Source organism: Oerskovia gallyi, from assembly GCF_014836745.1.
In the GTDB taxonomy this organism is placed as follows: domain Bacteria; phylum Actinomycetota; class Actinomycetes; order Actinomycetales; family Cellulomonadaceae; genus Oerskovia; species Oerskovia paurometabola.
This window is the reverse complement of record NZ_JACSQE010000010.1, coordinates 53,885-109,105: the sequence shown is the minus strand read 5'-3', so window position 1 is coordinate 109,105 and position 55,221 is coordinate 53,885. Positions and strand designations below refer to the sequence as shown.

Genomic DNA, 55,221 nt, shown 5'->3' with positions numbered 1-55,221 from the left:
TCTTCGATGCACGAGGGAAACACCTCCTTGGTAGGGTTCTGCGCATTCTGACCGTCAAATGTGACATGCACCACTTAAACGGGATGGTTCCGGCGAGGTTTTACACGGAGGGAACAGAGCCGATGCGGAGTTTTCCCGCTGGAAACGCAGGGTGGGCGAGCGCCCCACGTCCGGGCGCCCGAACGCTGACCTGGGGGTTCGTCGTCGTCGGGCTGGCGCTCGGGGTCTCGGGGTGCACGGGCGAGGCGGCACCGACCTCGACGCCGTCGAGCGTCGTCGTCCAGCCAGGGCTGCCGGGGGAGGGGAACGCGACCGTCGCACCCGAGGACTTCGACGGCGCCCCGGCGGAGGGTTCCTGGAACCAGGCGGACGTCGGGTTCGTCGCGGGGATGATCGAGCACCACCTGCAGGCCCTCCAGATCGCCGCGCTCGCACCGGACCGCGCGGAGTCCGATTCCGTCCGCGCCTTCGCCGAGCGCGTCACCGCCGGGCAGGGACCGGAGATCCATGCGCTCGCGTCGTGGCTGCAGGCGCGCGACGTCGAGGTGCCCGAGGGGGCCGAGACCGCGGGCGGCACGGGCCCGCGCGTCCCCGACGGTGCGGACGGTGGGCACGGGACCCACGGCGAGGCCGCCGTCGGGATGCTCACCGACGAGCAGATGGCGGCGCTCGCGGCAGCGAGCGGGGCGGCGTTCGACCGGCTCTTCCTCGAGGGCATGATCGCGCACCACGAGGGCGCGCTCGACATGGTCGACGTCGTGCTCGTCGACGGTCAGGACCTGTTCGCGCACGAGATCGCCGCCGAGACGGCGTCGGGCCAGGGCGGCGAGATCGACCGCATGCGCGATCTCCTCGACGGGCTCTGAGCCCGGGGTAGCGGCAGTCCGTCAGGTGTTGCGCCCTCCGGGCCCCCGTACGACCATCGAGGGACGCGACGGACGAGCCTCTCGACCGGGGGCCGGCCGCATCCTCCGCACGCGAGTCCCGAGATCTCCCGACGGGCGCTGCCAGGTCCGGTGCGCCAGTGAGGAAACTGCGATGAGCGACGCCACGTCCCGTGCCACGACGACGAGCGAGCCGGAGATCGTGCTCTCCAAGGGCACCGTCTACGTGATCTTCAGCTCCCTGCTGGCCGCGATGTTCCTGTCCGCGCTGGACCAGTCGGTCGTGGGCACGGCGCTGCCGACCATCGTGGGGGACCTCGGCGCCGCGCAGGACGAGGGCTGGATCATCACGGCCTACCTGCTGGCGATCGCGATCGTGATGCCGATCTACGGCAAGATCGGCGACGTGCGCGGGCGACGCCTGCCCTTCCTGGTCGCGATCGCGATCTTCGTGGTGGGGTCGACCGGGTCCGCGCTGTCGGGCTCGTTCGTCGAGCTCGTGGTGTGGCGCTCGGTTCAAGGCCTGGGGGCCGGGGGCCTCGTGATCCTGAGCCAGGCGATCATCGCCGACATCGTCTCGGCCAGGGACCGCGGCAAGTACATGGGGCCCATGGGTGCGGTCTTCGGCATCGCGACGGTCGCCGGCCCGCTGCTGGGCGGCTGGTTCACCGAGGGCCCCGGGTGGCGCTGGTGCTTCTGGCTCAACGTGCCGATCGGGCTGACCGCGCTGGCGATCGCCTGGTTCAAGCTCCGGCTCCCGTCCCGGAGGCCGAGCCGCCGGTTCGACGTCGGCGGTGCGGTCCTGATGGCCGTCACGACCGCGGGCATCGTGCTCCTCACGAGCTGGAGCACGATCTCGAGCGACAAGAAGTACGACTGGAGCAGCCCCGCCCTCCTGACGGTGCTGGTCGTGGCGGTGCTCGCGCTCGTCGGGTTCCTCGTGGTCGAGACCAGGGCGGCCGACCCTCTCATCCCGCTGCACCTGTTCAAGAGCCCGACGTTCTCCGTGTCGGTCTCGATCGCCCTGGTGCTGGGCATGACGATGTTCGCGGCGCTGTCGTTCCTGCCGACCTTCCTGCAGATGGCGCAGGGCTACGGCGCTACGGAGTCCGGGCTGCTCATGCTGCCCATGACGGTCGGGCTGATGATCACGGCGATCGGCTCGGGCCTGCTGATCGCGCGCACGGGCCGGTACAAGATCTACCCGATCCTGGGGATGGGCATCGCGACGATCGGCCTGGTCCTGCTGACGCAGCTCACGGCCGACATCTCGATGGTGACCTTCGGCGCGATGATCTTCGTGCTCGGGTTCGGGCTGGGGCTCGTGCTGCAGACCATCGTCATCGCGGTGCAGAACTCGGTCGCCCCGGAGATGGTCGGGGTGGCGACGTCGACGAACAACTTCCTGCGGGAGATCGGTGCCGCGGTCGGCACGAGCGTGTTCTCGACCGTGTTCACCACGAGGCTCGCGACGAACCTGACCGACGCGGCCAAGGGCCTGCCCCCGAGCGACGTCCCGGCGAACTTCGGCCCGGACACCCTCACCCCGGAGGCGGTCAAGGGGCTGCCTGCCCAGCTGCACGACGTCGTCGTCACGGCGTACACCGACGCACTGGCCCCCGCGTTCTGGTACCTGGTCCCGCTCGGCGTGGTGGGGTTCGTCATCGCCTTCTTCATGAAGGAGATCAAGCTGTCGGACAAGGCGGGCCTGGTGGCCAGGGGAGCGGCCGTCGAGCGGTGAGCGGCGCCGTCGGGGCAGGGGGCCCGGGCGGGCGCGACGATCGACACCTCCCGCACCGGCCTCCAGTCTCCGAGTGCGCCCTCGCGAACGCGGTGGGAGCATCACGGAGGGTTCCAGAGACGGGCGGTGCGCGATGGACGTCGACGACGTCGAACAGGTGGCTGCGACCGGGGCGCTGCCCCGGTGGGACCGCGTCGAGCACCTGGTCGTCGAGGCGCACGCCCGGTACCGCGACCTCACGGCCGGAGCCGTCGCCGACTACATCCCGGTCCTGGCCACGGCAGACCCCGCGCTGTTCGGTGTGAGCGTCGCCGTGGTCGACGGCGAGATGCACGAGGCGGGGGACACGGGCGTGGAGTTCTCGGTGCAGTCGATCTCCAAGGCGTTCGTCTACGCACTCGTGTGCGAGGCCTACGGGCACGACGCCGTGCGGGACCGCGTCGGTGTCAACAACACCGGGCTCCCGTTCAACTCGGTCATGGCGCTCGAGCTCAACGACGGGCACCCCATGAACCCCATGGTCAACGCCGGCGCTCTCGCGGCGACCGCGATGATGCCTGGCGGGACGCCCGCCGAGCAGTGGGAGAACGTCCGGACGGGACTCTCGCGCTTCGCGGGCCGGTCGCTCGAGCTCGACGGCGTCGTCTACCGGTCCGAGTCCGAGACCAACATCCGCAACAGGGCCATCGCGCGCCTGCTCGAGAGCTACGGACGGATCCAGACCGACCCGCTCGAGGTCGTCGACGTGTACACGCGCCAGTGTGCGCTGCGCGTGACGGCCCGCGACCTGGCAGTCATGGGCGCGACTCTTGCCGACGGCGGGGTCAACCCCGTCACCGGGGAGCGGGTCGTCTCGGCGCAGGTCTGCCGGGACACCCTCGCGGTGCTGGCCTCGACGGGCCTGTACGAGCGGTCGGGGGAGTGGCTCTTCGAGATCGGGCTCCCCGCGAAGTCGGGGGTCGCCGGGGGCGTCGTCGCGGTGGCGCCGGGAAAAGGGGCGATCGGGACGTTCTCTCCACCGCTGGACTCCGCGGGCAACAGCGTCCGGGGTCAGCGCGCGACGGCCTACCTGTCCCGCGCCCTCGGGCTCAACCTCTTCGCGTCGTCCGTGCACGTCCCGGAGAAGACGGAGTCCCGCTCGTGAGCCGTGTCGGCGAGGAGCCCACCGCCACCGAGGTCCGAGGGTCCTGGGTCCCGATGGTGGGCCTGTTCCTGGCCCAGGTCCTCATGTCGTTCAACGTCGCGGCCCTGCCCGTGTCGCTGGGCGGGATGGTCGAGGAGTTCGGCGTGCCACCGACCGTCGTGAGCTCGACGATCGTCGTCTACGGGCTCGCGGTCGCGGCGCTCGTGATGACGGGGGCGAAGCTCGGTCAGCGGATCGGGTGGGTCGTCGTCTTCCGTGTCGTGGTGGCGACGTTCGCCCTGTCCGCGCTCATGATGATCCTGTCGCCCACCGTGGGATGGGCGATCGCGGGCCAGGCGGTCGCGGGCGCGTCCGCCGCGATCATCGTCCCGGCGCTCGTCGCGCTCATCGCCGAGAACTACCACGGGCCCCAGCAGGCGACGGCGATCGGGTCCCTCGGCTCGGCCCGGGCGATCTCCGGCGTGAGCGCCTTCTTCATCGGCGGCGCGCTGGGCACCCTGGTCGGGTGGCGCCCCGTGTTCGGGATCGTGCTGCTCCTCGCGGTCGTCGTGTTCGCCTTCAGCTTTCGGCTGCGCTCGGACCGCGGCGACCCGGGCATCCGGATCGACCTCGTGGCGGCCGTCCTGATCGGCGCGGCGATCGTCCTGCTGACCCTGGGGTTCAACAACCTCAACGCGTGGGGGCTGCTGTACGCCTCGCCCGACGCGCCCTTCTCGGTCGTCGGGGTCTCCCCGGCGCCGCTGTTCGTCGTCGTCGGTGTCGTGCTGGGGCAGACGTTCTTCTGGTGGACGCGGCGACGAGCGGCAGCAGGGAAGGTACCCCTGGTCGACCTGACCGTCCTCGGGTCGTCGAGCGAGCGCGCCGCGGTGTACGCGATGTTCGTCGTCGTGGCGCTCGAAGCCGCGCTCAACTTCACCGTCCCCCTGTACATCCAGATCGTGCAGGGTCGCACGCCCTTCGACACCGCGCTCGCGATGATGCCGTTCAACCTCACGGTGTTCGTCACCGCGACGCTCGTCGTGCGCTTCTACGGGCGGTTCAGCCCGCGCACGATCGGCGTCTTCGGGTTCGTCCTGACGACGGGCGCGCTCACCTGGCTGTCGTTCGTCGTGACGAACAACTGGGAGACGGTGCCGACGATCCTCGGGCTGCTGGTGTTCGGGGTCGGGCAGGGCGCGCTGGTCACGCTGGTGTTCAACGTGCTGGTCACGGCCGTGCCGAAGACGCTCGCGGGGGACGTCGGGTCGATCCGCGGGACCACCCAGAACCTTGCGTCGGCCGTCGGTACAGCGGTCGTCGGGGCGCTGCTCGTGACGGTCCTGGGCATCAGCGTGGCCCGCTCCGTCGTCGAGCACCCCGAGCTGCCGCCGTCGCTCGTCGCGCAGGTGGACCTCGACAACGTGAACTTCGTGAGCAACGACGAGCTGCGCGAGGTCCTCGAAGAGACCGACGCGAACCAGGCCCAGGTCGACGCGGCCGTCACGATCAACGAGCAGAGCCGCCTCGACACGCTCCGCATCGGTCTGCTGATCCTCGCGGGCGTCAGCGCGACCGCGGTCCTGCCCGCCAGCCGGCTCCCGCGCTACCGACCCGGGGAGATCCCCGACCCGTCGCCCGAGCCCGCGGTGTGACACGACGCCTGGTCGGGGCGCTCGGGCAGGGGCCCGCGGCCGCGCGCACCGCGGCGACCCCGGCCATCATGGGGGCATGACCTCCCTGTTGCAGGTCGTCCGCTCCCTGGTCGCCCCGCTCACGCGCACGCGGGCCTTCCGCAGGGCCGGGCCGGTCGTGCTGCCGCCGGTCGAGCGGTTCCTCGCGCGCGTGTCGGGCGGGCGGTGGCAGATCAGCGCGATCCTCGTCCCGTCGCTCGTCCTGCACACGACGGGCGCGCGGTCGGGTGAGCCGCGCAGCACGTACCTCATGTACACGCCCGACGGTCACGGCCGGGCGATCGTCGCGGGCACGTCGTTCGCGCGCGACCGGCACCCCGCGTGGACGTACAACCTGCTGGCGCACCCTGACGCGTCGATCACGGTCCGTGGCCGGGACATGCGGGTGCGGGCGACGCTCGTCGAGCACGACGACGAGCGCGAGGCCGCGTGGGACCTGATCCAGGCGCAGTGGCCGGGGTACAGGGCCTACGAGCGGGACTCGGGGCGCGTGGTCCGCCTGTTCCGGCTCCAGCCGGTCGCGTGACCGGGGTGCCGAGGGGCGGGTCGTCACCCCAGCGGCCCGACGACGGAGCGTTCCCCGGGCAGTCCCGTCGCCCGGTCGAGGGGCTCGCCCCGTCCGCGGGGCCACTCGCGGAAGTCGCGGAACGCGACCGGCACGCCGTGCGCCACGGAGAAGTCGGCGCTGTCCGTGACCTGCAGGTGCACGTGCGGCTGGGTCGAGTTCCCGGAGTTTCCGCACTCGGCGAGCGGCTGCCCGACGCGCACCTCGTCGCCCTCCCGGACCCGCAGGGACCCGCGTCGCAGGTGGACGAGGGACACGAACGCGCCGGGGCCTCGCAGCGCGACGGTCACGTGGTTCCCGGCGACGGCGTGCACTCCCTCGCGCAGCCGAGCCGCGGCCCCGAACGCGTAGGGCACGAGCGCCGCCTGGGAGCGACGGGCCGCGTGGTCCTCCTCGCCGTCGTGCACCTGGACCACGACGCCGTCCGCCGGCGCGAGGATCGAGCGACCGAACGCGACGAAGCGCTCGGGAGGCTCGGTCGCCAGGATGGTGCGCCAGTCGCGGACGGTCGCCGTGCGGCCCCGGTCGTCGACGCCCACGAAGTCGATCGCGAACCGCTGGCCCAGGACGTCGACGCCGTGGCTGGGCACGCGCCGGGCCGGGCTGTTCTGCACGAGCCACCGCCCGCGGAACGGCAGCGCGAGGGTCACGGTCATGCGGTCAGGGGCGGTCGGTCCGCGCACGTCGCAGGGCGCTGAACGCCCCCGTCGACCACAGCGCCCACGCGACGAGCACGGGCTGGAAGAACAACCGCCCGAACCGCTTGGCGTCGGTGTCGAGCCCGAACCCGTCCTTGTGCTCGAGCCACTGCCCGATGTTCCCGGGAAAGATCACGACGAAGAACGCCGCCGCGACCAGCCCCACCGCGACGCGTCGCCTCGAGAGCACCACGAGGGACGAGCCGAGCGCGATCTCGACCGCCCCCGACGCGAGGACCGTGACGTCCTCGTCCACCGGGAACCAGTCCGGCACCTGGGCCTGGAACTCCTCGCGCGAGAAGGTCAGGTGGCTGATCCCGGCGAACACGAGGGCCAGTCCGAGCGCGACGCGCCCGATCCGGCGAGGCAGGGTGTCAGGCGGTGGGTCGGCGGTCAGCAGTTTCGTCATGCGGCCATGGTCCTCGCGGTCGGGGCGGCTGGCATCCGGGAGGCTTCCTGGCACGGCGCCCGACGGCGGCGCTCACCTCGGGTGGGCCCGGCCGCCCGGGTCGAGCATCCAAGCCGTCAGCGCCTCGACGGCGCGTTCCTCGCTCCCGTCGGGTCCCCACCAGCAGGGAAAGGTCGACCCGTACCGGGCGAGATCCTCGTGCCAGTCCTCGATGCACCGTGCGCGCAGCTCACGCACGGACGCGCTCTGCGTGGCCTCCTCGTCCCAGACGTCGAGCCATGGCCGGACCGTGAGGCTCGCGATCGCACAGCTCGTGAAGACCTCGCGGATCCGCCCGAAGGACGGCGCCGTACGGAGGGTGTGCCGCCACCAGGTCGTGAGGAAGCCCTCGACCGACCGTCGCTGGTCGTCGGGCCACCCGTGCCAGCCCGCTGCGACGAGGCCCCGGGCGCACCACCGGGCGTCCGTGGCCCTACCGTCGGCGAGCAGTCGGACCAGCTGCGGCAGGACACGGCGGACGAGAGCCGGCTGGTCGGACCAGTGGGTAGGGTCCTTCGCCGCGACACGTTCGACGAGCTGGTCCGGGAGCAGCGCGTTCTCCGACCGGAGCAGGGCGTCCTCGGGGTCGCTGAAGCACCGTGCACACCCTCGGTCGAGGGCGGAGGCGTCGACGCGGGACGCCGGGCCGCCGAAGAGACTGTCGATCCGGGCGACGGCCGCGGCGAGGTCGTTCACGTGGAGCATCGAGGTCTTCTCCAGGGCTCCGGTCGTCGCGGCCTGCCGAAGAGCAGGACGCTACCAGGCCCGCTCGGACCAAGGCTCGTCCCGTGGTCGTGGTGAACCTGCGGCTCGCCGTCCGCGGTCGGGACCCGCACCCGGGCGGGTCCGGAGTTCCGCTAGTGTGCGGCCGTCGGCAGGGCGCTTCCCGCCGCACAGGGGGATGCAGGGGGTTGTGTGGTGGCTGGGGATCTGAGCGTGTCGTTCGAGGCGTTGGCGAGCGGTGGCGCCCGGTTAGTGTCGCTGGCGGGGCAGGTGCCGGAGCGGGTACAGGCGTGGTGCGAGGACGTGGGGAGCGCGGCCGTGGCTGCGGCCGTGGAGGAATGGGCGTTGTGGTTCTCGACCGACCTTCTGCTCGCACGCGGCGAGGTGGACGGGTTGGCCGCTCACGCGACGGGGGTCGCGGAGGCGATGCAGGAGGCCGACGGGGCGCTGGCTCGGGTCATGTCGTGATCCGGTGGGACGAGGAGGACCCGGGGGCGGGCGTGATGATGGGCCCGCTGGGGTTCGCGGCGACCTTGCGCCGGTGCCAGGACGCGCTGACGCAGGTCGCGGCGGGGGTCGAAGGGGTGCGCGGGACGCTCGGTCCGCAGACGTGGGACGGTGAGGCCGCCACGGCGTGGCAGGTGGAGGCGGGGTCGGTGCGGGCACGCCAGGCGGGGCTGGCCGAGGTGGTCGGTCCCGTGCACGCCGCGCTGGAGAGGTACGCGGACGCTGTCGTGGCCCTGCAGTCGCAGGTGGTGTTCCATCGGCAGGTACGTGAGGACGCCGAGCGCATGCGTTACGCGATGGGCGGGTTCGATGCGGGGGCGAGCCCGGCGGTCGTGGCGCGCAAGGCGATGCTCGCCGACCAGGCCGCGCAGGAGGAGCACGCGGCGAACGCTGCGTTGCGCGACCTCGCGACCCAGCGTCAGGCGCTGGACGAGACGCTGGTGGCCGCGCTGGCGGTCCCCGCGTCCTCGGGGTGGGCCCAGCGCAAGGAGGTGTTGTCCCGAGCGGGGATCACCGGGGTCGAGGCGCTGAGCACGGCCAAGCTCGTCGATGCGTACACCCGGTTCGCCGACCAGGCCCTGGACGGCGACCTGAAGAGCGGGGACGTGACCTACCTGCGGGGCTTCTTCGACGCCTGGGGCCAGGACCCCGTCGTCATGGACGCCTACTTCCAGGCTCTCGGCGGGGAACGGACGCGTGACCTCGTCAGCGCCCTCGGGACGGCCATGGGGGGCGTGGGCGACGAGACCGTCGACCCAGGTCTGCTCGCCTCGACCGCCCTTGCGCTCCGCGCGGGTCTCTCGACCGGTTCGCAAGGTTGGAGCGGGAAGCAGGCGGCATCGTTCGTCGACGGCTTGCTGCACCGCGCGAGCCCTGTCGTGGGCGGATCGTTCTCGACGCTCGGATGGATCTTCGGCGACGCATCGGGAGCGCCGATGGGGCCCTCGCTGGCCGTCGCGGCCGCGGACCGGCTGGACGCGTGGGAGCGCCCGACCGAGCGGGTGGGGGTCACAGCGGTGATCGACCAGAGCGCGGTCTCCGGCGGTCGGTACCTGAGCTGGAACGACCACCCCGACGTCGCGGGTCGAGCACCGTCGGACGATGCGACGGGTCGCGTGTTCGAGACGCTGGGTCTGTACCCGACAGAGGCCATGGCGTGGCTGACGCCCCAGAACGGCGACACTGAGATCGACTGGGGGCGGGTCGACTACTGGTTCGGCGTCCGTGACTGGGCCACAGGGACGACCGGGGACGGCTTCGCAGGGCCGGCTGCACTGTGGGCCGGGGCACTGCAGGTCGAGGGCGGACGGACAGCCGAGGTTCCCGATCCTGGGATGGAGAAGCGGTCGGCTGCTCTGACCGGGCAGGTCATGGACGCCCTGGGGAACAACACGTCCCTCACCCCGGTCGGGGTGGACGACCTCGGCGCACGGAACCTCTACCGTGTCCTCGAAGTTCACGTACGGGACTTCGCGATGTACCCGATCACGCACGAGTCCGAGGCGCAGAAGGGAACGGTCGTCGTCGGTGAGAGGGTTCTCCTCTCGGACGGCTCGTATCACTCCGTCCCCAACGTCTCCGATGCCGCGCTCGGCAAGGTCATGGGGATCGTCGGCGAGAACGGGTCCACGCAGAGCGCGCTAGGGAGGCTTCTCCTCGGCGAGATAGACCAGTACGGCACCGACGCGGCCAACGGGCGCGGGCCGACCCTCGTCGACGTCGCGACGCACGTCACGAGTCTGGAGGGTTTCGCCGAGGGGTCCGGCAACGGCGCCGCGTATCTCCGGGCGGCCTACCACGACGAGCAGAACCAGGCGTTCGTCGACGTGGCCTCGTCGGCCGTCGGTCTGGTGCCGGTGTCGGCTCCCGGTCTCCAGCTCGGCGTGGACTTCGTGGCCGGGGAGGCGGTGACAGCGGTCGGCAAGCAGGTGACGGGTTCCTCCTGGCTCAACTCCCGGGCTGCGGCCGGTGTGACCGGCGACTCGAGCATCGAGTCGATGCTGGTCGACCGGCGTGCCGCTGTCGGGCAGCTGCTGGCCGAGCTCGTCGCGACGGGACACCACGACCAGGAGTGGGACGCCGCCGTAGGACGCCATGTCGCGGCCGGGCTGCCCTCCGCCGAGGCCGAACGGCTTGCGATGACCGATCTGGTCGACGCCGCGGTGAACGCAGGCCGGGCCGGAGCGAGCAGCGGCACGCCGGACTACAGGGACTGACGAGGAGACGAGATGACAGTGACCGTGCGGGATGGCGCGCTGGGCGTCGTGGGCGTGCTGCTCGGGGTGGTGGTGCTGGTGGGGTGCTCTCCCGTGCCCGCCGGGCGTGAGGGGCCGTCGGACCTGGCGACGCCGGGGATGCGGTGGGAGGGGGGTGAGCCGTCGGGGCCGTTGGAGTCCGACCCGTGGGTGCAGGCGGTGCGGGCCTCCGAGCTGAACCGGGCGTTGGCGGTCAATGCGCACGACTTCAGCGATCCGGATCTGTGGAGCACGACGACGCCGGCTCTGGTCGAAGGCACCGAGACGCTCGTGACGGGCCGAGCGAAGGAGGAGCCCGACGATCACCTGGTCGTCCTGGCTCCGTTGGCTTTCGATCCGATACGGGTCGACGCCGATCCCTCGGGCGAGCGCGCGACGGTAGTGGTGTGCGAGTTCGCGGGAACCTGGGTGTCCGCGCAGGACATGTCGGTGGACGGCGAGGCGGAGTGGAAGCACTACGCGTACGAGGTCGTGAAGGGTGAGGACGGTCGTCTGCGAAGTGGGCTGGGGGAGCTTCCGCAGGACCTCGTGGACGAGGGGGAACGGACTCGTTCGTTCGCATGCGTGCCGTCGCAACGGAGCATCGGGTGGTTCGATCCTGTGCCCGTGGTCGAGCCTTTCGAGCCCGAGGACGTCGTCAAGGGCAGCCCGTCGGGTGCTTCGAGTCAGTCACCGCCCGGGTGAGGTGGGTGGTTCGAGGCTCTGTTCAACCCCGAGGCGCAGATCACGCCAGGGGCTCGAGCAGCGCCTCGTACGGTGCCGTCTCGACCACTCCCCGGACGGCGCGGGCGAGCTCCACGTCGGCCGTCACGAGGGCATCGCCCTGGAGCTGTGTGAGGGCCACGTACTCGGCGTCGTAGGTCGAGGCCCAGCCGAGCCGATCAGCCACCGTCCACGCGGTGCGGCGCAGCACGCCGTCGCCGAGGAGCCGGATCTTCAGACGGCCGACGCGGGCCAGCCGCTCCCGTCCGACCTCGACGGACAGGTCACCGCGATGCACGGCCTCGTGCAGAGCGGACAACGTCTGCGACCGCAGGAGGGTCGGCGCGAGCAGCTCGTGCGTGTCCGAGACCTGGGCGTCGTCGGCGACGAGCCGCAGGACCGTGCCGGGGTCGATGACGAACCGGGTCATGGAGCACCTCGCTGGTCAAGGGCTGGTCAGGGGCTGGTCAGGGGAGGAGGGGACGTGCCTCCGCCATCGTCCCGCTCTACGGCGACCGGCGCACCCGGGTGCGTGACGTCGTCGGGCAGCGCGGGGCGAGCGTCAGGCCGTGACGCGCACGCGGAGCGGCGTGAGGGCTCCTGCCGCGAGCGGGGCCGCGCACCGCGGAGGACGGCCTCGGGGTCGTCCCCGTGGAGGACGGGGTCAGCGCTCTCCCGGCGTCGTCGAAACAGCGTCCGCAGACCCGCGGCGGTACCGGTCAGGTGGGCGATCTCGCTGACGGTCGTGGCCAGGTCGTCGTCGGGGAGCATCGAGGACTCCTCCAGGACTCCGCCCGCGAACGCCGGGCGAAGAGGGGACGTCGCCAGGCTCGTCGGCTCGCTCAATGGGAATGCGAGGGAACGAACGGAGGATGGGGCGATGCGACTTCCGGGGCCAGATCCCTTCGATCCGGTGAGTGTGGAGGTGGCTCCGGACGGGAAGAGGTGCGTGCCTGGTCATGGTCCCGCGCCGGCGTGACGCGCGCACCCGGGCACGTGACGCCGTCGGGCTGTCCCAGGCCCCGGCTAACCTGCACGTATGGTGCTGACCCCCGACCTCCTGGCACGGCTGGACGCCGCGGTGGCCCTCTACGGCGCGGGCGAGCCCTCGACGTGCGACGAGATCGAGGAGGCCGTGAGCGGCCTCGACGTGGTCCTTGACCCTGGGTACGTGGAGGTGGTCGGGCGGCACGGCGGGTGCTTCGTGGGCGTCCCCGTCCACGGCCTGTGCAACGCGTCCCCGCTCGAGGACACCGACGTCGCGGCCCTCACGCGCGCCTTCCGCGCGGACGGCTGGGCCGTCGCGGACGAAGGGCTCGTGATCGGGTTCGACGGCTCGGGCAATCCCCTCGTGATCACGAACGACGGCCCCGTCGTGACCTTCGACCACGACACGGGCGAGCGGCACACCCTCGCCGAGACCTTCGCGGACCTGCTCGACCAGAACCTTCCCGACCTCCCGCCCGAGGCCGGCCGATGATCGTCACGCAGCGCAACGTCCTGGGCGGCCCCGACCGGGACCTCACCGCCGCGACCGTCCTGCGCCGCGCGCTCCAGGCCGAGTGCGCCCCGCTCGACGTCCCTGGCCTGGACGAGCTCGACCTGATGCTCGCGCTCGGCGGCTCGGTCACGCCCTCGGCCGGTCCGGCTGGGGTCCGCAACGTCCGGTTCTCCCGGTCGCGGCGACGGATCACCGCGACGGTCGTCGTGCCCGCGCACGAGCTCGACGCGACGACCCCAGAGCTCGACGCCCTGCTGCCCCACCTCGCCGAGCTCGCGGCGACGGTGGCCGCGCGCTGCGCCCCCGACGCCCCGGACGCGGTCCGTGCGGCGCTCGCGGGCGCTTTCGAGCGGGCGGTCGCGACGGCGACCCGCGCCTGAGCGGAGCGGGGAGTCGAGGCGCGGGCGCAGTCCCGGACGCCGGTATCGGCCGTGGGACGATGTCGCGCATGACCGAGCTGACCCTGCACGACGACGCGAAGCGGCGCATGGTGCGCACCAACCTGATGCTCATCGGGATCCTGGCGCCGCTCCTCGGGCTGAACGCGGTCACGCTCGCGATCACCACGCGGAGCATCGCGCTCCCGCTCGTCTTCCTGGGCCTCGTGCTCGCCATGATCCCGCTGACGTACGCCCTCGCCCGCCAGGTGGCCGACAAGTCGCGCGTCACGTTCGGTGACGGGACCCTCACGGTCCAGGGGTGGGGCGGTCGAAGACGTTCACGGTCGAGGACATGGAACGCGTCGTCACGATCGACAGCATGGGATTCGCCGGCGCCGCGCCCACCCATCACCTCGTCGTCGTCGGACCGCGCAAGCGTCTCCTCCTGCTCGTGGGACAGATGTGGGACCGCGAGCAGCTCTCCGCCCTCGCGCTCGACCTCGCCGGTCGCGGCGTCCCGCTCACGCCGATTCGTCAGCCCGTCACGCCGACCCAGCTCCGTGCCCTCGACCCGCGCCTCGTGCCGTGGCGCCAGGCCCACCCCGTCGCCGTCAGCCTGCTCGTCGGCCTCGGTGTGCTCCTCGTCCTCGTCACGCTGTTCGTCGTCGTGGTCGCGATCCTGGTCTGAGCTGCGCGCTCGGCGCAGGGGCGGCGGGCGGCGCGTCCCCGGGGGATGCTGGGCGGATGGAGATCGAGGCCGTCGGCGAGGTGTGGCACTGGCGGGGGCCCGCGCCCTTCCACTTCGTGACCGTGCCCGACGCCGAGAGCGCCCGCATCCACGAGGTCGCGGCCCTCGTGACCTACGGCTGGGGCATGATCCCGGTCTCGGCGCGCATCGGGGGCACGACCTGGACGACGTCGCTGTTCGCCAAGGACGGCCTGTACGTCGTGCCGCTCAAGGACGCGATCCGTGCGGCAGAGGGCGTCGAGCTGGGCGACACCGTCACCGTGCAGCTGACGCTCGACGTCACGCGCTGAGGGGATCCCGGGGGGCCGTGGCCCCGGCGGCGCTCGCGGCCGGGGACCCGGTCCCGGCCTGTGCCCGCGCGACGTGCGAGCGCGCGTGCTCGATCGCGGGCGACAGGTCGGCGAACAGGTGCTTCTCGTGGCGCAGCTCGTCGAGCACGCCGACGCGTGTCAGGACAGGTAGGTGGGCGGGCTGGATGCCCTTGACCAGGACCGTGACGCCCGAGCGCTCGAGGTCCGCGACCAGCTCGCCCAGCGCGTGGGCGCCCGTCGCGTCGACGAGGCGCAGGTGCGAGAGCCGCAGGACGACGACGAGGGCGTCCTGGTCGTCGCGGATCTGCGCGTGGATGCGGTCGGACGCACCGAAGAACATGGCACCGTCGAGCCGGTAGAGCGCGATGTGCTCGTCGCCCGGCAGGGCCGGTCCGGGCAGCGGCTCGCGGTGCACGGCCGCGGCCTTCGCGACCGACCGCAGCGCGAAGAACGCCGCGACGAGGAGCCCGATCTGCACGGCCTCGATGAGGTCGACGGCGATCGTCACGACCGCGGTCACGACGAGCACGACGGCGTCGGCCCGGGTCGAGGTCAGCACGGCACGGAGGGTCGCGACCGAGACCATGCGTGCCGCGGTGACCATGAGGACACCGGCCAGGGCCGCGAGCGGGATCGCCGAGACGGGTCCGGTCGCCAGGTAGATGACGCCCAGGATCACGACCGAGTGCACGACGGCCGCGAGCCGCGTCCGGGCACCCGCGCGCACGTTGACCGCGGTCCGCGCGATCGCACCCGTCGCCGGCATGCCGCCGAACACGCCGCTCGCGATCGACGCCAGGCCCTGGCCCACGAGCTCGCGGTCGGGGTCGTAGCGGTGGGAGCCGTCGTCGGGCACGGTCGTGGCGCCCGACGGTCCGCGTGACGGCCTGACGGTTCCGGAACGTGCGGGCCCGCCCTGCGCGGGCGACGGCATCGCCGCTGCGACGCGGGCCGAGAGGAGGGACTCGATCGCGGCGAGCGCCGCGACCGCGACCGCGGGGCCGATCAGCGACCGCAGCATGCCCGCGTCGAGGTGCGGCACGGTCGGGAGCGGCAGGGAGTCGGGCAGGATGCCGATGCGTGCGACGGGGGCGCCCGTGAGCTGGACGACGACGGTCGCGAGCACGACCGCGACGAGCGACGCGGGCAGCGCGGGTGCGACGCGCGGCAGGACCAGCATCACGACGGCGACGAGCGCCACGGTGCCGAGCGTCCACAGGGCCGCGGGGCCGTTCGCGAACGCGGCGACGACCGAGTCGACGGCGACGACCAGCGGGTTGCCGCCCACCGTGCCCGTAACGCCCAGGGCCGCGGGGACCTGCTGGAGGAAGATGATCGCGGCGATCCCGGCCGTGAACCCCTCGACCACGGGCCACGGGATGAACGTCACGACGCGCCCGAGCCGCGTCACCCCGGCCAGCAGCACGACGACGCCCGCGAGGATCGCGACGAGCGGTACCGCCGCGGGGCCGTGCTGGGCGACGATCGGGGCGAGGACGACGGCCATTGCGCCGGTCGGCCCGCTGACCTGGACGCGCGAGCCGCCGAACACCGCGGCCACGATGCCCGCGACCACGGCCGTCACGAGCCCAGGACCGGGTCCGACCCCGGCACTCACACCGAACGCGAGGGCGAGCGGCAGGGCGACCACGCCGACCGTGATCCCCGCGAGGAGGTCGGCGCGCAGCGTCCGGGGCCGCAGGTCGACGTCGGCCCGCGAAGGGAGCAGGTCGCGCGGGGACCGGGCGGAGCGCGGTGAGCGGGCCGAGCGGGTCGGCGGGTTCGAGCCGACGGGCAGGGGCGGGCCTGACGGCCGGGGCGCCCGGGTCACTGCCCGGTCCGTTCGCTCTCCCCTTGGAGGGGAGGCAGCTCGTCCGCGGCGGCGAGCTGTCGCCCGGACGCGTCGAGAGTCTCGCGCAGGAACGCGCGCGCGACGACGAGCAGCTCGGCGACGAGCGGCCGGCTCAGCCGGTAGACGACCGTGTTGCCCGTGCGCGACGACGTCACGACACCGGCGCGCTTGAGCACGGCGAGGTGCTGGGACAGGACCGAGGCCTCGACGCCCGTCGCGGCGAGCAGGTCGCTCACGGGGGCCTCGTGGCCGGTCGCGGCGCTGAGCACCTCGAGCGCCTGGATGCGGGTGGGGTGCGCGAGGGAGCGGAACAGCTCGGCCTTGATCGCGTAGAGCGGCGCCGTGGTGGCGGTGGTGGGCACAGGACCTCCTGGAGACTTGGCGAGTTTAGCAACTCCTCAATCCATCGTTCTTCTCCGCTCGCCTCCTTCTCCCGTGGCATCATCGCGGCGTGCCCCTCCTCACCGAGCCCACCGTCCGCCCCGGCCACCTCAGCGCACAGCCGATGCCCGTCCTCGCGGGCGACGGGCTGACGCTGCGCCCCTGGGTCCGGGCCGACGCCCCGACCCTCCTCGCCGCGTACCAGGACCCGGCGATCCAGCTCTGGCACGCCCGCGCGATGGCCGACCTCGCGGAGGCCGAGGGGTGGGTCGACTCACGGCACGAGCACTGGGTGCAGGAGGCGGCCGGGGACTGGGCGGTCGAGTCCGACGGCGTCGTGGTCGGCCGCACCGCCCTGCACCACCTGGACCTGCACGAGGGCGGGGGAGAGGTCGGCTACTGGGTCCTGCCTGCCGCGCGGGGCCGCCGGGTCGCGCCCCGGGCCGTCGGGCTGCTGGTCGCCTGGGCGTTCGAGGACCTCGGCCTGCACAGGCTGCGACTCGTGCACTCGACGCGCAACGAGGCGTCCTGCAAGGTCGCGCTCGCCGCGGGATTCGTGCCCGAGGGCACGCTCCGGGAGAGCGGCAAGCACGTCGACGGCTGGCACGACATGCACCTGCACGCCCGCCTCGCGGGCTGATCCCGGCCTCATCTGGCCCTCATCAGCGGTGGCTACGCTCGCCGAGCCATCACCTATCCGGACGTCACGGCGCTTTCTCCGCAGAGCGCCGCCTGTCCGCACGCTCTCGACGAGGAGACCAGATGCCTGCTGCCGGACCCCAGACCTTGCCCTCGCCTGCCTTGCCTGCCTCGACGGCCCTGACCGGCGACCGGCCCGCGCGGCCTGGTCTCCTCGGGCGGTCGGACGCCGTGGCCGTCGCCCTCGCCGCCCACCTGACGCGGTGGTCGGTCCCCGCGCTCCGGGTCACGCTCGGCCTGGTGTTCCTGGGATTCGGGGTGCTCAAGTTCTTCCCCGGGGCGAGCCCCGCGGAGCAGATCGTCACGCAGACGGTCGGGGCGCTGACCTTCGGCGTCGTCGAGGGGACGGCGGCGGTCGTCCTGACGGCGGTCGTGGAGACCGTCATCGGGCTGACGCTCTTGACGGGGCGATGGTTGAAGGTCGGCCTGGTCGTGCTCGCGGTCGCGCTGGTCGGCATGATGTCACCCGTGGTGCTCTTCCCCGGCGAGCTCTTCGGCGACGGCGTGACGCTCCTGGGCCAGTACGTCCTCAAGGACGTCGTGTTCGTCGCCGCGGCGGCCGTGGTCGCGGCCGTCACGCTCGGGGCACGGCTGACGTGCGACGCGCGCTGACGCGCTGAGACCTGCCGCAGCCCGCCGGCGCCCCGCTCGTGACGCCGTCGGGCGGGGGGTGGTGCAGCGCGCCGCAGGAGTCCCAGATGGCGCCGAACGCGGGGATGCCCCGCGACTCGAGGCCCTCGACGACCTGGAACGTCGTCGGACGGTTCGAGATGCAGATGACGGCCTCGGCGCCGGTCGTGCGCACCGCGTCGAGCGCGAGGGCCACGAGGTCGGGCTTGCCCAGCGCGCGCGTGTCCCACACGAGGGCGTCCGGCAGCGACTGCGTGATCTCGCCGACGAGCCCGGGGCCGAACGTGGCCTCGGGCGTACGGGTGACCCAGACCAGGTGGGCGGGCGCACCTGCGAGCAGGCTGGGCAGGCACGGGCCGATCCCGCTGCCCGTCGTGATCCACACGACCTTGCGGAAGAGCTTGCCGACGTTCCCCGCCCCGGCCGTGGGCACGCCGCGGACCCACACGTGGTCCGGCGGGGAGTCGATGAACGACCCCGTCCAGTCGCCCGCCCGGGAGATCGCCAGACGCAGCTCGGGTCGGCTCGGCGTGACGAGGTTGGCGAACGGGTGCCACTGCCCGAGCGGGTGCCGGGCGATCGTCGTCGAGGAACCCACGAACGTCTTCGGGTCGTGGTGCAGACGCACGATCGCGACGTGGGACGAGGGCGTGTGCACGTCCACCGCGACCTTGCGCAGGTGCAGCCACGGAAGCCCCACGCACACGACCACGACCGCCAGGACCCACGTCGCGGGGGCGGAGAGGATCGCACCTGACGGGTCGTCCGGCGACAGGTCGCGCGCGAACAGGACCGTCAGGGCCGCGAAGCCCGCGAGGGTCGACCAACCACCGAGCCGGTGGCTCATCTCGAACAGGTCGTGGCGCCTGCGGCGCAGCGGCGCGGTGGCCAGGGCGGCGATCGTCAGCAGCAGCAGCGCGAGGACGACGACGACCCCGAGTGTCGGCCCCGACAGCTCGCCCCGCCCGTCCGGGCTCAGCGCGGTCGCGGCGAACACCGTGAACCACGCGGTCGCGGAGATCGCCGCGCCGACGTGGATCCCGCCCAGGTGGTAGACCTTCGCGAGCCCTGCGCGGACGCGCAGGGGCCACGTCACGGGCGCGCTCGTCGCGAGGCGGAACAGCAGGTTGACGACGTGCTGCTGCCGGATCACGGCCGCGGCCCCGAGGTTCAGCGCGGCCGCCGTGAGGGTCAGGTCGAGACGCGCGGGCGACGACGTGCCGGGGAGCACCGTGACCGCCACCGCCACGTTGATCGCCAGGACCAGGACGACGAGCCGCACGTACGGCATGAGCGCGGGGCGCGTCCACAGGCGCCGCCACCCCGTGAGCAGGGGCGGCAGGTCGGCCTCGTCGGAGGCGCGCGCCAGGGTGGGCGTGGCCGGAAGGTGGTCTGTGGACAGGGGGGAAGTCATACGGTGGCCTCCTCGTCGAGTGCGCTGACCATACTGTGACGGGGACCGCCGGGGCGCGGGATCCACAGGGTGATCTGGCGGCGCACCGCCCCGTGGAGACACAGCCGGCTCCCAGACTTCGCACCTACCCTGGTCGGACGCTCGCCGGAACCGGCGCCCGCGTGCCCCGGCGATCCCGAGACACACCGGAGTCCTCATGAAGAAGCTGCCCGTCGTCCTCACCGCGCTCGTCCTGACCGCCGCCCTCGCGGGGTGCTCGACAGCCGACGGGTCGCCCGCCTCGGGGGACGACAGCGCGTCCGCCGCGAGCGGCTCGGCGGGCACCCCGGCCGAGGTCAACGACGTCGACACGCACTTCGTCGCGATGATGACACCGCACCACGAGCAGGCCGTCGAGATGAGCGAGATCATCCTGGCGGTCGACGGCGTGAGCGAACCGACGCGCGACCTCGCGCAGCGGATCCTCGACGGGCAGGCCGAGGAGATCGAGACCATGCTCGGCTGGGCCGACGCCTGGGCCATGGACGACCTCATGCAGATGCACTCCGTGCACGTCGCGAACGGCATGCTCACGAGCGACCAGATGGGGTCTCTCGCTCGCCTCGCGGACGCGAGCGCGGGTGACGCCACGGCGGTGGCCGCGGCCGAGAAGACGTTCCTCGAGCTCATGCACTCGCACCACGAGGGTGCGATCGCGATGACGCAGGGCGAGATCGAGGGCGGCGGGCACGCCGAGCTCCGGGACCTCGCGCAGGTCATGGTCGACGTGCAGACGGCCGAGATGGCCGAGATCGACACGCTCCTCGGGCGGTAGGTCGCGCTGCGTCGCGGGCGTGGGCGGTGGACCGATGAGTTCCGGCCCTCCGCACGGTCCACCCCCTCGACCATCCGCCGTGCGCACTCCTGGAGGTTCCCGTGACCGACACCCCGACCGTCCCTGCGACCGCCCGGACGCTGCGGGTCCCGGGCGCCACGCTCCACCACGAGGTCAGGGGCCGGGGGCCGCTCGTGGTGCTCGTCGGCGCGCCCATGGACGCCGACGCGTTCGCGCCGCTCGCCGACCTGCTCGCGACCGACCACACCGTCCTGACGACCGACCCGCGCGGGATCCACCGCAGCACGGTCGACGACCCGGACCAGGACACGCCGCCGCAGGTCCGGGCCGACGATCTCGCGCGGCTCCTGACCCACCTCGACGCGGGCCCCGCGACCGTCGTCGGGTCGAGCGGTGGCGCCGTGACCGCGCTCGCTCTCGTCCAGTCGCGCCCCGACCTGGTCAGGACGGTCGTCGCGCACGAGCCGCCGCTGGACGCCCTGATGCCGGACCGTGAGCGGCTGCACGCCGCGACGCGCGAGCTCGTGGAGGATCATCGCGCGGGTGACGTCGTCGGGGCCTGGCGGAAGTTCTTCGCGATCGGCGACATCGACGTCCCGGACGGGATGGTCGAGCAGGTGTTCGGCGGCGAGCGCGACCCGCAGCAGGTTGCGGACGAACGCTTCTGGTTCGCGCACGACCTCCTGGGGACCACGCTCTTCGAGCCCGACGTCGAGGCCCTGCGTGCCTCTCCCGTCCGCGTGGTCGTCGGGGTCGGCGAGGACTCGACCGGTCAGCTCTGCGACCAGACGTCGACGGCGCTCGCAGCCCTGCTCGGCACCACGACGACGCTCTTCCCGGGCGACCACACGGGCTTCGTCGACGACCCGTCGGCCTTCGCCCAGCGTTTGCGCAGGGTGCTCCGCACCGCTTGAGCCGCCCCGGATCGACCGCCCACCCGACCCACAGACACGAGGAGCACCATGTCATTTCAGGCCTACCTGGACGCCGTCGAGGACAAGACCGGGCTCACCCCCCGCCAGCTCGTGACGATCGCGCAGGAGAAGGGCTACGACGACCCGTCCGTCAAGGCCGGCGTGATCGTGGAGTGGCTCAAGGAGGACTACGGCCTGGGGCGCGGCCACGCGATGGCGATCGTCCACGTGATCAAGAAGGGGCCGACGATCGACAGCAAGCACGTCGGCTCGACCGGCACGCACCGCGACGAGTCGGACACCCTGTGGCTGGACGGCAGGGCGACCAAGCCCGCCTGAGCCCGGCTCGGCCGGTCTGCCCGACGGCGGCTCGCACCTTCCGCGTGCGGGTGCGGTCCGTCGTCGAGGTGGACATGTGTCCGACTCGCGAGGTTCGTTACCTCATTGTGACAATCCCGTGGTTGCCATGTACGGTCGATTCTGCTCCGCAGAGAACCTTCTCGCTGGAGTGCTCCGGTGGACGCCGAACCCTGTCACCTCCGGAGCCACGAACTACACCCATGGCAGGGGTGGGGGACCCAATCTTGTGGGCACCGGAGACGGTGTCCTTGGGGTGAAGCCGGTCGGACCTCGGTCCGCCCGGCCGGGCAGAAGATTCTCCGGCCCGAACCCGACAGCTGACCTCTCAGGCGTCCAGGAGAAACACACGTGACCTCACGCCCACGTGCGCGCCACCGTGCCGCGCACCGCCCCATCACCCCCTTGACCTCGCTCGGCCGGTCTGCCGCGTCCGGCGCCAACGCCGTCGTGCGTCGTAGCGCGGTCGTCGCCGCCTCGTCCGGCCTGCTGATCTCGGTCTTCACGGCCCCCGCGAACGCCGCCCCTGCCTCGGACGAGTCGAAGTCCATCGGCTCGGTCGACCTCGCCGCCGTGACCGCCCAGGCCCGCGAGGCCCTCCAGACCAGCCCCGCGATCACCGTCGCCGCCGACGCGGTGCTGCCGATCGAGCAGGCCTCGGTCGCGGTCACCCCCGCTCCCGAGCCCGAGCCCGAGCCGGCGCCCGCGCCGGTCGCTGCTCCCGCCCCCGAGCGTTCCGCGGCCGCTTCGCGCAGCGTCGAGCGCGCGCAGCCCGCAGCGGCCAAGGCCGTCGCCGCCCCGGCGGCCTCGGCCTCCGGCTCGGCCGCCGTCGACATCGCCCTGAAGTACGTGGGCGTGCCCTACGTCTACGGCGGTTCCTCGCCGAGCGGGTTCGACTGCTCCGGTCTGACGCAGTACGTGTACGCGCAGCTCGGCGTCTCGCTGCCCCACCAGTCGGGTGCCCAGCGCGACGCGGGCACGCCCGTCTCGGCCGCCGAGGCCCGTCCGGGCGACCTCATCTGGACCCCCGGCCACGTCGCGATCTACGCCGGCAACGGGATGCAGATCGAGGCCACGACCCCGGGCAGCACCGTCAAGCACAGCAAGATCTGGCAGAACAACCCGACGTTCATCCGCGTCGGCTGACCCGCTGCCCACGAGGCCCCGTCCACAGTCCTGTGGACGGGGCCTCGTGCGTTCCCGGCGCGTCCTGACCGCCCGACGGCAGCCGGTTCCTCGCTGACGGGGAGCGGGCGGGCGTCGGTATGCTCCACGCCATGCGGATCCCCAAGGTCGTGGTCGGGTGGACGGTCGCGGCCGTCGTCCTCGTCGGGCCGTTCGTCGTCTGGGTCGCGACCTGGACGACGACCGAGCTGACGTGCTTCACCGAGGACGACCTGGTCTCGCACACGAACCGCTCCACGACGTACTACGAGGTGCGGACGTCCTGCGGGGTGCTCCGGGTCACCGAGAACCGCCAGAGCCGGTTGGACGACGCGATCGACGCCGGGCAGACGTACCGGATGACGATCGAGGACCGGACCATCGTGCGGTGGCTGATCGATGTCGAGGAGACGTGAGGGTGCCCTCGCGTGCGCCTCGCCGTCCGGCTCGCTCGTGAGCGCGGGCGGAGGGTCAGCCCACGAAGAGGCAGAACGGGTGCCCGGCCGGGTCGGCGTAGACGCGCAGGGGCTCGACCGGGTCGTCCGACCGGTCGCGCAGCAGGCGGGCCCCCAGGGCGACGGCGCGCTCGTGCTGGACGTCGAGCGTGTCGCGGTCGGGGACCGTGCAGTCGAGATGGACCTGTTGCGGGACGGCCGGGTCGGGCCAGGTCGAGGGCGGCAGGTGCTCGACCTGCTGGAACGCCAGGGGGACGCCCCCGGGCGAGCGCAGCACGAGCCAGTCCTGCCCGTTCGGGTCGGCGGCGCCCTCGGCCGGGGGCTCGTCGCCCGGGCGGTACTCCAGCCCGAGCAGGGCGCGGTAGAACTCGGCGAGGCCGCGGGCGTCGGTCGTGTCGAGCACGACCTGTCGGACGGTCGGGAACGTGGTCATCGGGCACCTCCGTGGGAGGACGGTCTGGCGGGACGACGTCGTGGTGGCGCCGGACCAGGGTCTGCTTCCTGACCTTCTCGAACCGGTCGGCGGGCGACCGGACGACCCGTGTCCGTCCCTGCCGTCAGGTCGGCCACCTCTCCGGAGTGTGGCACGGGACCGGCGACGGCACTCGCCGAGGGAGGTGCCCACCGTCCGGCCGGTGCCTGACGGAACGGTTCGAGCCCGTCACACGACGACGGTCGCCACGAGGACCACCGCGAGCAGCACCAGGTAGGCCCGGGCGTGCACGCGGTCGGGCATCCGGCCGACGAACCGGCGCGTGAGCACGATCCCCAGGACGGATCCGACCGCCAGGCCGACGAACGCCGAGAGGTCGACGTAGCCGAGGTGGCCGGCCCCGACGACCGACGCCGACGCGCCCCCGGCCACCACGTAGGTGATCGAGGCGGCGACGGCGACGGGCAGGCCGAGCGGGTTGGCGAGACCGGCGGAGTCCGTCATGGACCAGCCGTGGCGGCGGAAGAGCGGGACCGTCATGACGCTGCCACCCACGCCCAGCAGTGCCGCGACCGCGCCCACCGAGGGCCCGACGACCAGGGTCGTCGTCCGGCCCAGCGGGCGCGCGGGTCGTGCCGTGGCGAGGAACCCCGGGCGCAGCACCGCGTGGAGGAGCGTGACGGCGAGGTAGACGACGAACGCCCATCGCAGCACCTCGCCCGGCACGAAGCCGGCGACCGAGGCGCCGAGCGCCGCGCCGATGGCGATGAACGCCGTGAGGGGCCAGAGCGCGTCGGTCCTCAGTGTCCCTGCACGGTGCTGGGCGAACGTCGCGACGCCCGCGTTGACGACCATGACCGCGGACGAGGTGGCGACCGCGACGTGCATCCCCAGGTCTTCGGTGAGCGGTGCGGATCCCGGTCCCGAGAGGAGCCAGAGCAGCAACGGGACGATCATGAAGCCGCCGCCGAAGCCGAAGAGGACGGTGGTGACGCCGGTGAGGCATCCGGACAGGAGCAGGACGAGAAACATCAGGGTCCACGCTAGGAAGCGAACCCGTGGCGTGCATCCGCGGAAGTGCCAGGTTCCTTCGCGATCACGCCAGGGCTCGCTAGGGTCGTGGTGTGCGCAACACCCCGATCGACCAGGTCGACGACGTCCCGCGAGACGTCGTCCCGATCGGCACCGACTACGCGATGGGCGAGGTGCTCCCCCCGCACCGTCACCGCCGGGCACAGCTGTTGTACGGGGCGACCGGGGTCATGCACGTCGAGACGGACGACGGCAGCTGGGCCGTCCCGACGCACCGCGCCGTGTGGATCCCGCCGGAGACCGTCCACCAGGTCACCATGTACGGCGTCAGCACGTGCAGCCTCTACGTCGAGCCCGTCGCCGCGCCGTGGGGACCGGCCACGTGCGAGGTCGTGACGGTCTCGCCCCTCGCCCGGCAGCTCCTCCTCGAGGCGGTCGACCTGCCCGCGGAGTACGACGAGCACGGCCGGGACGGCGCCCTGGTGCGGCTGCTCCTGTTCGAGGTGTCGCGCATGACGCCCCTGCCGCTGCACGTCCCGCTGCCGAACGACCGTGCGCTGCTCGCGATGTGCCGCGCCTTCCTCGACGCCCCGGACGCCCATGCCTCGCCCGCGACCTGGGCGGCCGCGCTGCACGTGAGCCTGCGGACGTTCAACCGCCGTTTCGGGGCGCAGACCGGCCTGACCTTCGACCGGTGGCGACAGCGTGCGTGCGTGCTGGCCGCCCTGCCCCGGCTCGCGGCGGGGGAGTCCGTGACGCGCGTCGCCGGCGCGCTGGGGTACGAGAGCCCGGCTGCCTTCTCGACCATGTTCCGCCGGGTGCTCGACGCGAGCCCGCAGGACTACCTCGGCACGGGTGCGCGCCCTGGTCCTCGCGGCCCCGTGGCATCCTGACCGGGTGCGCGTCGAGCCGGTCAGCCCCGAGGTCCTGGTCGCGCGGGTCGCCGCGCTCGTCGCGGGCCACCCCTGTGCCGGTGGTGCGGTGCGCGTGCTCGTCGACGGCCACCCCTCGACGCACCCGGAGACGCTCGCCGACCAGCTCGTCGAACCCCTGCGCGTCGCGGGCCGCCCGACGGCGCGCATCGGTGTGCGGGGCTTCCTGCGGCCCGCGTCGCTGCGGCTCGAGCACGGCCACGAGGACCCGGACTCGTTGCTCGACGAGTGGATCGACGTCGGGGCGCTGAACCGGGAGGTGCTGACCGCCGTCGGGCCGGACGGGGACGGGCGCTACCTGCCGAGCCTGCGCGACCCCGTGACGTCGCGCTCGACGCGCGCCGACTACGTCGAGGCGCCCCCGGGGCTGGTCGTGCTGCTCGACGGGTCGCTGTCGCTCGGGCGCGGGCTCGACGTCGACCTGACCGTCCACCTGGCGCTCCAGGACGCGACCCTCGCGCGGCGCACGCCACCTGCGGACGCCTGGACGCTGCCCGCGTACGCGCGGTACCGGGCAGAGGTCGCCCCGGAGCGGGACGCCGACGTGGTCGTGCGCGTCGACGACGCACGGCGCCCCGCGTGGGTCGACGTCCGGTAGGGTCTGCGCAGCGTCGCGTGCCGGTGGCAGACCGTGCCAGGTATGGAGGCGCCGGACACGAAGGAGCACGACGATGACGACGTCGACCCCTTCGCCCTCGCGTGACTGAGGGCGAGAAGACCAGGCTCGTCGCCTGGAGCCGCGAGCTGCGCGCCGTGCACGCCCGGCTGCGCGAGGCGCTGCGCGCGACCCGGGCCGCGCTCGACGACGGAGAGCCCGCCGAACCCGCGACCCGCGACCTGCTGCTGTTCTGCCACGGCTTCTGCACCGCCCTGACGGGCCACCACGAGGGCGAGGACCGCGAGCTGTTCCCCGCGATCGCGGCCGCCCACCCCGAGCTGGTCGGGACCCTGCGCAACCTGAGGCAGGACCACTCGATGATCGCGCACCTGCTGAGCGGGCTGCTGGCCGCGGTCGACCGGGCGGCGACGCCGGACGAGCTCGACCGTCACCTCGAGGGGGTCGCCGCGATCATGGAGTCCCACTTCCGCTACGAGGAGCGCGCGCTGCTCACGGTGCTCGACTCGCTCGCGCTCGACGCCGACGTCCGCGACGTCCTGGGACCGCTCTAGCGCGCCCGGGCGGCGCGTGCCCGACGGCGGCGCGTGCCCGACGGCGGCGCGCCCGGCCGCGTGCCTCAGCGCACCTCGGAGCCCGGGTTGAGCGCGTCCCACCGCTCGCGCGAGGCCGCGATGCCGTCGCGGTGGTCGGCCGACCAGTCGGCCAGGACCTTGACCAGCCGCGTGAGGCTGTGGCCCGACGCGGTGAGCTCGTACTCGACCTGCGGGGGCACGGTCGCGAACACCGTGCGCGTGACCAGGCCGTCCCGTTCGAGCCGGCGCACCGTGAGCGTGAGCATGCGCTGCGAGATCCCCGGGACCGCGCGCTGGAGCTCGCGGAACCGCCGGACCCCCTGGGCGAGCTCGACCACGACGAGCACCGACCACTTGTCGCCGATCCGGTCGAGGACGTCACGGATGCCGCAGTCCTCGTGCGGTTCGCCGCACGAGACGACGGGGGACGTGGTCACTGCGGTGTGCCCTGCTGACATCGAAGTGCCTCCTTACGGTCGGTCCTGGTCCGCGGCGACGATGGTCCCGCTCGTGAAGACAACCACACCATCGGAAGGACCTGCCCATGCTGCTCGTCACCGGAACCTCCGGCGCCCTCGGTGGGGCGGTCGCCGCCCGCCTCGCCGACCGGGACGACGTGCTGAGGGGGTCTCGGGAGCCCCGGGGGCCCGGCGCGCGGCTGGTCGACTTCGACCGGCCCGAGACCCTGCCCGCCGCGCTCGACGGGGTCGACGTGCTCCTCGTGGTCTCGGCGGGGTACGCCGAGGACGACGTCGTGCGGGCACGGCACGGGGCGGTGGTCGACGCCGCGGCGACCGCCGGTGTGCGGCACGTGGTCTACACGAGCCTCGCGGGAACGGCCGAACGGTTGACGATCGCGCTGGCCCACCGGTGGACCGAGGCCCGGCTCGCGGGCGCGCCGTTCGACGTGACGATCCTGCGCAACGGCCTGTACGCCGAGGTCCCGGTCGCACTCGCGGTCGGGTTCACGGCGCAGCCCGACGGCGTGTTCGCGGCTCCGTGGGGAGACGGCGCGGTGTCCGTGGTCCACCGCGACGACCTCGCGGACGTCGCCGCACGGGTGGCCGCCGAGGTGCACGACGACGTCCGCGCGGGTCGGAGGTCAGGGCATGCGGGACGCGTCTACGAGCTCGCCGGGGACGCGCGCCTCACGGGGTCGGACGTCGCCGCGCTCGTCGGTGGCAGGTACGAGGCGGCTCCGCTCGGCGGAACCTGGGACGCGCTGGCCGCAGGGGTCCCGCCCTACCAGGTGGCGCACGCGGCGTCGATCTTCGCGACCCTCGGTGCGGGCTTCCTCGCGCGCGGGGACGACGACGCGGACCACCTGGCGGAGCTGCTCGGACGCCCTCCGCGCCCGGTCACGGACGTGGTGCGGGGAGTGCTGGGTTCCCGCCCGGCACCATGACGCGCGTGGCGCGTGCGACGGCGTCCCGGCGCCACCTCAGCCGCGTGAGACGGTGACCCGCCCGTTGGACGAGGACGCGTCGATCGTGAACTCGCCGTCGGGGTCGTCCGGGACGCTGACGTCCGTGCCGCCCAGGTCGGTCTCGGCGTGCACCCGGTAGCTGCCGTCGGGGACCCGGACCTGGACCTTGCCGTTGTCGGTCGCCGCCCGGACGTCCTGCGGGGTCGTGATCGAGATCTCGACCGATCCGTTCGACGTCTCGGCGTCGATGCCGTCGGTGCCTCCGAGCCGGGTCCCGGTGATCTTGCCGTTGGAGGTCCGCGCGACGATCCGCGCGTCGACGTCGGTGAGGGTGATGGACCCGTTCGACGTCTCGACGTCGACCGCGCCGGTCGCGTCCAGGTCGATGCTGCCGTGCGACGTCTCGCCCGTGACGGGCAGCCCGGCGGGCAGGTCGATCGAGTAGCTCGCGGAGCAGTACCGACCGCACCCGGACAGGACGAGGACGCCGTCCTCGACGCGGTGCGTCTCCTGCTCGGGGTAGGAGCCCGCGTAGTCGACCGTGCGCTCGATGCCGACCTCGGTCGCCGAGCCGTCCCCGCGCAGCGTGACGGAGCCGGCCTCGAGGTCGAGGCGCACCGCGGTGATCTCGTCCGTGACGGTGTAGGTGTCGGTCGCGATCGACCGCGGCCCGAACCCGCACGCCCCGAGCGTCACCGCCGCGACGGCCACCAGGCCCGCCGTCACCAGTCGCCGGTTCGTGGTCCGCATGTCGATCCCCTGTTCGTCGTGTCCGAGGCGTTCGTGGAGTGGTGGGGGCCCCGCCCCCCGGCGGGGCCCACCACCATCGAGGCTAGGGTGCGCGGACCCCTCGGCGACATGGGGTGTTCCCCCCATCTCGCCCTCGGGGTGAACCCCGAGAGCGCTCCGCACCGCAGGCCGGGACACGGGGGTGAACACTCTCCGCTCGCCGAGCGCGCACGAACCCCGGCGCGGTACTCTCGCCCGGGTAGGGAGGTTTCCGACCTACTCATGTCCAGGGGAACGACCGTCGACGGAGACCGGTAGACATGCTTCTTGCAGGAGATCAACGACTGCTCCGGGAGATCAACGCCCGCGCAGTCCTCGAGGTGCTCGACGCCCACGACACGCTCGGACGACCCGAGATCGTCGCGGCCACGGGCCTGTCCAAGACCACCGTGGCGCTCGCGCTGCGCACCTTCGTCGAGCACGGGCTCGTCGAGGAGGCCGGCCTCGACCACGACAGACGCGGCCCCGCAGCCACGCTGTACCGCGTCGACCCCGAGCACGGGTACGCGCTCGCGGTCGACATCGGTCACGTGCGCGTCCGTGTCGCGCTGGTCGACCTCGTCGGCCGCGTCCGAGCCCGCGCCGAGCAGCCGCTGTCCGCGAAGGAGCCCGAGGCGCGCGCGAGCACGGTCGAGAAGCTCGCCGCGCACTGCGTCGCCGCGGTGCGCCACGACACGGGGGCCGAGTCCGTCGCGGTCCGGTGCGCCGTCGTCGGGCTCCCGGCGATCGTGGACGCCGACCACGCCATGGTGCGCCGCGTGCCCGGCCTCGAGAAGGGCGGGCCAACGTTGCACGCGGCCCTCGAGGAAGGCCTCGGCTGTCCCGTCGTGCTCGAGAACGACGTCAACCTCGCCGCGATCGCCGAGCAGCGCACGGGCGCGGGCAAGGGGCTCGACTCGTTCGTGCTGCTGCGCCTGGGGATCGGGCTGGGCGCGGGCATCGTCATCGACGGCAGGCTGCACCGCGGCGCGTCCGGCGGGGCCGGCGAGGTCGCGTTCCTCCCGCAGCCCGGCCGCGCCCTCGGCGCCGAGAGCATCGGCGCCGCGTCGCTCGCGACCTCGGCCAAGGAGGCCGGCCTGCCCGCAGGTCTCGCACCGCACGAGGTCCTCGACCTCGCGGCCGACGGCGACGAGCGTGCCGTCGCGGTCGTCGACGAGCTCGCCGGACGCCTCGCCGTGCTCGTCGCGTCGGTCGCGCTCCTGCTCGAACCGCAGAAGATCTTCCTCGCGGGCGTCGCGCGCGAGGACGCGGTCCTGGGCCGCGTCCAGACCTACCTCGCCGAACGGGTCGGCATCCTGCCGATCGTGGTCGAACCCAGCGCCGTCGCGGCCGACGCCGTGCTGCTCGGCGCCGCGGCCCTCGCGCGGGACGCGCTGCGCGACCAGGCGTTCACGGCCGCGGTACGGCGCGCCGCCGAGTCGGAGGACCTGCCCGACGACGACGCGCCCCTCGACGCAGACCTCACCACCGGCCTCTCCTCCCGAGGAGCCGACGATGCGCGCACCCTCTGACCTCGTGACCCGGCTCGGCCTCCCGCCGGACGCCCGGGCGCTGATCCTCAACGCCGACGACTTCGGCATGTGCCGCGCCGCCAACCGCGCGATCACCGAGCTGCTCGTCGCGGGCCACCTCGACTCCGCGACGCTCATGGTGCCGTGCCCGTGGGCCCCCGAGGCGCTCGCGTTCGCGGCCGACCGCACCGACCTCGACCTGGGCGTGCACCTCGTGCTCACGAGCGAGTGGACCCGGTACCGGTGGCGCCCACTCACCGGGATCGGGACGACCCTCGTCGACGACGCCGGGTACTTCCCGGCCGACTGCCGCAGCGTCGAGCTCCGGGCGAGCGACGCGGACGTCGTGGCCGAGCTCGCCGCCCAGCTCGACGCGGCGCTCGCCGCCGGCATGGACGTCACGCACCTCGACAACCACATGGGCTCGGTCTACGGGCTGGAGACCGGCCGCAGCCTCCTGCCGCAGGTCTTCGGGCTCGCGGCCCGTCACGGCCTGCCGTTCCGGCTGCCGCGCACGGTCGGCCTGGGGCTGCCCGACACGTACCGGTCGGTGCTCGACCAGGCCGCGGCGGCGGCCGACTCGGCCGGCGTCGTGATCCTCGACCACCTCGCCACCCACCCCTTCGAGCTCCTCGGGGAGGGGACGCCCGACGAGGAGGACTTCGCCTCGATGAAGGCGGGCTTCCTCGACCTGCTCCGCGCGACCGAGCCGGGGGTCACCGAGGTCTTCCTGCACCCCATGCTCGACGACGACGAGCTCGGCGACGTCGCCGACCACTCGGTCGCCAAGCGCGGCTTCGAGCGCCGGCTGCTGGCCGACCCCGACGTCGCCGCGACCCTCGCCGAGGAAGGGATCGTGCGCGTCGGCTGGCGCGACCTGCGCGACGTCCAGCGCGGGCTCGAACCCCGGGCGCGAGACGCCTCGGGCGCCCTGTCCGCGCGGGCGAGCGACGCCGTCGGGGGTGCTCGATGAGCGCGCTCACGGCCCTGCGCGACCGCCGTCTGACCGGTCTCCCCACGCGCGGTCAGACCCTCGCCTACGGCGCCTCGGCGTTCCCCGCGAACCTCATGGCGCAGACGTTCTCGGCGTTCGTCGTGTTCTTCTACGTCGACCACCTGCGGCTGCCCGCGGGCTGGGTCGCGGGCGCGATGGTCGCGCACGGCATCCTCAACGCAGTCCTCAACCCGCTCGTCGGCGCGGCCTCCGACCGGCACCGCACCCGCTGGGGGCGCCGCGTCCCGTGGATCGGGCTGGGGATCGTGCCGCTCGTCGCGGCGTTCTCGCTCGTGTGGATGCCTCCCGAGGTCAGCCCCACGGGGCTGCTCGTCTGGTTCCTTGTGGTGGTCGCGGTCTACGACGTCGCGTACGTCGCGGTCGTCCTCAACACCTCGGCGCTCTTCCCGGAGATCTTCCGCACGACGGCGGAGCGCGCCCGGGGCAACACGCCGCGCCAGATCTTCGGCCTGGTCGGGATGATCCTGGGCACCGCCGCGGCACCGCTGCTCTACGGCTCGCCGCTCGGGTGGGTCGGCATGGGACTCGTGCTCGGTGCGCTGTGCCTCGCGTTCTACCTGTGGTCGCTCGCGGGCATGGTCGAGAGGCCCGTCGACGAGGTCGAGGTCAAGGCCCGCGAGGCCGCGCTGCCGCTGCGCGAACAGCTCCGGTACACGTTCGCGAACAAGGCGTTCGTGACGTACGTCCTGGGGTCCCTGCTGCTCCAGTCCACGACCGCGCTCCTGCTCGCGTCGGTGCCGTTCTACGTGCGCTACGTGCTGGGCGGTGCCGAGGCCGACGCGACGCTCGTGCTCGCGCCGATCTTCGTCGTCGCGATCCCCGCGATCGTCGGCTGGTCCTGGGTGGTCCGCAAGGTCGGGCCGCGCCGGGCGTTGCTGTGGTCGGTCGCGGCGTACGGCGTGGCCGTGGGGCTGTTCATGCTGCCCGGGTCGCTGCCGGGGGCCATGGCCGTGGCCGGGCTCGTGGGCATCGGGGTCGCGGGCATGATGCAGCTCCTCGAGGTCGCGCTCGGCCAGGTCATCGACGACGACGAGCGGCGGACCGGGCTGCGCCGCGAGGGCATGTACTTCGGGGTCAACGGGTTCGTGGTGCGCGGCTCGGTGATCGTGCAGGCGGTCGTCATCGCGGCGGTCCTCGGCGCGACGGGCTACGACGCCGGTCTCTCGGTGGCGGACCAGCCCGAGGCCGTGTCGACCGGGATCCGCGTGCTCATGGGCGGCGTGCCGCTCGTGGTGGCCGGGCTGGCCTGGCTCTGCTTCTGGGTGTACCCCTTGCGCGGGCTGGACGTGCCCGGCGCCGCCGGTGACGACGAGCCGCGGAGTGTCGAGGCGCTGAGCCGCTGATCCCGACGCCTCGATGACGTGTCGGAGATGACGTGTCAGAGTGGGCGTGACCCATGGGTCACGCCCACTCTGACACGTCGGTCAGGACAAGGGCTCGACGAGGGAGAGGACGACCCCGATGACGTGGTGGATCTGCCGGACGTGCGCCGTCGAGCACGCGGACCGTCCCGAGGTGTGCGCGATCTGCGCCGACGAGCGCCAGTGGGTGCCCGCGGACGGTCAGGCGTGGACGACGCTCGACGAGCTCGCGGCCGAGGGGCACGAGGTCTCGGTGACCGAGCTCGAACCGGACCTCTTCGCGCTCGCGGGGCACCCCGGGGTCGGCATCGGGCAGGAGTCCAAGATCGTGCGGACGTCGGCCGGGATGCTGCTGTGGGACCCGGTCGGGTACCTGGACGACGACGCCGTGCGCCAGGTCCGGGCGCTCGGCGAGGTCGTGGCCGTCGTCGCGAGCCACCCGCACATGTTCGGGGTCCAGGTCGAGTGGAGCCGCGCGCTGGGGGACGTGCCCGTCCTCGTCGCCGAGGCCGACGCGGGGTGGGTCGCCCGCCCCGACCCGGTGATCGAGACGTGGTCCGAGGACCGCGAGATCCTGCCGGGCGTGACGCTCTCCCAGCCGGGCGGGCACTTCCCCGGCAGTGCCGTCGTCCACTGGGCGGCCGGTGCGCAGGGGCGTGGCGTCCTGCTCAGCGGTGACACGATCTTCGCGAACCCAGACCGCACGTCGGTGAGCTTCATGCGCAGCTACCCCAACCGGATCCCGCTGTCGGGGGCCGTGGTGGACCGGGTCGCGACCCATGTCGAGCGCTTCGCGTTCGACCGGCTCTACAACAACTTCGAGGGCGTGATCCCCGTGGGTGCGCGGGGCGTCGTGCGCCGGTCCGCGGACCGGCACGCGGCGTGGGTGCGCGGGGACTTCGACCACCTCACGTAGGGCTGCGGCTCGTCGCCGAGCGCTTCGCCGACGGACGGCCCGAGCTGCACGCTCGACGTACAGGGATATCGGCGACAGGATGTCCGCGTGAGCACCGGACCAGCGCTGGACCCCGAGATCCTGGACTTCTACACCGACCGCTACCGCGAGGAGCGTCGCCTCCATGCGACCGCTCACGGTCGCCTCGAGCTGCTGCGCACGCGCGAGCTCCTGAGCAGGTTCCTCCCGGCAGCCCCCGCAAGGGTGGTCGACGTCGGGGGTGCGACCGGGGTGCATGCGGCCTGGCTCGCGGACGCCGGGTACGACGTCGACCTGATCGACCCCGTGCCGTCGCACGTGGCCCGTGCGGCGGAGATCCCGGGGGTGCGTGCGCAGGTCGGGGACGCGCGGGAGCTGCCCTTCACGGACTCCTCGGCGGACGCCGTGCTCGTCCTGGGGCCGCTCTACCACCTCACGGAGCGGCCCGACCGGTTGCTCGCACTCCGTGAGGCGGCGCGCGTGGCGCGCAGCGGAGGCGTCGTGGTCGCCGCGGCGATCAGCCGGTACGCGGGGCTCCTGGAGCTCGCGGCCGTGGGGGAGGTGTCGGACGAGACGGAGGCGTCGCTGCGTCGCGCTGTCGAGACCGGCCTGCACGACCCGCGGTCCGGCTTCACGACCGCGTACTTCCACCGTCCCGACGAGCTCGCGGGGGAGCTCGAGGACGCGGGGCTGGGGACGGTCGCGGTCTACGGTGTCGAGGGGCCGAGCGCCCCGGCGCTCGACAACCTGCCGCTGGACGAGGCCGAGCCCCTGCTGGGTTCCGCGGTCCGGGCGGCGCGCCTGCTCGAGCAGGACCCGGCGATGATCGCCGCGAGCCCGCACTTCCTGGCCGTCGGCCTCGTGGGCTGACCGTCCACGACACGCTTGTGCAATCCGTCACAAGCGTCGCGACTTCGGTCCCCGGAGATGCGACGATCGAGACAGCCGAGGTCCCACGACGGAGGAGACTGCCATGAGACCGCTCGTACGACGGACCGCCGCTGCGGCGCTCCTGGTCGGAGCGCTGCTCCTGACCCGACGCCTGACCATGACCTGGGGGACCCGCGACGGCGAGCCGTCCGAGCCGCTCGCGGGCGACGAGATCGTCCCCGACGCCGACGCGGTCGCGACCCGCGCCGTCACGATCGACGCCCCGCCGCGCGAGGTGTGGAAGTGGGTCCTGCAGCTCGGCCAGGGGCGCGGAGGCTTCTACAGCTACGAGTGGCTCGAGAACCTCGTGGGCTGCGACATCGAGAACGCGGACCGGGTCGATCCCCGGTGGCAGCGTCTCGCGGTCGGCGACGACGTGCGCCTCCACCCCGACGTCGCGCTGCGCGTCGCCGCGATGGTCCCGGACCGGCACCTCGTGCTGCGGGGAGCGGTGCCGGTCGGTGCGTCGGCGCCGCCGTACGACTTCACCTGGTCGTTCGTGCTGCGCCCCGTCGCCGACGGCGCCACGCGCCTCGTCGTGCGCGAGCGCTACGGGTACACGCGCTGGTGGTCCGGGGCGATCGTCGAACCGGTCCAGCCCGTCAGCTTCCTCATGAGCGCGCGCATGCTGCGCGGCATCCGCGACCGCGCCGAGGGGCGCGTGGGCGAGAAGGCCGCCTGAGGCGAGCGGCGCCGTCGGGCGGGAGATCTTGCCCGACGGCGCCGCTCACCGTCAGCGGTGCGTCCTGCGCCCGTCGCCCGCCAGCACGGGCGGGGGCCTCAGTGCGTCACGACCGGCGCCGTCGAGCGGCGACCCGCAGCGTCGCACCGCCCGCGACCAGGAGCATCGCGCCCCCGAGGAGAGCGAGCGGCACCGTGACGCCGGTGTTCGAGAGCCGGTCGACCCCCGGGCCCGGGCGTGCCGGGTTCGTGTCGAGCGTGTTGGTCACGACGACCCCGACCACGGTGCCGTCGCCGACGCGGACCTGCTCGGTGCTGAGGACGGCCTCGGTCCAGGTGGCACCGGCGACCGGCGCGGGCGCCTCCTCGACGAGCGTCACGAGGGCGCCGTAGGGGAGGGGCTCGCTGACGCCGGGCACGCCGTCGGCCGTGACGACCACGGTGCCCTCGCCCGCTGCGAAGCCGTCCCCCGCGGGGTACGTGTAGCGCACGACGAACTCGGCGTCGGCCGGCAGGAGGTGCGCACCCGTGCCGACGACGTCCTTGCGCACCGAGAGGTACCCGGTCGTCCGCTCGATCGAGTTGACGACGTCGAGCGCGTAGGTCGAGTCCTTCGTGACGACGAAGCTGTTCGCCGCGCCGTACGTCGGGGCCGACCAGGTACCGCCCTCGACGGCCTCGGGCGAGTCCTCGGCGACCGTGACCACGGCCCCGGCGGGGATGTCGCGAACCGTCACGGTGGTGCCGTCACCCGGCACCGAGACCGTCGTCGCTTCGAGGGCCGCCCAGGTGTCCCCGGCAGGATAGGAGTAGGTGAACGTGTACTCGTCCTCGGGCGCGACGAGCGCGGCACCTGACCCCTCGACACGCTTGGAGAGCGCGAACGCACCCACGTCCCGCGAGATCGAGTTGGTGAGCGTGACCTCGCTCGTCGTCCCGTCACCGATCGTCACGACCCTGGGCGCGAAGGTGCCGACCTCGCCCCAGGTCGCTCCTGCGACGTCGGCAGGGGGGAGCTCGGAGAGGGTCAGGACCGCACCGTAGGGCAGGGGACCGCTCGTGACGACCTCGCCGTCCGCCGGCACGACGAGCCGACCGTCGCCAGCGGCGAAGCCCGTGCCCGCGGGGTACGTGTACCGCACGACGAACGTGTCGTCGGCGGGCACGAGCCCTGCGCCGGTCCCCTCGATCGCCTTGCGGACCGAGACGAACCCCGCGTTCAGGGTGATGACGTTGTCGAGGTCGACGGCCACGACGTCGTCCTTGATCACGGTGAACGTCTGCTCGCTGAACGCCGGTTCGCCCCAGGTGCCGCCCTCGACCTCGTCGAGGACCTCCGTGAGCGTGACGCGGGCGCCCGCGGGCACCTGGTCGACCACGATCGCGGGCTCGCCCGCCGTGACGGTCACCTCGCCGGTGCCCGCCTCGTCGATGCCCTGCGCCGGGTCGGCGGGGTAGGACCACCGGACGGTGAACGTGGGGTCGGTCACGAGCCCGGCCCCGTCCCCCGCGAGGCGCTTGGTGAGGCTGAACGCGCCGAGGTCCCGCGTCACGGTGTTGGTGACGGTCACGTCCACGGTGCCGCTCGCGTCGGTCACGAACACCTCGGAGGGCGAGACGGCGGGCGACGACCAGGTGCCGCCCGGGACCTTCGTCGGGGCGGGCTCGGTGAAGCGGACGGTCGCCCCGACCGGGAGGTCGGGGACCGAGACCCGGTCACCCGTGGCGGGCAGGGTCACGCGGCCGCTGCCCGCCCCGATGCCGCGGCCGGGCACGGCGTCCCAGGCGTAGGCCAGGGTGAACGACAGGTCCTGAGGGAGGCGGAGGCCGTCGTCGTTGACGACGACCTTGTGGGCCTGGACGGCTGCGCGGGCGAGGGTCGCCCGGTTGACCAGGCGGATCTCGGTGACGCCACCGAGGTTCGACCGGTCGGCGCCGAAGGTCAGCTCGAGGCGCTCGGAAGTGGTGCCGTCCGGCTGGACGAAGACGGGGTCGGCCCAGGTGACGTTCTCCGGTCCGGTGGGCGCGATCTCCTCGAGGCGGACCGTGGTGCCCTTGAACAGCTCGTCGGTGAGGAACGTCTGGCCGTCGCGCAGCTCGACGGTGCGCTCGTCGGTGACCTGGCCGTCGAGCAGCGCCGTGTAGCGCACGCTGAACGCCGAGGTCAGGGTCGTGTCGCCGTGGAGCTCCTTGGTGAGCTGGAGCTTGCCGAAGTTGCGGCCGACGACGGTGCCGGAGCCCGACCAGCGCGTGGCCTGTCCCGTGACGACGTGCGAGACGTCTCCCTCGATCGTGTACCGGGCCGTGTTCGCGTAGGTGGTGGCCTTGCCCTCGTCGAGGGCGCGGACCGTCCACTCGACGCGGTAGACCGACCCGGTCAGACCGGTGTGACCTGGGGGGAGCGACTCGCCCGCGGCACCGGCGACCGAGGTGAACTCGACCCGCAGCCCGTCCGCGGAGACGGTGACGTCGGAGGGTCCCTTGGCCCGGAGGTCGGCCTGCTCGCGGCCGAGCCGGTCGTAGCTCGTGGAGCGGCCCTCGTAGACGGTGGGCGTGCCGATGAGCTCGTAGGCCGTGGGGTCGAGCACGTCCTCGACGACGACGTCGAGCCCTGCGGGCATGCCGTCGCTCGGCGCGGGGACGGACACCGTCCAGGTGATCGTGTCGGTGAGGTTGTCGTACCAGCCCCACTTGCCCTCGTGCTGGCCCTGGTAGGTGCAGCTCTCCGTGCAGCGGTCGGGGTTGGGCGTGACGGTCACGGTGACGGGGCCGTCGACGGTACCGAAGTCGAACACGTGCTCGACGGTCGAGAGGTTCTCGAGCCAGACGTCGGCCCGGACGGTGAACTCCCCGCTCATGGCGACCTCGTGCCCGTCGACGTACGCGGGGTCCACGGTGCACGTGATGGTCGTGGCGCCCACGACGCACTCCCCGGCCGGATCACCGTCGGGAGAGATCATCGCGAACCGGTCCGCTCGCCCGGTGAGTCCCGCGGGCAGGTCGACGCTCACGCTGACGGGGTTCGTCGCCTCGCCGGGGACGCTCCACCGGACGGTGAGCTCCTGGGTGCTGCCGTCGGCGAGCTCCTGCTTGCTGAACGAGATGCTGTCGACCGAGATCGGGGTCCCGGTCGCCGCATGGGCGGCGGGGATGGTGGTCAGTACCGAGGTGAGCGCGAGGAGGAGGGTCAGCAGGAAGGCGACCGGTGATCGTCGTCCTGTGTGCGTTCTCCGGTCGGGCAGGGCAGTCACGTCTCGCGGGTCCTCTCGTCGCGCGGCGGTGCCGCGGCGCGCCCGGCCGGTCCGGGCACTCCGGGGGAGACATCACCGGTGCGCGGACATGACGTCATATTCCGGTGATACCGGTCACAGAGTTAGACGTGCGTACCAGAATCCGCGCGGAAGGGGGCGCTCACGCCGCTCGACCGTCCGCCGCCCCTCGCCGACGCGCGATGATGGTCGGATGACCACCGTCCCGCACCGAGGCCTCGCGGTCAGCCCGGCCCTGACGATCCCCGAGGGCGAGCTCGCCTGGCGGTTCTCGCGTTCCTCGGGCCCGGGCGGGCAGGGTGTCAACACCACGGACTCGCGCGTCGAGCTGTCGTGGGACGTCGAGGCGTCGGCCGTCCTGTCCGACTCCCAGCGCGCGCGCCTCCTCGCCCGCCTCGACAAGAGGCTCGTCGCCGGGGTGCTCACCGTGACGGCGAGCGAGAACCGCGAGCAGCTCCGCAACCGGGCCGCCGCGCGGACGCGCCTCGCGGTGCTCGTCGCCGAGGGCCTCGCTCCGCCGGCGCGGCAGCGCCGGGCGACCCGCCCCACGCGCGGCTCGCAGGAACGTCGCCTCGCGGCGAAGAAGCAGCGGACCACGACCAAGCAGATGCGCCGCCGCCCCACGGACTGACGGCACCCGACGGACCGACGGCGCCCGACGGCGGCGCGCACCGGGGGCCTCGCCTCACGACCGTCCGGCGGCCGGGACAGCACGACGGCGGCGCACCGGTCCGTGGACCGGCACGCCGCCGTCGTTCGTCGGGCTCAGAGCCCCGGGGAGCTGCGGATCAGAAGAGCGGCTCGGTCGTGATCTCCTCGGCCGACGGGGCGACGACCTGCAGGTCCTCGCCCCAGTTGGAGAACGTCATCTCCATGCTCGTCCCCATGAGGTCCACGACGACCTTGCGCATAAGGTCGTCACCGTCGATCCAGTACTGGTACGTCAGCGTCTCGGGGAGGGCGGCACCTGCGGCGTCGGCCTGCTCCGCGATCGAACCCGTGAGCTTCGTGGTGTCGACCACGACCGTGTAGGGCTGGGCCTTGACGCCGTCGACGTCGACGGGCTCGCCGTCCTTCTCGACGCTCTTGATCGCGCCGTCGAGCGCCTCGACGCTCGCCGTCGGGTCCATCTGCTCGGTGAGGCCCTCGAACGAGGAAGCCATGGGGTTGGTCTCGTCGGCGGGGTCGATCGCGACGAACTTGTTCTGGCTGAGCTCGCCCATGTTCATGTAGAAGACGCCGTCGACGAAGCGGATCTGCATCTCGCCCGAGCCCGGGACCGTCATGGTCATGGCGAGGTTCTGCGAGCCGTCCGTGAAGACGATGTCGCCGGTCATGTCCATGGTGGTGCCCTCGACAGCGGTCGAGGTCGCCATGGTCACGCTGCCCGCCGCGAGCTGCGCGTCGGTGATGCGCTGCACGAAGTTCTCGGCGGTGAGGTCCGACGACGAGTCCTTCGCGGGAGCCTTCTCCCCCTCGGGCGTCGCGGACGAGGAGGACGCGGGGGCGTCGGTTCCCGACGAGCAGGCGGCGAGGCCGAGGACCCCGACGGACGCGACGGACAGGACGGCGATACCGCGGACGAGACGCACGAAGAAAGCTCCCTCAAGGGTGGTGGGGTGAATGGTGGCGTGGTGACCACGGGGTCAACTCTGGGGGGTGGAGGGGGCCCACCGCAATGGGGAGCGCTCCCCATGGTGGGTGATGTCTGCCGGGGGATGGGGCCCTGAGCCGCCGGCACCGGATGCCGACCCCGTCCCACGGTGCGAGCATCGACCTGGCGGGGGCCGCCGTCGGGCAGGCCGTCGCGCGTCGCGCCCGTCTCGCGGAGAGGAGCCCTCGTGCACGCAGCCCTCGTCACGTCGTTCGACCAGCCGCCCCGCTGCGCCGAGATCCCCGACCCCGTGCCCGGCCCGGGCGAGCTCCTCGTGCACGTCCTGGCCGCGGGTCTGCACCCGCGCGTCCGGTCGGGTGCCGCGGGCACGCACTACACGAGCGACGGCGTGCTGCCGCTCGTCCCGGGCTTCGACGGCGTGGGCCGCACCGAGGACGGGCGGCGCGTGTTCTTCGCCGGCCTCCACACCCCGCGCGGGAGCATGGCCGAGCTCGTCGCGGTGCCCGAGGACCACCTCGTGGACCTGCCCGAGGGGCTCGACGACGTGACGTTCGCCGCCGCGATGAACCCGGCGATGTCGGCGTGGCTCGCCCTGCGGCGCCGCGCCGACGTGCGGTCGGGCGAGAGCGTCCTGGTCCTGGGGGCGACGGGCAGCGCCGGGCGCCTCGCGGTCCAGCTCGCCCGTCACCTGGGCGCGAGCCGCGTCGTCGGGGCCGGGCGCGACCCCGCCTCGCTCGAGGTCGTCAGGCGCCTCGGGGCGGACGCGGTCGTGCCGCTCACGGCCGACGACGCGGCCGAGCGTCTCGCCCGCGAGGCCGCGGACGTCGACGTCGTGGTCGACTACGTGTGGGGAGCGCCGACCGAGGGGGCGCTCGCAGCCGTGACGGGGGCGCGGACGGACCCTGCACACCTGCTGCGATGGGTCCACGTCGGTGCGACCGCGGGGCCGACCATCACGTTGCCCGCGGCGACGCTCCGGAAGACGAACGTGCAGGTCAGCGGCAGCGGTCAGGGGTCCGTGCCGCCTGCGGGGATGGTCGCCGCCGTCCGTGAGCTCGCGGCTCTGCTGCCGCAGGTCCGGCCCGAGGTCGACGTCGTGCCGACCCCGCTGCGCGACGTCGAGGCGGCCTGGGGCGCCCGGACGGCGTCGGGCACGCGGATCGTGCTCGTGCCGTGACGCTTCACCCGCTCCTGGGTGCGCAGCGAGCGGCCGGGCCGGGGCAGGATACGCACTGACCCGGTACCGCCCGGTCCCGGGAACCGACGGAAGGACGAGGACATGAGCGAGTCGAAGGGTGGCGCACTGGGTGGCCTGGGCGGCATCGTCGCGAAGGCCAAGGAGGCGCTGACGGACGAGCGCATCGACCAGGTCGCGGACCTGGTCAAGGGCCGCACGTCGGACTCGGTCGACAAGCACGTCGACACGGTGGCCGAGCAGGCCAAGAAGCTCAACGACAAGTGAGCGGCGAGGGGCGGTCCCGTCGGGGCCGCCCCTCGGTCGTCGGCCGTGGTTCCTGCGGGAGGCCGCCAGGTCGGCGCTGCGGGTGCCCGACGGCGTCGCTCACCGCCGGGGGCGCCCCGACCTGCGCGGGTGGTCACCGCGGGGGTGCCGACCGTGCCGTTGCGGCGCCGGGGCGGTGCCCGCCGGCGCGGCGGCCCAGTGCTCGGGGCGGTCGAGCCCGGTGGGCAGGCGCGTCGCGGCGTCCCCACGGGCCGCAGCGACCTGGGCCTGGGTGAGGAACAGCGCGTCGGTGAGGTCCGCGCCGCGCAGGTCGGTGCCGCGCAGGTCGGCCCCGACGAGGTCGGCGCAGCGCAGGTCAGCCCCCTGCAGGTCGGCGCCGACGAGCAGGGCACCGCGCAGGCTCGCGCCGCGCAGGTCCGTCCCGGCCAGGCGCCGGCCGACGAGGTCCGCGCCCCGGTGGTCGGCGCGACGGCCGCGCGGCTGGTGCGCCGAGCGTGCGCGCGCTCCCTCGCTCGCCCGCAGCAGGAGCGGGTTGACGCTGCCCCGCAGCGCGTCGAGGTGCAGGGCGAGGAGGTCGTCCGGAGTGCCGAGGGAGAGGCGTTCGACCCGGTCCAGGGCAGCGCGCAGGTCTGTGGTCAGCGCGGGGTCGTGGCCGGCGGTCAGCGCCACGGCCTCGGTGAGGTACCACAGCAGCTCGTGGACGTGGCGCAGCACGGGCAGCAGCGCGAACATCGACGTCCGCACCTCGGGGTGCTCGCGCCAGTCCTGCCCGGCGAACGTGACCCGGGAGATCTTCTGGCCCGCACCGAAGCAGTCGTAGACCGTGCACCCCGCGAACCCGCGCGCGCGGAGCTCGGGGTGGATGCCGCACCGGTGGTCCGGCCGCAGGTTGCGGCAGGGCTCGCCCACGTCCTTGTCGATCGGGAAGTCCGACGAGCGCGTGAACGCGAGCGCGACGCAGCACAGGCCGAAGCAGCTCGCGCAGTCGGCGTGCAGGCCGAGGCGCTCACGATCGGTGGAGGGACTCGGCGACGGCATGGGACTCCTGGTGGTGCGGGCGGGTCTCCAGTACATCGCGCTGCCGCTCGGGAGTCGAGCGAGTTCCGGGTGTCCGGTTGTCGCCCTGCGGGTGACGCGGGTACGCCGCAGGGCCGACGTGCGCGCGGGGAGCCCTCGCCCGGACCTCGCCCGCAGGGTCGATGTGCGCCGCGGTCCGCGCGCCTAGCGTGGGAGCAGCGCACCACCCGCCTCCCGTCCTGCGGACCGGAGGTGCCACGGTGTGCCCGACGGCGCTGCACCCGGCGACCGTCCCCGTCGGCCCCGCGCACCACGCCTCGGCCGCAGATCCTTCGGAGCGTGCTGTGCAGAGCAAGGTCGGTCCTGTCCTCGTCGTCGTCGGTTCGATCCTGGGCATCGCCCTGCTCGTGGTGGGCTTCCTGGCGTTGCGCACGGCGATCATCGACCGGCCGATCGACTCGTACTTCCTCACGTACGAGGTCACGTCGGACACGGGGGTCGAGTCGGTCGTCTGGACGCAGGCACCCGCGGGCGACCGCACGGGGACGTCGGTCGAGCAGAGCGCGCCCGGTCCCGTCGGGTCGCCCTTCACGACCGAGGCCGTCGTGGCCGCCGGACAGCCGGCGCGGATCGAGGCGACCCCCGCCGGGGAGGGCATCGTGTCGTGCCGCGTCCTCAAGGACGTGGGGCGCACCAACGAGGCCGTGCTCGTCGAGGCCACCTCGACCGTGCCGGGCGCTCCCGTGACGTGCGACGTGACGATGCCGGCGGACGGGACGTTCGAGAAGTGAGCCGGCCGTCGACCGACGTCGCCCTGCCCTGGTCCCGGCCGACGTCGGTCCTGTGGGGCGCGACGACGATCGTCGTCCCGTACGTGGTCGCGTTCGGGCTCTACGTGTACGGGGCCGTGCAGATCCTGTCCGGCACGGCGTCGTCCGGGTCGCCCGACGCCAGTGCCATGGCGATCCTGTGGGGCACCGCGCTCGTGGCCATCGCGCTGGCGGTCGTGCTGGCCGCTCGGGGTGGCGTGGACCGCGTGGACCTGGGGCTCGTCCGTCGTGAGCGGTCGGGCTGGTGGGACAGGCTCGGGCTCTTCGCCGTGGCGTACCTGTTCCTGTGGGTCGCGTTCCAGGCCGCGTCCTTCGCACCGGTCCTGGAGCAGGCGGGGTCCGGTGGGGGTGAGCGCCCCGTGGCGCTCATGGTCCTGCTCTACGCGCTGCACGCGGGCGTGGCCGAGGAGATCCTGATCCTGGCCGTCCCGGTCGCGGTCCTCACGCGGCTGCGGGCGCCGGGGTGGGTACAGGTCGCCGTGATCGTCGTGCTCCGAGGCCTCTTCCACCTCTACTACGGCGTCCCGATGACCGTGACCCTGGTGCTCGTCTGGTCCGTGCTCTTCTGGCTGCTGTACTCGCGCCACCGCGACGTCTGGCCGTTCGTGGCCGCCCATGTGCTGTACGACGTCGTGGTCGCGAACTCGGCGTTCGGCCCTGCGGGCAAGGTCGTGGTGCTCCTCGCCGTCGCGACCCTGGCCCTCGGCGTCGTCAGGTGCATACGCTCCGCCCTCACGTGGCGGCGGTCGTCCCGCTGACCGGTGGGCCGTGGGCGTCCTACCGGCGGTTGTCCGAGATGTGAAAGAGTTGCCGCGCGCACGTCGACCGGTGTGCGCATCGTTCGCCGAGAGGTCGTCATGGGTTTGCTGAGCTGGTTCAAGGGTCGTCGGAAGAAGGCGGAGGCCGCGCCGGTGGTGAGCGTCGCGTCCCTGTTCGACGCCACCCAGGGGACCGCTGCCGACACCGCTCCTGAGCAGGCGCCCGCCCGCACGACGGCGCCGACCGCGCCTGCCGCAGCGGTCGAGCCTGCGACGACGCCGGTCGCCATCGCCGTGCTGGAGCCGGAGACCGCGCCGAAGGTCGAAGCGCCGGTCGTCGTCGAACGGGAGCCCGTCGCAGCCGCAGAGACGGCCGAGGTCACCGAGGTCACCGAGGTAGTCGAGACGGTCGAGGTCGCCGAGGTCACCGAGCCCGTCGAGATCGAGACGGAGACGGAGACCGGGACCGAGACCGGGACCGAGACCGTGGTGGTCGCAGCGGTCGAGGTCGTGGAGGCGCCCGAGGAGGTCGAGGTCGTCGAGACCGGAGCCGTCACGGTCGAGGTCGTCGAGTCGGTCGTCGTCGAGGAGGCGCCCCTCGTCGAGCCCGCAGCCTCCCTGGCCCCCGCGGCCCCGAAGAGCACCGGCTATCTCCTGCCGGGCGAGACGACCGCCGAGATCCGCACCTGGGCGCTCGCGAACGGGCACACGGTGAGCCCCAAGGGCCGCCTGCCCAAGGCCGTCCTCACCGCGTACCGCGCGGCGAACGGCGAGACCCCCGCAGCGGACTGACCCCAGCATCACCCGTCGGTCCACGGACCGGCCCGCGACGGCGGCGCACCCGGGATCGAGCCCGGGTGCGCCGCCGTCGTCGTGCCCGCGGCAGCCGGCGACGGGACGACGACCTGATCCTTTGGGGTGACCCCGGGTCGTCCCGACTGGCGATGTGTACCGCCCTCCCGCGCGCATAGTCTCGCCACATGCCTCCCGCTCCGCCGATCCGCTACGTGCCCTACTCGGCCTTCGACGTGTCCTGGCGGCTGGCGGCCGCGTTCGGGTTCGGCGCCCTGCTGTACCTCGCCAACGCGCTCCTGACCGCGGAGGACCCTCAGGGGGCGACCTTGGAGCAGTGGGCCACGATCTTCCTGCTCGACCTCCTCCTCGGCGTCGTGGCGCTGGTCCTCCTCCCGGCGGTCCGTGCGGCACCGCTCACCGTGGCGCTCCTCATGGGGGCGGTCGGCGGCTTCACGACCTTCGGTGCGGGGGCCGTCGTGATCGCGCTGATCTCGCTCGCGACCCGTCGACGGTGGCGCGAGATCGCGGGCGTCGGGCTCGTCTACATGGCGTCCAGCCTGGGGAACGAGGCGCTCTTCCGCTCGCTGATCCCCGGGTGGGCGCAGACGCCCTGGTGGGTGTGGGTCGTCGTCGGGGCGCTCGTGTACGCCCTGCTCGTCGCGATCGGTGTCTCGATCGGGAACCGCCGCGACCTCGCGGAGTCCTGGCGCGTGCGGGCCGTGACGGCCGAGCGTGAGCAGGCCGCGCGTGTCGACCAGGCGCGCTCGACCGAGCGCACCCGGATCGCGCGCGAGATGCACGACGTCCTGGCGCACCGCATCTCGCTCGTCGCGATGCACTCGGGCGCGCTCGCGTACCGCACGGACCTCACGCCCGAGGAGTCCGCGGCGGCCGCGGGCGTGATCCGCGACAACGCGCACCTCGCGATGACCGAGCTGCGGGAGGTCCTCGGCGTCCTGCGCGAGACCGACGTCCCGGGCAGGACCCCCGAGCGCCCGCAGCCGACGCTCGTCGCCCTGCCCGACCTGCTGGCCGAGGTGCAGGGCCCGGACGGCTCCGACCCGGTCACGTGCGAGGTCTCCCCGGACACGGCCGAGCATCTCGCCGGGCTGGGCGACCAGGTGAGCCGGAGCGCGTACCGCATCCTCCAGGAGTCCCTCACGAACGCTCGCAAGCACGCGCCGGGCGAGGCGGTCCGCGTCGAGATCGACGGCGCCCCGGGGGAGGGGCTCACGGTGCGGGTCACCAACCCGCTCGTCGCGGTCCGCGTGCCCGACGCCGGCGACGAGCCGCGCCCGTCCGGTGCGCCGTCGTCGGGCCTGGGGCTGACAGGGCTCGCCGAGCGCGCGCGGCTCACCGGCGGCGAGCTGACCGCACGGCCCGACGGGGCGGGGCGCTTCGTCGTGAGAGCGTGGCTCCCGTGGACCTGACCCCCCTGGCACCTGCCGTGCCCGAGACCGCGCCGGCGAACGCACCCCTGCGCGTCGTCCTGGTCGACGACGACACGCTGGTCCGTGCGGGACTGCGCCTCATCCTGGGCGGCGACCGGGCGATCGAGATCGTGGGCGAGGCCTCCGACGGGATCGCCGCGGTCGCCGAGATCGCGCGTACCCGGCCCGACGTCGTCCTCATGGACATCCGCATGCCGCGTCGCGACGGGCTCGCTGCCCTGGAGATCGCGCGCGCCGCCGACCCTGCGCTCAAGGTCATCGTCCTGACGACGTTCGACGCCGACGACATGGTGCTGACCGCGCTGCGGCTGGGCGCGGCGGGCTTCCTGCTCAAGGACACGCCGCCGGCCGAGCTCGTCGCGGCGGTCCGGCTCGTCGCGCAGGGGCGGTCGATGCTGTCCCCGTCCGTGACGCAGCAGCTCATCACGGCCGTCGCGCGTCAGCCCGTCGACGACCGGGAGGCCGCCGCGAAGGCGCGCCTCGCGCGGCTGACCGAGCGCGAGCTCGAGGTCGCGCTCGCTATCGGGACGGGGCTGTCCAACGCGGACATCGCGGCGACCCTGTTCCTGAGCATCGCGACGGTCAAGACCCACGTGGGGCGGGTGCTCGACAAGCTCGGGGCCGACAACCGTGTGCAGGTCGCGATCTGCGTGCACGACGCGGGGCTCGCCTAGCGGGTCAGGGCACCTCGTAGAGCAGCAGTGCGACGTCGTCCCGGGCGCCGTCGGCGAGGAGCTCGGCGAGCAGCGCGTCGGGCAGGTCGGACGCGGGGTGCTCCTCGCGGATCGTGAGGGCCGCGTGGGCGAGGCGGCGCAGGCCCTCCGAGAGGTGCTCGCCGCGGCGCTCGACGAGCCCGTCGGTGTACAGCACGACGGCGTCGCCGCTGTCGAGCGCGGCGGTCGCCTCGGGGCGTGGTGCGGTGCTGAGGGCCAGCGGCGTGCCCCGACCCTCGTTGAGCCAGCACGTCTCGGCCTTGTTGACCACGAGCGGCGGCAGGTGACCAGCGGCCGAGTACGTCAGGGTGCGGGCGTTCTCGTCGACGATCGCGCACAGGACCGTCGCGAGCTCGGCACCGGGCAGCGTCCGCGCGAAGCGGTCGAGGCCCTCGAGCGTGGCCGCGGGGCCCAGGTTCTCCAGGAGCAGGGCGCGGCTCGCGCTGCGGAGCTGACCCATGACGGCCGCGGCGCGCAGGCCCTTGCCCACGCAGTCGCCCACGACCAGGCCGAACCGCCCACCGGACAGGTCCACGACGTCGTACCAGTCGCCGCCGATGAGGAGGCTGTCGTCAGCCGGGCGGTAGCGGGTGTGCCACCCCGGGGCCGTCGGGTCGTCGGGCAGCATCGCGTCCTGGAGGGCGTTCGCGACGTTGCGCAGCTCGTCGACCTGCCGGATCTGGGTGAGCGTGCTGCTCAGCGCGGTGCCGACCGCGGAGGCCACGAGCTGCAGGAACGAGCGCTGGTCCTCGTCGTCGGGGCGGAGCGGGTTCCCCTCGAGGACGATCACGCCCGCGACGGACCGGTCGCGGCTCGCCGCGAGGGGGGCGACGAGCGCCGTACCGACCTGCTCGAGCCGTCGCTCGTCGGCGACCTCGCGCAGGACCTGCGACGGGACCGACTCGTCGTGGCGCTCGTGCGTCGACGCGAACGCCACGAGACCGGCCGAGGTGTCGAGGTAGAGGTCCGCGCGGGTGACGTCGACGCTGCGCCCGAGCACCCCGACGGTCGCGGCGGCGAGCTCGTCGACGTCGCCCTGGAGGCGCTGCAGGGTCGCGGTCAGGGTGCCGAGCGTCTGGAGGCGTCGAGCGTCGACCACGTGGCCCGTGGTCTCGGTCGCGACGTCCATGACCCCGCAGATCGTCCCGTCCTCGTCCCGCAGGGGGCTGTACGAGAAGGTGAAGGCCGTCTCCTCGTCGAAGCCCGAGCGGTTCATGATCAGGGTCTGGTCCTCGGACCAGGTGGGCACGCCGGTCTTCAGGACCCCGGCGAACAGGGGCTCGATCTCGTCCCAGATCTCGGCCCACACCTCCCCTGCCGGGGCACCCATCGCGCCAGGGTGCTTGTCCTGCCCGAGCATGGGCCGGTAGCCGTCGTTGTAGATCATGGTGAGGTCGGGACCCCAGGCGATGAAGATGGGGAAGCGCGTGCTGAAGCACAGGCGCACGGCGGCGCGCAGCGTCTTGGGCCAGGTGTCGGGGGAGCCGAGCGGGGTGGCGGACCAGTCGATCGACCGGGCCAGCTCACCGCTCTCGGTGCCCTGGGTAGCCAGGTCGAACCAGTCGGAACTCACGACTCATGATAGGAGGTTCCGGCAGCGCGCCGTGCATCCTGTGCAGTGCACACCGGTCCCGCTCAGGGCGCTGACTGCGCCGAGTGCGCAGTCCGGGTCGTCAGACCTGCCCGGTGGACGACCCGAGCTGCGCACTCGGCGTCGCCGACGCCCCCGGCGTCACCCGCGTTCCGGCACGCCGACGAGCCCCGACTCGTAGGCCGCGATCACGAGCTGGACGCGGTCGCGGCACCCGAGCTTGCGCAGCACCTCCGACACGTGCGACTTCACGGTCTGCTCGGTGATGAACAGCTCGGCCCCGATCTCGGCGTTCGACAACCCCCGGGCGACCGTGAGCAGCACCTCGCGCTCGCGGCCCGTGAGGTTCTCGATCCCCGGGGCAGCCCGGGTCGTGCGCTGCGCGAAGTCGCCGACCAGGCGGCGTGTGATCGTCGGGCCCAGGAGCATCGAGCCGTCCGCGACGAGACGCACACCCTCGACCAGCCGGGGTGCCGGGGTGTCCTTGAGCAGGAAGCCCGAGGCCCCGGCCTGGAGCGCGTCGAACACGTACTCGTCGAGGTCGAACGTCGTGAGGATCAGGACGCTCGTGCCCGGGTGGCGTGCGCAGATCTCGGCCGTCGCGGTGATCCCGTCCATGACGGGCATGCGCACGTCCACGACCGCGACGTCGGGCCGGTGGGCGGCGACGACGTCGAGCAGCTCGGCCCCGTTCCCCGCCGACCCGACGACGTCGATGTCGTCGGCCGCGTCGAGGATCGCGGCGAAGCCGTACCGGACCACGGGCTGGTCGTCGGCGACCACGACGCGGGTCACGCGTCGGTCCCGTCCACGGCGTCGGGAAGCGGGGCGGCCAGGTCGTCGCCCGTGGAGCCGTACCGGAAGGTCTCCGTGCGCTCCGGTGCCGTGGCCGGTTCCGGCTCGCCGACCGGGAGCGTGAGGTCGACGACGAACACGCCGTCCTGCTCGCCCCCCGTGAGCGAGCCGCCGATCGACTCGACGCGCTCGCGCATCCCGAGCAGCCCCCGCCCCGGGGCGGCGGGGGAGGTGCGGGGGACCAGGAGGTTGGAGAGGCGCGCGGTCACGACCGTGCCCGACGACGCCGCTCCCGTCCCGAGGGCGAGCGTCACCGGCTGGCCCGGGGCATGGCGGCGCGCGTTCGTCAGCGACTCCTGGACCGCGCGGTAGAGCACGAGCCCCTGGGTCGGCGGGAGGTCGGGCACGTCTCCCACGACCGTCACCTGCTGCCCGGCCGAGCGGGCCGCGTCCACGAGCGCCACGACGTCACCTGCCCCGGGCTGCGGCGCCCGGTCGGCGCCCTCGGTGCGCTGCAGCACCGCGAGCACCTGACGCAGCTCTCCCAGCGCGTGCCGGGCGTCGTCGGCGATCTCCGCGAGCACGACCCGGGACTCGGCGTCGATCGACGGGTGCACGTACGGTGCCGACTCCGCGCGGACGGCGACGAGCGAGATGTGGTGCGCGACGACGTCGTGCAGGTCGTGCGCGATCCGGGCCCGCTCGACGGCGACGGTCTCGACCGCGAAGGCCTGGTCGGAGGCGCGAGCTGCGGCGGCCGTGCGCGCCCGTGCGCGGCGGCTCGCGCCGACCGCCGCGCTCGTGGCCAGCACGGCGACCGAGTAGACGACGTAGAGGACGAAGGTGATCCACGCGTCCCTGCCCGGGGTCACCGGGCCCACGGGCAGCAGCGCGTAGATGCCCGTGAGGCAGTACCCCGCGGCGATTCCCACGGCAAGGACGAACGGTGCGACCGCCCGACGCCACCCGTCGTACGCGCAGACCACGGCGATCGCGAGCAGCGCGAGCCACCAGGCCCAGACGAAGGTCGCGACCAGCGGAGTCAGGAGGAAGGGCCAGCCCGCCAGCACACAGGCGAGGGCACGGGAACGACGCGAGAGGAGGACGCCGACGGTCGCGCTCAGACTGCCCACCTGGAGGACCGGTGTGATCAGCGACAGGGACGCGAGGCTGTCCCCCCACAGCCCCAGGGGGGACCCGAGGAGAGGCATGAAGGGGGTGATCGTCGCGAACAGCCCCACGAGCAGGGCGAGCACCCCGGGGAAGACCCAGGGACGCCAGGCTCCGGTCCGGTCGGAGCGGCCGGGGACGACGACCCCGGCGGTCGGCGGTAGGGCGATGGGCTCGGTCGGAGGGGCGGCGGTGACCATGTCGACGATTGTTGCGGGTCCGGTCCGTGGCGCGGCACCGGCGCGCGACGGACCCTGCCTCCCTCCTGCGGGGGAGGCGCTCGCGGAGGCATCGAATGCCGAGAAGTGAGTAGATGCCCCCGGATCCGGCGATCCAGGGGCATCTACTCACTTCTCGGCCGGGCTCCGACGAACGTCAGACGCGCACGACCATCTTCCCGGTGTTCGCGCCGCGCATGAGGTCGAGGAACGCGTCGACGGACTTCTCGATCCCGTCGACCACGGTCTCGTCGAACACGACCTCGCCGGCCTGGAGCCACGCGCCCATGTCGCGCGAGAACGCGGGGAAGTGCTCGAGGTGGTTGCCGATCGTGAAGCCGCGGAGCATGAGGCTGCGCGTCACCATGTTGCCCATGTTCCGCGGGCCCACCGCAGGCTCGGTCTCGTTGTACTGCGAGATCGCGCCGCACAGGGCCGCGCGGCCGAAGTCGTTGAACGCGCCCAGCGCGGCCTCGAGGTGCTCGCCGCCGACGTTGTCGAAGTACAGGTCGATCCCGTCGGGTGCGGCGACGGCGAGCTGGTCGGCGACCGGCCCGTCCTTGTAGCTGAAGGCCGCGTCGTAGCCGTAGCGCTCGGTCAGGAGCGCGACCTTCTCGGGGGTCCCCGCCGATCCGACGACGCGTCCCGCGCCCTTGAGGCGAGCGATCTGGCCGGCTGCGGTGCCCACGGCCCCCGCAGCGCCCGAGATGAACACGGTGTCACCCTCGCGCAGGCCCGCGATCTCGAGCAGCCCGACGTAGGCCGTGAGCCCCGTCATGCCCAGGATCCCCAGGTAGGCGGACAGCGGCACGCCCGGGATCTCGGGGACCACGCGGAAGGCGGCCGCGTCGGCCTGGGACACGTCGCGCCACCCGAGCTGGTGCAGCACGACGTCGCCGACGGCGAAGCCCTCGGCCGTCGAGGCCTCGACGCGCCCGACCGCGCCGCCCGTCATGGTCTCGCCCAGCACGTAGGGCGGGGTGTAGGACTTCACGTCGTTCATGCGTCCGCGCATGTACGGGTCGACGGACACGAACTCGTTCCGGACGCGTACCTGGCCGGGGGCGAGCTCACCGAGCTCGACCTGGACGGTGCGGAAGTCGTCGTGCGTGGGCCAGCCGGTGGGGCGGGCGACGAGCTGGATCTGCGTGGAGGAGGTCATGCGTCGGGGTTTCCTTCGGTAGGGGTTCTGCGGGGGGTGGCTTGGTGGCCGTCAGGACACGAGGGTGATCACGAGCAGCACGACCGCGATCGCGGGCGGGACGGCCTGGACGAGCGCGGCGCGGGCCTTGGCGGGCGACGAGACGATCAGCACGAGCCCGGCGAGGACCATCGAGCCGGTCGCGCTCAGGACGAGCGCGGCGCCGATCCCGGTGTGCTCGCTCGTGACCAGCACGATGCCGATCACGGTGATGGCCGCGAGGAACAGGTTGTAGAAGCCCTGGTTGAACGCGAGCTCCTTGGTGGCGCGTGCCTCCTGTTCGGTGGTCCCGAACGTGGCGCGGGTCCGTGGTGAGGTCCAGGACACCGACTCGAGCACGAAGATGTAGACGTGGATCAGTGCGGCGAGGCCGGCGAAGACCAGTGCTGTCGCGGTCATGGGTGGTGTCCTCCAGGGTGAGGGGCGTGCTCTCGTGCCCGCCGCTGCCGGCGCGAACGCCTTTCTGAACCAGTCGGTCTACTATTCGACGGTACAGTTGTGTACCGGTCGGTGCAATACGAGGCGCGGAAAGTGAGGCGGTCCACATGGGCAGGTCGCAGTCGTTCGACACCACCACGGTGGTCCAGGCGGCTCGGGACGTGTTCTGGGACCAGGGCCTGGACGGAGCATCCCTCCCGGACCTCGAGCGCGCCACCGGGCTCAACCGGTCGAGCCTCTACCACGCGTTCGGATCCAAGCGAGGGCTGTTCGACGCGGCCGTCGAGGACTACCTCGACACCGTGATCCGCCCCCGCCTGCGCCCGCTCGTCGCCGCAGGCCAGGGGAGTGCCACCGTGCCCGAGGCCGGACGAGCGGTGGTGACGTACTTCGACCGTCTCGCCTCCGCCGTCGGGCAGCTGCCCGCCGACTCACCCCGGCTCGGCTGCCTCCTCGTGGGGTGCGCGACCGGGGCCGCCGGGCACGACGAGGCGCTGCGCGCCGCGGTCGAGGCCTACCGGGCCGAGCTGAGCGACGCCCTCGCCGGGGCGCTGCGCGCCGCGGACCCGGCGCTCGCGGACGACGCGGTCGAGCGGCGTGCGCGACTGCTGCTCTCGCTCCAGCTCAGCGCGCTCGCGCTCGCGCGCGTCAACCAGGACGAGGCCGTCGCGATGCTGCGCGCCGCCCGCGACCAGGCGGCAGAGTGGGTTCCGCGCGACGCGTAGCGGTGCGGGGCGCAGATGCTTCGTCTGATAGGAAGTAATTCCCCGAACGAGACGAGAAGCCCATGGAGTTCGCCCCCTACCTGATCGCCGGCGTCCTGGCGGTCGTCGGCGTGACCGCCCTCGCGCCACGCCTCGGGGTCGCCGCCCCGCTGATCCTCGTGCTCCTGGGCGTCGCGGTGTCGTTCCTCCCCGCGGTCTCGGCCGTCGAGGTCGACCCCGAGTGGATCCTCGCGGGCGTGCTGCCACCGCTGCTCTACTCGGCGTCCGTCAGCATGCCCGCGATGGACTTCCGGCGAGACCTCAAGGCCATCAGCGGCCTGTCCGTGGTGCTCGTCGTCATCAGCGCCGTGGTGCTCGGCCTCCTGTTCCACCTGCTCGTCCCGGGGATCGGGCTCGCGACGGGCATCGCGCTCGGCGCGATCATCAGCCCCACCGACGCCGTCGCGACCTCGATCGTCAAGAAGGCCGGCGTCTCGCCGCGCGTCGTGACCGTGCTCGAGGGCGAGAGCCTGCTCAACGACGCCTCTGCCCTGGTGCTGCTGCGCTCGGCCATCGCGGCGACCGCCGCGACCGTCTCCGTGGGGCAGGTCGCGGGCGACTTCGTCTACGCGGTCGTCGTCGCCGTCGTCATCGGCTTCCTCGTCGGCAAGGCGAACCTGTGGCTCCGGTCGCGCGTGCGCGAGGCCACCTCCAACACCGCGATCTCGTTCGTCGTGCCCTTCATCGCGTTCCTGCCCTCGGAGCACCTGGGCGCCTCGGGACTCGTCGCGGTCGTCACGGCCGGCATCGTCACGGGCCTTGGCGCCCCCAAGCACCTGAGCCCGCAGGACCGCATCGCCGAGAAGGCGAACTGGCGGACCGTCGAGCTCCTGCTCGAGAGCGGGGTCTTCCTGCTCATGGGGCTCGAGGTGTTCGGGCTCGTCGAGGAGGTCCGCGCGGAGCACGGCAGCCTGTGGACGGCTGCGGGGCTCGCGCTCCTGGCCGCGCTCGTCGTCGTCGCGCTGCGCTCGGTGTTCGTCGCGGCGCTGCTGTGGCTCATGAAGCGCTCCAACCGGCGCAACCCCGAGGTGCGCGAGAAGCTCGCGGCCGCGACCGACAAGCTCGACCGCGGCGAGCTGCCCACGACCGCGGACCGCGGACCGGGCAGGGGCGGGCAGCGACGCCGCGCGCCGCGCCGCGCCGGGGCCCGAGGCCCTGGGCGTCCCGCCGGTCCGGGGGAGGCGCCCTCGCTCGACGACCCGCGCGTCCAGAGCCGCATGGCCCGCGTCCAGACGTTCCTCACGCGCCGCATCGCCGACATCGACTACCTGGCGGCCGAGCCGCTCGGGCGCCGCGAGGGCGTGCTGCTCGTGTGGGCCGGGATGCGCGGCGTCGTGACGCTCGCGGCGGCCCAGTCCCTCCCGGCCGACACCCCGCACCGCGCGCTGCTCGTCCTCATCGCGTTCTTCGTCGCGGCGGGCACGCTCCTGGTCCAGGGCGGCACGCTGCCGTGGGTCGTGCGACGCCTCGACCTGACGGTCGACACCTCGACCGAGAACGACGAGCGGCTCGCGCTCCTGGGCGAGCTCTCGCGCGTGGCCGCCGAGGTGCTCGACGCGCCAGGCCTCGCCCGTCCGGACGGGACGCCGTACGCGCCCGAGACGATCGAGCGCGTGCGCCAGGAGATCGCGCACGACGATCTCGTGGACCGCGAGGCGACCGAGGCCGACGAGCAGCACCGGCAGTACCGCGAGCTGCGCCTCGCGGTACTCGCGGCCCAGCGCGAGGAGCTGCTGCACGTGCGCGACCACGGCACCTACAGCTCGGGGGCCATGGACGAGACGCTCAAGGTGCTCGACGCGAGCCAGATCAGCGTCGAGATGCACGCGCCGTCGGCGGAGCGGTAGCCCCGCGCGGCACCGCCCGTGGGGGGGGGGGGGGGGGGGGGGGGGGGGGGGGGGGGGGGGGGGGGGGGGGGGGG

At 73.2% G+C, this 55,221-nt stretch carries 58 protein-coding genes and 1 riboswitch; of the genes, 39 read left to right on the top strand and 19 right to left on the bottom strand.

The window, feature by feature from the left end:
• Positions 1–122: 122 nt before the first annotated feature.
• The 5 genes from H9640_RS13325 (at position 123) to H9640_RS13305 (ending at position 5,965) form a co-directional block, all read left to right on the top strand.
• Positions 123–866, top strand: coding sequence for a DUF305 domain-containing protein (locus H9640_RS13325; RefSeq protein WP_191791201.1), 744 nt, complete (start codon positions 123–125; stop codon positions 864–866).
• Positions 867–1,038: 172 nt separating this feature from the next.
• Positions 1,039–2,625, top strand: coding sequence for an MDR family MFS transporter (locus H9640_RS13320; protein WP_191791200.1), 1,587 nt, complete (start codon positions 1,039–1,041; stop codon positions 2,623–2,625).
• A gap of 133 nt (positions 2,626–2,758) precedes the next feature.
• Positions 2,759–3,769, top strand: coding sequence for a glutaminase A (gene glsA, locus H9640_RS13315; protein ID WP_191791199.1), 1,011 nt, complete (start codon positions 2,759–2,761; stop codon positions 3,767–3,769).
• Positions 3,766–5,400 (top strand): MFS transporter, encoded by a 1,635-nt coding sequence (locus tag H9640_RS13310; protein WP_318243772.1) that lies wholly within the window; start codon positions 3,766–3,768, stop codon positions 5,398–5,400. The genes glsA and H9640_RS13310 overlap by 4 nt, the downstream gene beginning before the upstream one ends.
• A gap of 76 nt (positions 5,401–5,476) precedes the next feature.
• On the top strand, positions 5,477–5,965 hold the full coding sequence (locus tag H9640_RS13305; RefSeq protein WP_191791198.1) for a nitroreductase/quinone reductase family protein: 489 nt from the start codon (positions 5,477–5,479) through the stop codon (positions 5,963–5,965).
• A 23-nt stretch (positions 5,966–5,988) separates the two neighbouring features.
• Here the strand turns inward: H9640_RS13305 and H9640_RS13300 are convergent, their stop codons facing one another.
• The 3 genes from H9640_RS13300 to H9640_RS13290 all read right to left on the bottom strand — a co-directional run bounded on the left by H9640_RS13300 (position 5,989) and on the right by H9640_RS13290 (position 7,855).
• Positions 5,989–6,660, bottom strand: coding sequence for a M23 family metallopeptidase (locus H9640_RS13300; RefSeq protein ID WP_191791197.1), 672 nt, complete (start codon positions 6,658–6,660; stop codon positions 5,989–5,991).
• Positions 6,661–6,664: 4 nt separating this feature from the next.
• Positions 6,665–7,111, bottom strand: a complete 447-nt coding sequence (locus H9640_RS13295; protein ID WP_191791196.1) for a DoxX family protein — start codon at positions 7,109–7,111, stop codon at positions 6,665–6,667.
• 72 nt (positions 7,112–7,183) lie between these two features.
• Complete coding sequence (locus H9640_RS13290) at positions 7,184–7,855, bottom strand: hypothetical protein (RefSeq protein WP_191791195.1); 672 nt, start codon at positions 7,853–7,855, stop codon at positions 7,184–7,186.
• Positions 7,856–8,086: 231 nt separating this feature from the next.
• Between H9640_RS13290 and H9640_RS13285 the strand changes: the two genes are divergently transcribed.
• From H9640_RS13285 to H9640_RS13275, 3 genes are read left to right on the top strand one after another with little or no spacing between them, the layout of a single operon-like run.
• Positions 8,087–8,341: a hypothetical protein gene (locus H9640_RS13285; protein ID WP_191791194.1), complete on the top strand. Its 255-nt coding sequence runs from the start codon at positions 8,087–8,089 to the stop codon at positions 8,339–8,341.
• Complete coding sequence (locus H9640_RS13280; RefSeq protein ID WP_191791193.1) at positions 8,338–10,596, top strand: hypothetical protein; 2,259 nt, start codon at positions 8,338–8,340, stop codon at positions 10,594–10,596. Before H9640_RS13285 ends, H9640_RS13280 begins: the two co-directional genes overlap by 4 nt.
• Positions 10,597–10,608: 12 nt before the next feature.
• Positions 10,609–11,319, top strand: a complete 711-nt coding sequence (locus H9640_RS13275) for a hypothetical protein (RefSeq protein ID WP_191791192.1) — start codon at positions 10,609–10,611, stop codon at positions 11,317–11,319.
• A 40-nt stretch (positions 11,320–11,359) separates the two neighbouring features.
• On the opposite strand, the gene H9640_RS13270 is transcribed toward H9640_RS13275, so the two are convergent.
• Positions 11,360–11,767, bottom strand: coding sequence for a type II toxin-antitoxin system VapC family toxin (locus H9640_RS13270; RefSeq protein WP_191791191.1), 408 nt, complete (start codon positions 11,765–11,767; stop codon positions 11,360–11,362).
• A 609-nt stretch (positions 11,768–12,376) separates the two neighbouring features.
• Between H9640_RS13270 and H9640_RS13265 the strand changes: the two genes are divergently transcribed.
• From H9640_RS13265 to H9640_RS13250, 4 genes are all read left to right on the top strand, one after another.
• Positions 12,377–12,817 (top strand): SMI1/KNR4 family protein, encoded by a 441-nt coding sequence (locus H9640_RS13265; RefSeq protein ID WP_191791190.1) that lies wholly within the window; start codon positions 12,377–12,379, stop codon positions 12,815–12,817.
• Entirely contained in the window at positions 12,814–13,218 is a 405-nt protein-coding gene (locus H9640_RS13260; RefSeq protein WP_191791189.1) for a hypothetical protein, read from the top strand. Before H9640_RS13265 ends, H9640_RS13260 begins: the two co-directional genes overlap by 4 nt.
• 319 nt (positions 13,219–13,537) lie before the next feature.
• Positions 13,538–13,906 (top strand): hypothetical protein, encoded by a 369-nt coding sequence (locus H9640_RS13255; protein ID WP_191791188.1) that lies wholly within the window; start codon positions 13,538–13,540, stop codon positions 13,904–13,906.
• 56 nt (positions 13,907–13,962) lie between these two features.
• Entirely contained in the window at positions 13,963–14,256 is a 294-nt protein-coding gene (locus H9640_RS13250; protein WP_191791187.1) for a DUF1905 domain-containing protein, read from the top strand.
• Here H9640_RS13250 and H9640_RS13245 read toward each other — a convergent pair.
• Together H9640_RS13245 and H9640_RS13240 are read right to left on the bottom strand one after the other, a co-directional pair.
• Positions 14,246–16,006 carry a SulP family inorganic anion transporter gene (locus H9640_RS13245; protein WP_191791256.1) on the bottom strand — a complete coding sequence of 587 codons (1,761 nt, stop codon included), beginning with the start codon at positions 16,004–16,006 and terminating at the stop codon, positions 14,246–14,248. The two genes, H9640_RS13250 and H9640_RS13245, sit on opposite strands and share 11 nt — an antisense overlap.
• Positions 16,007–16,104: 98 nt before the next feature.
• Positions 16,105–16,491: an ArsR/SmtB family transcription factor gene (locus H9640_RS13240; protein ID WP_191791186.1), complete on the bottom strand. Its 387-nt coding sequence runs from the start codon at positions 16,489–16,491 to the stop codon at positions 16,105–16,107.
• A gap of 89 nt (positions 16,492–16,580) precedes the next feature.
• On the opposite strand from H9640_RS13240, the gene H9640_RS13235 reads away from it, so the two are divergent.
• Together H9640_RS13235 and H9640_RS13230 are read left to right on the top strand one after the other, a co-directional pair.
• Positions 16,581–17,150 (top strand): GNAT family N-acetyltransferase, encoded by a 570-nt coding sequence (locus H9640_RS13235; RefSeq protein ID WP_191791185.1) that lies wholly within the window; start codon positions 16,581–16,583, stop codon positions 17,148–17,150.
• A gap of 122 nt (positions 17,151–17,272) precedes the next feature.
• Complete coding sequence (locus H9640_RS13230) at positions 17,273–17,821, top strand: DoxX family membrane protein (protein ID WP_225227181.1); 549 nt, start codon at positions 17,273–17,275, stop codon at positions 17,819–17,821.
• On the opposite strand, the gene H9640_RS13225 is transcribed toward H9640_RS13230, so the two are convergent.
• The gene (locus tag H9640_RS13225; RefSeq protein ID WP_225227180.1) at positions 17,784–19,253 is read right to left on the bottom strand and encodes a ferredoxin reductase domain-containing protein; all 1,470 of its coding nucleotides are present in this window, start codon (positions 19,251–19,253) and stop codon (positions 17,784–17,786) included. The genes H9640_RS13230 and H9640_RS13225 overlap by 38 nt on opposite strands.
• A gap of 196 nt (positions 19,254–19,449) precedes the next feature.
• On the opposite strand from H9640_RS13225, the gene H9640_RS13220 reads away from it, so the two are divergent.
• From H9640_RS13220 to H9640_RS13200, 5 genes are all read left to right on the top strand, one after another.
• Entirely contained in the window at positions 19,450–20,067 is a 618-nt protein-coding gene (locus H9640_RS13220; RefSeq protein ID WP_191791184.1) for a DUF305 domain-containing protein, read from the top strand.
• A 101-nt stretch (positions 20,068–20,168) separates the two neighbouring features.
• Entirely contained in the window at positions 20,169–21,002 is an 834-nt protein-coding gene (locus H9640_RS13215) for an alpha/beta fold hydrolase (protein WP_191791183.1), read from the top strand.
• A gap of 48 nt (positions 21,003–21,050) precedes the next feature.
• On the top strand, positions 21,051–21,341 hold the full coding sequence (locus H9640_RS13210; RefSeq protein ID WP_191791182.1) for a DUF4287 domain-containing protein: 291 nt from the start codon (positions 21,051–21,053) through the stop codon (positions 21,339–21,341).
• A gap of 201 nt (positions 21,342–21,542) precedes the next feature.
• A riboswitch (cyclic di-AMP (ydaO/yuaA leader) is annotated at positions 21,543–21,709 on the top strand.
• A 1-nt stretch (position 21,710) separates the two neighbouring features.
• Entirely contained in the window at positions 21,711–22,505 is a 795-nt protein-coding gene (locus H9640_RS13205; RefSeq protein ID WP_191791181.1) for a C40 family peptidase, read from the top strand.
• A 131-nt stretch (positions 22,506–22,636) separates the two neighbouring features.
• Positions 22,637–22,939, top strand: coding sequence for a hypothetical protein (locus tag H9640_RS13200; RefSeq protein ID WP_191791180.1), 303 nt, complete (start codon positions 22,637–22,639; stop codon positions 22,937–22,939).
• Between the two features lie 55 nt (positions 22,940–22,994).
• Here the strand turns inward: H9640_RS13200 and H9640_RS13195 are convergent, their stop codons facing one another.
• Positions 22,995–23,411, bottom strand: a complete 417-nt coding sequence (locus H9640_RS13195; protein ID WP_191791179.1) for a VOC family protein — start codon at positions 23,409–23,411, stop codon at positions 22,995–22,997.
• 228 nt (positions 23,412–23,639) lie between these two features.
• Positions 23,640–24,443, bottom strand: coding sequence for a sulfite exporter TauE/SafE family protein (locus tag H9640_RS13190; protein WP_191791178.1), 804 nt, complete (start codon positions 24,441–24,443; stop codon positions 23,640–23,642).
• A gap of 92 nt (positions 24,444–24,535) precedes the next feature.
• On the opposite strand from H9640_RS13190, the gene H9640_RS13185 reads away from it, so the two are divergent.
• From H9640_RS13185 to H9640_RS13175, 3 genes are all read left to right on the top strand, one after another.
• A complete protein-coding gene (locus H9640_RS13185; RefSeq protein WP_191791177.1) occupies positions 24,536–25,336 on the top strand; it encodes an AraC family transcriptional regulator in 801 nt (266 codons plus the stop codon).
• Between the two features lie 4 nt (positions 25,337–25,340).
• Entirely contained in the window at positions 25,341–25,973 is a 633-nt protein-coding gene (locus H9640_RS13180) for a nucleoside/nucleotide kinase family protein (RefSeq protein ID WP_191791176.1), read from the top strand.
• 101 nt (positions 25,974–26,074) lie between these two features.
• A complete protein-coding gene (locus H9640_RS13175; protein WP_191791175.1) occupies positions 26,075–26,545 on the top strand; it encodes a hemerythrin domain-containing protein in 471 nt (156 codons plus the stop codon).
• A 65-nt stretch (positions 26,546–26,610) separates the two neighbouring features.
• Here the strand turns inward: H9640_RS13175 and H9640_RS13170 are convergent, their stop codons facing one another.
• Positions 26,611–27,024, bottom strand: coding sequence for a winged helix-turn-helix transcriptional regulator (locus tag H9640_RS13170; protein ID WP_191791174.1), 414 nt, complete (start codon positions 27,022–27,024; stop codon positions 26,611–26,613).
• An 86-nt stretch (positions 27,025–27,110) separates the two neighbouring features.
• Here H9640_RS13170 and H9640_RS13165 point away from each other — a divergent pair, with 86 nt between their 5' ends.
• Positions 27,111–27,971, top strand: a complete 861-nt coding sequence (locus H9640_RS13165) for an NAD(P)H-binding protein (RefSeq protein WP_191791173.1) — start codon at positions 27,111–27,113, stop codon at positions 27,969–27,971.
• Positions 27,972–28,007: 36 nt separating this feature from the next.
• On the opposite strand, the gene H9640_RS13160 is transcribed toward H9640_RS13165, so the two are convergent.
• Positions 28,008–28,742, bottom strand: a complete 735-nt coding sequence (locus H9640_RS13160) for a DUF4097 family beta strand repeat-containing protein (protein WP_191791172.1) — start codon at positions 28,740–28,742, stop codon at positions 28,008–28,010.
• 299 nt (positions 28,743–29,041) lie between these two features.
• Here H9640_RS13160 and H9640_RS13155 point away from each other — a divergent pair, with 299 nt between their 5' ends.
• The 6 genes from H9640_RS13155 to H9640_RS13130 all read left to right on the top strand — a co-directional run bounded on the left by H9640_RS13155 (position 29,042) and on the right by H9640_RS13130 (position 35,214).
• A complete protein-coding gene (locus H9640_RS13155) occupies positions 29,042–30,292 on the top strand; it encodes an ROK family transcriptional regulator (protein ID WP_191791171.1) in 1,251 nt (416 codons plus the stop codon).
• The gene (locus H9640_RS13150; protein ID WP_191791170.1) at positions 30,276–31,265 is read left to right on the top strand and encodes a polysaccharide deacetylase family protein; all 990 of its coding nucleotides are present in this window, start codon (positions 30,276–30,278) and stop codon (positions 31,263–31,265) included. The genes H9640_RS13155 and H9640_RS13150 overlap by 17 nt, the downstream gene beginning before the upstream one ends.
• Positions 31,262–32,650 carry an MFS transporter gene (locus tag H9640_RS13145; protein ID WP_191791169.1) on the top strand — a complete coding sequence of 463 codons (1,389 nt, stop codon included), beginning with the start codon at positions 31,262–31,264 and terminating at the stop codon, positions 32,648–32,650. Before H9640_RS13150 ends, H9640_RS13145 begins: the two co-directional genes overlap by 4 nt.
• Positions 32,651–32,768: 118 nt before the next feature.
• On the top strand, positions 32,769–33,584 hold the full coding sequence (locus H9640_RS13140) for an MBL fold metallo-hydrolase (protein WP_191791168.1): 816 nt from the start codon (positions 32,769–32,771) through the stop codon (positions 33,582–33,584).
• Between the two features lie 87 nt (positions 33,585–33,671).
• On the top strand, positions 33,672–34,472 hold the full coding sequence (locus tag H9640_RS13135) for a class I SAM-dependent methyltransferase (protein WP_191791167.1): 801 nt from the start codon (positions 33,672–33,674) through the stop codon (positions 34,470–34,472).
• Positions 34,473–34,575: 103 nt separating this feature from the next.
• A complete protein-coding gene (locus H9640_RS13130) occupies positions 34,576–35,214 on the top strand; it encodes an SRPBCC family protein (protein ID WP_138827071.1) in 639 nt (212 codons plus the stop codon).
• 106 nt (positions 35,215–35,320) lie between these two features.
• Here the strand turns inward: H9640_RS13130 and H9640_RS13125 are convergent, their stop codons facing one another.
• On the bottom strand, positions 35,321–38,464 hold the full coding sequence (locus tag H9640_RS13125; protein ID WP_191791166.1) for a DUF5979 domain-containing protein: 3,144 nt from the start codon (positions 38,462–38,464) through the stop codon (positions 35,321–35,323).
• Positions 38,465–38,675: 211 nt separating this feature from the next.
• Between H9640_RS13125 and arfB the strand changes: the two genes are divergently transcribed.
• On the top strand, positions 38,676–39,113 hold the full coding sequence (arfB, locus tag H9640_RS13120; RefSeq protein WP_191791165.1) for an alternative ribosome rescue aminoacyl-tRNA hydrolase ArfB: 438 nt from the start codon (positions 38,676–38,678) through the stop codon (positions 39,111–39,113).
• Between the two features lie 157 nt (positions 39,114–39,270).
• On the opposite strand, the gene H9640_RS13115 is transcribed toward arfB, so the two are convergent.
• Positions 39,271–40,074 carry a hypothetical protein gene (locus H9640_RS13115; RefSeq protein WP_191791164.1) on the bottom strand — a complete coding sequence of 268 codons (804 nt, stop codon included), beginning with the start codon at positions 40,072–40,074 and terminating at the stop codon, positions 39,271–39,273.
• A 249-nt stretch (positions 40,075–40,323) separates the two neighbouring features.
• Between H9640_RS13115 and H9640_RS19705 the strand changes: the two genes are divergently transcribed.
• Together H9640_RS19705 and H9640_RS13105 are read left to right on the top strand one after the other, a co-directional pair.
• On the top strand, positions 40,324–41,274 hold the full coding sequence (locus H9640_RS19705; protein ID WP_191791163.1) for a quinone oxidoreductase family protein: 951 nt from the start codon (positions 40,324–40,326) through the stop codon (positions 41,272–41,274).
• Between the two features lie 102 nt (positions 41,275–41,376).
• Positions 41,377–41,559 carry a hypothetical protein gene (locus tag H9640_RS13105; RefSeq protein WP_191791162.1) on the top strand — a complete coding sequence of 61 codons (183 nt, stop codon included), beginning with the start codon at positions 41,377–41,379 and terminating at the stop codon, positions 41,557–41,559.
• 99 nt (positions 41,560–41,658) lie between these two features.
• Here H9640_RS13105 and H9640_RS13100 read toward each other — a convergent pair whose 3' ends face one another.
• Positions 41,659–42,597 carry a pentapeptide repeat-containing protein gene (locus H9640_RS13100; protein WP_204806647.1) on the bottom strand — a complete coding sequence of 313 codons (939 nt, stop codon included), beginning with the start codon at positions 42,595–42,597 and terminating at the stop codon, positions 41,659–41,661.
• 323 nt (positions 42,598–42,920) lie between these two features.
• Here H9640_RS13100 and H9640_RS13095 point away from each other — a divergent pair, with 323 nt between their 5' ends.
• From H9640_RS13095 to H9640_RS13075, 5 genes are all read left to right on the top strand, one after another.
• Positions 42,921–43,367, top strand: coding sequence for a hypothetical protein (locus H9640_RS13095; protein WP_191791160.1), 447 nt, complete (start codon positions 42,921–42,923; stop codon positions 43,365–43,367).
• Positions 43,364–44,164 carry a CPBP family intramembrane glutamic endopeptidase gene (locus H9640_RS19700; protein ID WP_191791159.1) on the top strand — a complete coding sequence of 267 codons (801 nt, stop codon included), beginning with the start codon at positions 43,364–43,366 and terminating at the stop codon, positions 44,162–44,164. The genes H9640_RS13095 and H9640_RS19700 overlap by 4 nt, the downstream gene beginning before the upstream one ends.
• Positions 44,165–44,263: 99 nt before the next feature.
• The gene (locus H9640_RS13085; protein ID WP_191791158.1) at positions 44,264–44,956 is read left to right on the top strand and encodes an Lsr2 family DNA-binding protein; all 693 of its coding nucleotides are present in this window, start codon (positions 44,264–44,266) and stop codon (positions 44,954–44,956) included.
• Between the two features lie 188 nt (positions 44,957–45,144).
• Positions 45,145–46,389 (top strand): sensor histidine kinase, encoded by a 1,245-nt coding sequence (locus H9640_RS13080; RefSeq protein ID WP_191791157.1) that lies wholly within the window; start codon positions 45,145–45,147, stop codon positions 46,387–46,389.
• The gene (locus H9640_RS13075; protein WP_225227200.1) at positions 46,386–47,084 is read left to right on the top strand and encodes a response regulator; all 699 of its coding nucleotides are present in this window, start codon (positions 46,386–46,388) and stop codon (positions 47,082–47,084) included. Before H9640_RS13080 ends, H9640_RS13075 begins: the two co-directional genes overlap by 4 nt.
• 4 nt (positions 47,085–47,088) lie before the next feature.
• Here the strand turns inward: H9640_RS13075 and H9640_RS19695 are convergent, their stop codons facing one another.
• The 5 genes from H9640_RS19695 to H9640_RS13050 all read right to left on the bottom strand — a co-directional run bounded on the left by H9640_RS19695 (position 47,089) and on the right by H9640_RS13050 (position 52,497).
• Positions 47,089–48,696, bottom strand: coding sequence for a PP2C family protein-serine/threonine phosphatase (locus H9640_RS19695; RefSeq protein ID WP_191791156.1), 1,608 nt, complete (start codon positions 48,694–48,696; stop codon positions 47,089–47,091).
• 159 nt (positions 48,697–48,855) lie between these two features.
• Entirely contained in the window at positions 48,856–49,509 is a 654-nt protein-coding gene (locus H9640_RS13065) for a response regulator transcription factor (RefSeq protein ID WP_191791155.1), read from the bottom strand.
• Complete coding sequence (locus tag H9640_RS13060) at positions 49,506–50,879, bottom strand: sensor histidine kinase (RefSeq protein WP_191791154.1); 1,374 nt, start codon at positions 50,877–50,879, stop codon at positions 49,506–49,508. The genes H9640_RS13065 and H9640_RS13060 overlap by 4 nt, the downstream gene beginning before the upstream one ends.
• Positions 50,880–51,054: 175 nt before the next feature.
• Positions 51,055–52,059 (bottom strand): NADP-dependent oxidoreductase, encoded by a 1,005-nt coding sequence (locus tag H9640_RS13055; protein WP_191791153.1) that lies wholly within the window; start codon positions 52,057–52,059, stop codon positions 51,055–51,057.
• Positions 52,060–52,110: 51 nt separating this feature from the next.
• Complete coding sequence (locus tag H9640_RS13050) at positions 52,111–52,497, bottom strand: DUF1304 domain-containing protein (RefSeq protein WP_191791152.1); 387 nt, start codon at positions 52,495–52,497, stop codon at positions 52,111–52,113.
• 146 nt (positions 52,498–52,643) lie between these two features.
• Between H9640_RS13050 and H9640_RS13045 the strand changes: the two genes are divergently transcribed.
• Positions 52,644–53,261, top strand: coding sequence for a TetR/AcrR family transcriptional regulator (locus H9640_RS13045; RefSeq protein WP_191791151.1), 618 nt, complete (start codon positions 52,644–52,646; stop codon positions 53,259–53,261).
• 62 nt (positions 53,262–53,323) lie between these two features.
• On the top strand, positions 53,324–55,147 hold the full coding sequence (locus H9640_RS13040) for a cation:proton antiporter (RefSeq protein ID WP_191791150.1): 1,824 nt from the start codon (positions 53,324–53,326) through the stop codon (positions 55,145–55,147).
• Positions 55,148–55,221: the final 74 nt, after the last annotated feature.

Coding starts and splice junctions, on each gene's coding strand:
- H9640_RS13050 (WP_191791152.1), bottom strand. CDS start 52,497: ATGACCGCGACAGCACTGGTCTTCGCCGGCCTCGCCGCACTGATCCAC.
- H9640_RS13040 (WP_191791150.1), top strand. CDS start 53,324: ATGGAGTTCGCCCCCTACCTGATCGCCGGCGTCCTGGCGGTCGTCGGC.
- H9640_RS13155 (WP_191791171.1), top strand. CDS start 29,042: ATGCTTCTTGCAGGAGATCAACGACTGCTCCGGGAGATCAACGCCCGC.
- H9640_RS13275 (WP_191791192.1), top strand. CDS start 10,609: ATGACAGTGACCGTGCGGGATGGCGCGCTGGGCGTCGTGGGCGTGCTG.
- H9640_RS13260 (WP_191791189.1), top strand. CDS start 12,814: ATGATCGTCACGCAGCGCAACGTCCTGGGCGGCCCCGACCGGGACCTC.
- H9640_RS13105 (WP_191791162.1), top strand. CDS start 41,377: ATGAGCGAGTCGAAGGGTGGCGCACTGGGTGGCCTGGGCGGCATCGTC.
- H9640_RS13130 (WP_138827071.1), top strand. CDS start 34,576: ATGAGACCGCTCGTACGACGGACCGCCGCTGCGGCGCTCCTGGTCGGA.
- H9640_RS13190 (WP_191791178.1), bottom strand. CDS start 24,443: ATGTTTCTCGTCCTGCTCCTGTCCGGATGCCTCACCGGCGTCACCACC.
- H9640_RS13085 (WP_191791158.1), top strand. CDS start 44,264: ATGGGTTTGCTGAGCTGGTTCAAGGGTCGTCGGAAGAAGGCGGAGGCC.
- H9640_RS13230 (WP_225227181.1), top strand. CDS start 17,273: ATGCCTGCTGCCGGACCCCAGACCTTGCCCTCGCCTGCCTTGCCTGCC.
- H9640_RS13140 (WP_191791168.1), top strand. CDS start 32,769: ATGACGTGGTGGATCTGCCGGACGTGCGCCGTCGAGCACGCGGACCGT.
- arfB (WP_191791165.1), top strand. CDS start 38,676: ATGACCACCGTCCCGCACCGAGGCCTCGCGGTCAGCCCGGCCCTGACG.
- H9640_RS13060 (WP_191791154.1), bottom strand. CDS start 50,879: ATGGTCACCGCCGCCCCTCCGACCGAGCCCATCGCCCTACCGCCGACC.
- H9640_RS13080 (WP_191791157.1), top strand. CDS start 45,145: ATGCCTCCCGCTCCGCCGATCCGCTACGTGCCCTACTCGGCCTTCGAC.
- H9640_RS13295 (WP_191791196.1), bottom strand. CDS start 7,111: ATGACGAAACTGCTGACCGCCGACCCACCGCCTGACACCCTGCCTCGC.
- H9640_RS13055 (WP_191791153.1), bottom strand. CDS start 52,059: ATGACCTCCTCCACGCAGATCCAGCTCGTCGCCCGCCCCACCGGCTGG.
- H9640_RS13220 (WP_191791184.1), top strand. CDS start 19,450: ATGAAGAAGCTGCCCGTCGTCCTCACCGCGCTCGTCCTGACCGCCGCC.
- H9640_RS13325 (WP_191791201.1), top strand. CDS start 123: ATGCGGAGTTTTCCCGCTGGAAACGCAGGGTGGGCGAGCGCCCCACGT.
- H9640_RS13145 (WP_191791169.1), top strand. CDS start 31,262: ATGAGCGCGCTCACGGCCCTGCGCGACCGCCGTCTGACCGGTCTCCCC.
- H9640_RS13300 (WP_191791197.1), bottom strand. CDS start 6,660: ATGACCGTGACCCTCGCGCTGCCGTTCCGCGGGCGGTGGCTCGTGCAG.
- H9640_RS13170 (WP_191791174.1), bottom strand. CDS start 27,024: ATGTCAGCAGGGCACACCGCAGTGACCACGTCCCCCGTCGTCTCGTGC.
- H9640_RS13165 (WP_191791173.1), top strand. CDS start 27,111: ATGCTGCTCGTCACCGGAACCTCCGGCGCCCTCGGTGGGGCGGTCGCC.
- H9640_RS13265 (WP_191791190.1), top strand. CDS start 12,377: ATGGTGCTGACCCCCGACCTCCTGGCACGGCTGGACGCCGCGGTGGCC.
- H9640_RS13250 (WP_191791187.1), top strand. CDS start 13,963: ATGGAGATCGAGGCCGTCGGCGAGGTGTGGCACTGGCGGGGGCCCGCG.
- H9640_RS13045 (WP_191791151.1), top strand. CDS start 52,644: ATGGGCAGGTCGCAGTCGTTCGACACCACCACGGTGGTCCAGGCGGCT.
- H9640_RS13305 (WP_191791198.1), top strand. CDS start 5,477: ATGACCTCCCTGTTGCAGGTCGTCCGCTCCCTGGTCGCCCCGCTCACG.
- H9640_RS13320 (WP_191791200.1), top strand. CDS start 1,039: ATGAGCGACGCCACGTCCCGTGCCACGACGACGAGCGAGCCGGAGATC.
- H9640_RS13150 (WP_191791170.1), top strand. CDS start 30,276: ATGCGCGCACCCTCTGACCTCGTGACCCGGCTCGGCCTCCCGCCGGAC.
- H9640_RS13100 (WP_204806647.1), bottom strand. CDS start 42,597: ATGCCGTCGCCGAGTCCCTCCACCGATCGTGAGCGCCTCGGCCTGCAC.
- H9640_RS13195 (WP_191791179.1), bottom strand. CDS start 23,411: ATGACCACGTTCCCGACCGTCCGACAGGTCGTGCTCGACACGACCGAC.
- H9640_RS13200 (WP_191791180.1), top strand. CDS start 22,637: ATGCGGATCCCCAAGGTCGTGGTCGGGTGGACGGTCGCGGCCGTCGTC.
- H9640_RS13290 (WP_191791195.1), bottom strand. CDS start 7,855: ATGCTCCACGTGAACGACCTCGCCGCGGCCGTCGCCCGGATCGACAGT.
- H9640_RS13160 (WP_191791172.1), bottom strand. CDS start 28,742: ATGCGGACCACGAACCGGCGACTGGTGACGGCGGGCCTGGTGGCCGTC.
- H9640_RS13270 (WP_191791191.1), bottom strand. CDS start 11,767: ATGACCCGGTTCGTCATCGACCCCGGCACGGTCCTGCGGCTCGTCGCC.
- H9640_RS13225 (WP_225227180.1), bottom strand. CDS start 19,253: ATGACTTCCCCCCTGTCCACAGACCACCTTCCGGCCACGCCCACCCTG.
- glsA (WP_191791199.1), top strand. CDS start 2,759: ATGGACGTCGACGACGTCGAACAGGTGGCTGCGACCGGGGCGCTGCCC.
- H9640_RS13210 (WP_191791182.1), top strand. CDS start 21,051: ATGTCATTTCAGGCCTACCTGGACGCCGTCGAGGACAAGACCGGGCTC.